The following is a 55,878-nucleotide window of genomic DNA, read 5'->3' on the forward strand; positions in this document are numbered from 1 at the left end:
ATCCATATGTTCTGTCCATCCCCATGGCAAAGGAACCCCGACCATATCGAAACAAAAAGCGCGATACAACAGGGGGTTCATATGGTTAACTTATTGATTTTAAACAATAGCCTAAAAATTGAACAGACTTGACCCGAGCGTACAACCCCCTTAGGTATGCGCCGGTTTACCTTGCAGGAGAGTCGCGCCATGGCCCAGAACGCCCCGTCCAAGCCCACCGCATGTCTGGCATTGGCCGACGGTACATTGTTCTACGGTATGGGCTTCGGCGCCACCGGCCAAACTGTGGCTGAACTGTGCTTTAACACCGCCATGACCGGATATCAGGAAATCATGACTGACCCCTCTTATGCGGGACAGATCGTGACCTTCACCTTCCCTCATATCGGCAATGTCGGCGTGAACCCCGAGGATGACGAGACCGGCGATCCGGTTGCCGCCGGGATGGTGGTCAAATGGGACCCGACCGAGCCCTCGAACTGGCGCTCGGCCGAAGAATTGAAAACCTGGCTGGCCCGCCGTGGCCGCATCGCCATCGGCGGTGTGGACACCCGCCGCCTGACCCGTGCCATCCGTCAGCAAGGCGCACCTCATGTCGCGTTGGCGCATGACCCCGCCGGTAACTTTGAAATCGAGGCACTGGTCGCCGCCGCGCGCGGCTTTGCCGGTCTGGAAGGTATGGATCTGGCCAAAGAGGTCACCTGCGCCCAAAGTTATCGCTGGGACGAAATGCGGTGGGCCTGGCCGGAAGGGTACAAACGTCAGGAATCTCCGGTTCATAAAGTTGTCGCCGTGGACTTTGGCGCAAAGCGCAATATCCTGCGCTGCCTCGCCTCGGCCGGATGCGACGTCACGGTTCTGCCTGCAACGGCGACGGCCGCCGAGGTGCTGGCCCATAATCCCGACGGCGTGTTCCTGTCGAACGGCCCCGGCGACCCGGCAGCCACCGGTGAATACGCCGTGCCCATGATCAAAGAGGTTCTGGACGCCACCGACCTGCCCGTCTTTGGCATCTGTCTGGGACACCAGATGCTGGCGCTGGCTTTGGGCGGCCATACCGTAAAGATGAACCACGGCCACCACGGGGCCAACCATCCGGTTAAGGACCTGGATACCGGCAAGGTCGAGATCACGTCGATGAACCATGGCTTCGCGGTGGATGGCCAGTCCCTGCCCGACGGAGTTGTGGAAACCCACCGCTCGTTGTTTGACGGGTCCAACTGCGGCATCCGCATGACCGATCGCCCTGTCTATTCAGTGCAGCACCACCCCGAAGCCTCGCCCGGCCCACAGGACAGCTACTATCTGTTCGAACGCTTTGCCGAAGCTATGGCAGACAAGAAAGCACAGGCTTAACCACTTCATCGTATAGTGTTAACGCGCTGTTAACCTTGATTGAGCCACCCTGACGCGGGTCACCGTGTCAGGGTTTTTTTTATGGTTGAACATAACCTGCAGCAATTCGCGCGCGCCGCGCCGATTTCTGTTGGCGCGCGGAAACCCCTTGGCGCCTGTTTACTCGAACGTGGATGCATCACCCCCGCGCAGCTCGAAAAGGCGCTGCATCTACAGTCCAGACAACAGGCCCCACTGGGCGAGATCCTTGTCGGAGAGGGCTGGATCAGCCGTCAGGAAGTCATGGATGCTTTGTCTGAGCAGACCAACCTGCAAATTGCCGATCTGAAAGACACACCTCCTTCCCCGAGCTTATGTGACATCAAACCGGCCGAGTTCTGGCTGAAGCATAATGTGATCCCATGGCAACGCATCGGCCCGATCCTGCTGATCGCGACCGCTGATCCGAACCGCTTTGCCGCGGTCCGCGCCGCCCTGTTCGACACTGAACACACGATTGCCCCGGTACTTGCATCGGCCAGTCAGATTGATCACGCGATTGCCAGCGCATTTTCCGAAACTTTGGCAAAAGGCGCGGAAACCCGGGTCGACAAGGATCAGAGCTGTCGATCATGGACGCCGACAAAGCGCGCGGGTCCCATCGCGGCCCTTGCGGGACTTCTTTTCTTTTTTACAACCTTTCCTCTGCTTGGTCTGGCTGCTCTTTTGACCACGGCCACCGTTTCACTGCTCTTGTTCATGGTTTTGCGCATTGTGGGCTTGGTCTCATACCTTATGAGATGCCGCCAAGTGTGCCCAACCCCCGAGCCTGTTCCACTGCGATTGCCGCGCGTATCGATGATGGTGCCCCTTTACAAAGAACGAGAAATAGCAGGCGCTTTAATAAAGCGGCTGCAACGCCTGACCTACCCAAAAGCTTTGTTGGACGTCATTCTGGTGCTGGAAGCCACAGATGAGGTTACGCGCACCACATTAAGCCGAGTGGTTCTGCCCAGCTGGATCAGAACGGTGGAAGTCCCGGAACTGAACGGACTGACGACAAAGCCCCGCGCGATGAACTACGCGCTGGATTTTTGCCGTGGCGACATTCTGGGTGTGTGGGATGCCGAGGACGCCCCGCAACCAGATCAGATCGAACGGGTGGTCCGGCATTTTGCGCGGGCTGACGAAGATGTTGTTTGTCTGCAAGGTGTTCTGGACTATTACAACCCGCGCACAAATTGGCGGTCACGCTGTTTTACCATCGAGTACAACAGCTGGTTTCGGATCATCCTACAAGGCATTGCGCATCTGGGTCTGGTCGTCCCGCTTGGGGGCACAACATTCTTTTTTCGCAGGGATAAATTGCTGGAGCTTGGCGGTTGGGATGCCCACAACGTGACCGAAGATGCAGATCTGGGTGTGCGCCTCAGCCGCGCGGGCTATCGAACCGAGATGGTTGATACCACCACCTATGAAGAGGCAAACTTTCGTGCCTGGCCCTGGGTCAAACAACGTTCGCGCTGGCTGAAGGGGTTCATGGTGACCTATCTTGTGCACATGCGCGCGCCGCGACGCCTGTTTAACGAATTGGGATTCAAACGCTTTTTCGGCTTTCAGGCGTTCTTCTTGGGCACTATTGGCCAGTTTCTACTGGCACCGGTCCTATGGCTGTTCTGGTTGGCGACACTGGGCTTGCCTGGCCCGTTCGATCCGCTTCTGTCTGATTGGACCTTCTACGCACTCATCAGCCTGTTTCTGGTGGCCGAGATCACCAATCTGATCGTTGGAATGCTGGCCGTAGCAGCACAAGAAAGACGGTTCCTGATGCCGTGGGTTCCAACAATGCCACTATATTTTCCGTTAGGCGTATTAGCCGCCTACAAAGCCCTGTGGGAACTGGCCAGCAACCCGTTCTTCTGGGACAAAACTCAGCATGGGCAGGCCCGCGAAGAAGTACAGCCACACTGACGGTCATTTCTCGCGCAGCACCGCATCCTGTTTCAGCCGGGTCATGAAGGCCACCGAGATGTGTTCTTTCAGCGCGCGCTCTGCCGCCTCTTCATCCCGTGCGGTGATCGCCTCGACAATGCCCTTATGCTCACTTTGCGCAATCTCGCCACGGCCCTGAACGGCAAGCGAGGTCGTAGCCATCAGAGCCATTGTGCGGTGTACAAGATTCAGCTGCTGCACCAGATACCGGTTGTGCGAAGCCAGATGGATCTGTTCATGAAACCGCCGGTTGGCCCGCGACAGTGCCGTTGGATCATTCACCAACGCATCGTCAGCGGCGACCATGTCCTGCAGCACTTTGATCTCTTCTTCGGTGGCGTGTTTCGCGGCCAGCTTTGCGGCCAACCCCTCCAACTCGCGCCGGACCACGTACAGTTCGGCCATTTGGTTGTGATCCAATGAGGCCACGATCAGTGATCGTCCGTCACGCTCTAGCAGGGACTGCGTCTCGAGGCGCTGCAACGCTTCGCGGATCGGCGTGCGGGACACGCCAAACCGTTCTGCCAGCTCACTTTCGACCAACCGGTCGCCGGGCTTGTAAACGCCCACATCAATCGCTTCGAGAATAAGGCTATAGGCGTCTTTGTTGGGCTGACGGGATTGCGGCATGGGGTGTTATTTCTCCTCGTTCGGACATGTCTATCCGCCTCAGGCCCGTGCAATCAAGTGTAGCATTGAAAACCTGTTCATGGCGGCCTAAACCCAACCCATGGTCAAACCTTCTTTTTCGCACGTCACCCAATGGGTGTTCGACCTCGACAACACGCTGTACCCGCCTCACATGCAACTATTCGACCAGATCGAGGTTCTGATGACGGATTACGTGGTGCAGGCCATTGGCGTCGACCGGGCCGAGGCGGATCGCCTGCGCTCGCACTATTGGCGGGAATACGGCACCACGCTGGCCGGCTTGATGGCCGAGCATGACCTGGACCCCGAACCCTATCTGTACGCCGTGCATCAGGTGGACATGAGCCACATGGACCCCGACGCCGAACTGGCCAATCACATCCGGTCCCTGCCCGGCCGTCGCATCGTTTACACCAACGGCAGCGCGCCTTATGCCGAACGTGTGCTAAAAGCACGCGGCCTCAGCGGTTTGTTCGATGCGGTTTATGGCGTGGAGCACGCGGGCTATCTTCCAAAACCTGAACAGGCCGCGTTCGAGGCGATCTTTGCACAGGATGGCATCGACGCCGACAAGGCGGCTATGTTTGAAGATGATCCGCGCAATCTGACTGCTCCGCACGCGATGGGAATGCGCACTGTTCACGTCGCGCCCGAGCCGCATAAGGCTGAGCATATCCACCATCATACCGACGATTTGACCGCGTTTCTGGCCCGCCTGCGATAGGCTGTCACACTGCGACGATCTGCACATTCTGCAGGTGCATCATCGACCCTATATGCGCCTCAGCGACGAACAGAATCGGAGACCCCATGAGCGCGATCGAGATGCCCGGACGCCTGCCCATCTGGCAGCGCCTGTTGTTTGCAATCCCCCTGTTTGGCTGGCTAGCCAAGGATGCCGCTCATGCAAAGGGCGAAGAATGGGGTTATACAGCGGCCGCGATTTTCAGCATGTGGGGATGTTCTGCCCTGTTGTTTGGCTTGCCGGGCCTGTACATCCCGGCGGTGATGATGGTGCCGGTGATGTTCCTGATCCTCATCCTGATCTCGCGCGGCTGACACGCGAGACAGGATGTCACTTGGCACCGGCGGAGGAACCGAACTAGGGTCTGCCCAACACTCGGAGGCCAAGGTCATGAAAGACAGCTGTGACATCCTGATTTCCGGCGGAGGAATCGCCGGTCTGACCGCCGCGGCGGCCTTTGGAACCGCCGGGTTCGACGTTATTTGCGTGGACCCGACGCCCCCGATAACCGAGCGCGACGTGGACGGCTCTGATTTGCGAACCACCGCATTTCTTCAGCCCGCACACGGGCTGTTAGAGCAATGTGGGTTGTGGCAACGGCTGGACGCACACGCGGCCCCTTTGCAGATCATGCGGATTGTGGACGCAGGCGGAGATGTTCCTGAACCCCGCGTTGTGCGCGATTTCAACGCCGCTGATATCTCGGATCAACCGTTCGGTTGGAACCTGCCCAACTGGCTGCTTCGGCGCGAGATGGTGGCACGACTGGCCGAATTGCCCAATGTCGATTTCCGTCCCGGTACAGGCACTGTCAGCCTGTTCACCCGTACCGCCGAAGCGCGTGTCGGCCTGAGTGACGGCAGCCGCATTCGTTGCAAGCTGGTGGTCGCTGCTGACGGGCGCAACTCTCCCATGCGTGAAGCGGCTGGGATCAAGGTCCATACAACGCGCTATGGCCAGAAAGCATTGGCCTTTGCGGTCACACATCCGATTCCCCATGACAATGTCTCGACCGAGATCCATCGCTCGGGTGGGCCCTTCACCCTGGTCCCCCTGCCCGATTGGCAGGGGCAACCGTCTTCGGCGATCGTGTGGATGGAGCGCGGACCCCGCGCTGTTGAGTTACTTAACACCAAGCCCGAAGCGTTTGAGGCGCTGATGACCGAACGGTCCTGTGGGTTGTTCGGACCGTTAAAACTGGCTTCGCGCCGGACCATCTGGCCGATCATCAGCCAGTCAGCAGAACGTCTGGCTGGCGAGCGAGTCGCACTAATGGCCGAAGCTGCCCATGTGGTGCCGCCAATTGGAGCCCAGGGATTGAACATGTCGCTGGGCGATCTGAGCAGCCTGCTGGAACTGGCGCAGGCCCGCCCCGAAGGTTTGGGCGACGCGCAGATGCTCGATGCCTATCACAAAGCCCGCCATACCGAGATCGAGATGCGGGTCAAAGGAATCGACCTGCTGAACCGCGCCTCGATGATCGAGGCGCGGCCGTTAAGGGACGTGCGGGCAATGGGGCTGAATGCGCTCTATTCCTTGCCGGCTGTTCGCAAGACCTTGATGCAAATGGGCCTCGGCGTACGCTAAGGCCCGAACGGTTTCACAGAACCTGATCCAGCACGCGCTTGAGCCGCCCGATGGTGCCGTCAACGTCATACAATTTGTCCAAACCGAACAGACCAAGGCGGAAGGTGCTGAACCCTTCAGGCTCATCACATTGCAGCGGCACACCGGCTGCGATCTGCATGCCCAAAGCGGCAAATTTCTTACCATTCTGAACATCTGGGTCCGAGGTATAGCTGACCACGACACCCGGTGCGCCAAATCCGTCTGCCGCGACCGAAACGATGCCTTTGTCCCGCAGCATCGCCCGCACACCATTGCCCAACGCCCATTGGGCGTCGCGCAGCTTGTCGAACCCATAATCGCGGGTCTCAACCATCGTATCGTGGAACGCCTTCAACGCATCCGTGGGCATGGTCGCGTGATACGCATGCCCGCCATTTTCATAGGCTTGCATGATCTGCCGCCATTTCTTCAGATCAACGGCAAAGCTGTCAGACGTCGTCTCCTCCAACCGCGCTTCGGCACGCTCAGAAAACATGACAAGACCCGCGCAGGGCGATGCGCTCCACCCTTTCTGGGGGGCCGAGATCAGAACGTCCACACCGATGGCCTTCATGTCGACCCAGGCACAACCCGAGGCGATGCAGTCCAGCACCATTAACGCCCCAACCTCATGCGCAGCAGAGGCCATGGCAGTCACGTAATCGTCGGGCAGAATGACACCGGCCGAGGTCTCTACATGTGGGGCAAAAACAACGTCCGGACGCTGTTCACGGATTGTTGAAACAACCTCGTCAATCGGTGCGGGGGCAAAGGGCGACGGGCTGGAATTGCCGGTTTCACGAGCTTTGAGAACCGTCGCCGACGCCGTCAGATCACCGGATTCGATGATCTGGCTCCAGCGATAGGAAAACCACCCGTTCCGAACGACAAGTACATTGGCGTTGCGCGCAAATTGCCGGGCGACGGCCTCCATCCCATAGGTGCCACCACCAGGGATAATCGCCACACCATCCGCATTATACACATCCTTCAGCAACCCCGAGATGTCCCGCATCACCTGTTGAAACTGCACTGACATGTGGTTCAGAGACCGATCCGTAAACACGACCGAGAACTCTTCGAGCCCAGAGGGATCGACGGTGTCCAATAGCGCTGGCATGGTTTGTCCTTTCAAATTGTCGTCAGCGGCCTCGCGACCCGGGTTAGTTTGCCGAGACCCGTACTGAACCCGAATATCTGGCCTAAGGGAACCAAAAACAAAACACTCAAATGATATTTTGTTGGTCGAATCTGGCAAGAAATGACGCCAATTAGTGTCAGTCGCCCTTTACACTCTGACGTGTTTCTGACCAGATGCACTCACTTTGCAGAAGAAAGGTATTTCGACAGGTGAATGCGCATAAGCGGATCAGTTTTCAAGTTGTACGGGACGAAGTCAAACGGCGGATCGAAAGCCGCATTTGGCCGCAGGGATCGCTTCTGCCAACCGAAACACAGCTTGCCGAGGAATTCAATTGCGCACGCGCGACAGTGAACCGTGCCCTGCGCGAGCTTTCTGATCAGGGCTTTGTCGAGCGCAAACGCAAAAGCGGGACCCGGGTCAAAAAGGAACCCAGCAAGCACGCCAAGCTAGAATTTTCGTTGGCTCGTCAAACGGTTGAAAGCCAAAATGCAACCTATCGGTACTCGCTGGTTGAACGCAACGTGGTCGCAAGCCCCGGTTGGCTGGCTTCACAGATCGGTGTTTCCGCGGACATTCGCGTCCTGCAAGTCATCTGCATGCATTATGCCGACAACCGTCCCTTCCAGTTGGAAGAACGCTGGATCAACATAGATGCGGTACCCGAAATCGAACATGCTGATCTGAGCACCCAGGGCCCCCATGAATGGCTATTGAACGCCTCTCCGTTTACCGAGGCTGAGGTCTCCTTTTGCGCGATCTCCGCGGACGGACGATTGGCGGAATTCATGGGAACCACCCCCGGAACGTCGATGATCCAGCTAGAGCGCACGACCTGGAAGAACGGAAATCCGATGGCATTTGCCCGGATGACGCACCATCCGGGATATTGCATCCGCACGCGATACTGAACGGGCTTATCCGATCGGTCCCGGCAAACGTTCCTCACTTAGCAGAACGTTGGCTTCGACATCTCCTGCGCCGGGCAAGGTCATGATCCGACGGCGCAGGACCCGCTCAAAATCGGACAAGTCGCGGGCAACCACCCGCAGGCGATAGTCGTACAGACCCAGCACATGCTCGACGGTCTGAACTTCTGGAATAGCACTGACGGCACGCTCAAAATCCTCCAGACTGACCTGACCCTTGCGCGCCAGTTTCACGCCAAGGAACACGGTCACACCAAAGCCCAACGCCTCGGCATTCAGGCGCAACCGGCGACCCTTGATAATGCCCGAGGTTTCCAGCCGGCGGATGCGCCGCCATGTCGCGGGTTGTGACAATCCCAGCTTACGTCCCAACGCCCCCGCGCTTAGCGAAGCATCCTGCGCCAGCGCGCGCAGTATCTTTCGGTCAAGTTCATCCAGATCGATCATACCGGCAGCACCTCTTCGCTTTTGACCCGCGCGATGTGCATCAAGGCCTCAATATCCGCGATATGCGGCAGGGTCAGAATGCGGTCGCGGTAGAGTTGTTGGTAATGTGCCATGTCCCTGGCAATCACCGACAGACGCACATCTACCCGGCCCAGAAAGGTCTGCAATTCGATCACCTCAGGCACCTGCCGGGCGGCCGAAGTGAATTCGTCAAACGCGCGCGATTGGGTCTTGTCCAGCGTGACCCGCAGCGAAACCTCGACCGCGTACCCAAGTGCCGCCCAGTCGATCACGGCCTCTTGCCCTTGGATGATGCCTGCGGCCTGCATCTTTTCGACCCGGCGCCAGCAGACCCCTTGGCTGATACGGCAACGCTCGGCGAGTTCCGCGGCTGACAGACTGGGGTCGGCCTGAAAATGGCGCAGAATTCGACGGTCTATGTCATCAAGCATGATTTTTTCGTATTTTTGGCATCACACGAATTATTCTTCATCTTTTTCGCAAATACTCAAGTGCAACCCTATCGCCAATACAACATCCGGCAGGTAAAACCCTCGGCAATCTAACCAGAAAGGACCGGCGACATGCGCGTCTATTACGATCGCGATTGCGACATCAACCTGATCAAAGACAAAAAAGTAGCAATCCTGGGCTACGGCAGCCAAGGCCACGCCCACGCACTTAACCTGCGCGACTCGGGTGCGAAGAACCTTGTCGTCGCTCTGCGCGAAGGCTCGGCATCCGCCAAGAAAGCCGAAGCCGAGGGTCTGGAAGTCATGGGCATCGCCGAAGCGGCCGCTTGGTGCGACGTCATCATGTTCACCATGCCCGACGAACTGCAGGCCGAGACCTACAAGAAATACGTGCATGACAACATCAAGCCCGGCTCCGCCATTGCCTTTGCCCATGGCCTGAACGTCCACTTTGGCCTGATTGAGCCGAAAGAAGGCATCGACGTCATCATGATGGCCCCCAAAGGCCCCGGCCACACCGTACGCGGCGAATACGTCAAAGGCGGCGGCGTGCCTTGCCTGGTCGCTGTTGACAGCGACGCGACCGGAAAGGCCCTGGAAATCGGCCTGTCCTATTGCTCGGCCATCGGTGGCGGCCGCTCGGGTATCATCGAGACCAACTTCCGCGAAGAATGCGAAACCGACCTGTTCGGTGAGCAGGCCGTTCTGTGCGGCGGCATCGTCGAACTGATCCGTTGTGGTTTCGAGACTCTGGTTGAGGCAGGTTATGCACCCGAAATGGCCTATTTCGAGTGTCTGCACGAAACCAAGCTGATCGTAGACCTAATCTATGAAGGCGGTATCGCGAACATGGATTACTCGATCTCGAACACTGCCGAGTACGGCCAGTACGTCACCGGCCCGCGCATTCTGCCTTATGAGCAGACCAAGAAAGCGATGAAAGAGACGTTGTCCGACATCCAAACCGGAAAGTTCGTCCGTGACTTCATGCTGGAAAACGCCGTCGGTCAGCCGACCATCAAAGCGGCCCGTCGCCACAATGATGAGCATCAGATCGAACAAGTTGGTAAGAAACTGCGCGACATGATGCCGTGGATCTCTGCTGGCAAGCTGGTCGATCAGGAAAAGAACTGATCCTGCCAAGCGAATGCGAAGGGGCGGCCCATAAGGCCGCCCTTTTTTGTCCTTACCCCAAGCCGAGACGCAGATGGTTCAGCACCCCACATCCCGCGATTGGAGCGGCGTTATCACCCTTGGCCTGATCTGGGGCGGTACGTTCATGGTCGTCACCATGGCGCTGGAAGGGTATGGACCTATCACAGTCGCCACCGCGCGGACGACGCTTGGCGCAGTAATGTTGCTGGGGCTGATGGCCGCTACAAACCGCAAGCTACCCTCGGGGTCGACCGCCTTGTGGGCTTCGGTCATCGTGATCGGTATCTTGTCCTCGGCCCTGCCCTTTGTTCTGCTAAGCTGGGGGCAGCAATACGTACCGTCCGCCTTCGCGGGTCTGTCCATGGCCGCAATCCCTCTGATGGTACTGCCGCTGGCGCATTTCTTTTCGGACGAGCCCCTGAACCTGAGAAAATTGGTGGGCGTGATCCTTGGATTCTGCGGTGCGTTGGTGCTGATCGGCCCCGGCTTGGCGCAACTCGGCCACGGGTCGGAACCTTTAGCGCAACTGGCCTGCATCGGGGCCGCCTTGTGTTATTCTCTGGCGTCGATCTTCACCCGTCAATGTCCGCCCATTGATCCGGTGGTTCTGGCCGCCCTGACCCTGCTGGTCGGCGCAGTAATCCTTTTGCCGATCATGTTCGTGACCGAAGGCGTCCCCACGTGGGAAGGTACCCGCCCAAGCATTGCCATCATCGTTTTGGGGTTGGTCCCTACGGCATTTGCAACACTGCTGCGCGTATCCGTCATTCGCAGCGCAGGATCGGTCTTTATGACGCTGGTGAATTACCAGGTCCCGATTTGGTCCATGGTGTTCGGCGCATGGGTTCTGTCCGAAGCGTTGCCGCTGCGCTTTTTCGTGGCGCTGGCCATGATCCTGACCGGGCTGGCCATCAGCCAGTGGTTCAGCCTGCGAAAGATGTTGACTGGGCGCTAGCCTGTGACGGCCTCGACTTCGGCAACGATGCCGTCGACAACCTGGGTCAGCAGCGCATCATCTTCACATTCCGCCATGACGCGGATCAGAGGTTCCGTACCTGATTTGCGGATCAGCAACCGTCCCTGCCCGTTCAGCCGCGCCTCGGCGTCAGAAATTGCAGCCTGCACACTGGCGGCCTCAAGCGGGGCTTGTCCTTCGCCATAGCGCACGTTCTTCAGCATTTGCGGTACGGTTTCGAACTGCACCGCCAATTCCGATGCTTTTTGACCCGTATGAACCATCTCCGCCAGGAAATGGAGGCCTGCCATAAGGCCGTCGCCTGTGGTCGCATAGTCGCTCATGACGATGTGGCCCGATTGTTCGCCACCCAGGTTGAACCCGCCTTCGCGCATACGTTCAACGACATAGCGATCCCCGACGCCGGTGCGTTCCAGACGCAAGCCATGGCTTTCTAGATGACGTTCCAGGCCAAGGTTCGACATAACCGTTGCAACCAGCGCGCCGCCTTTCAGACGGTCTGCTTCGGCCCAGCTGGTCGCCAAAAGCGCCATCAACTGATCCCCATCCGCGACTTGGCCATTCTCGTCGATCATAACGACGCGATCGGCATCACCGTCCAGACAAATCCCGATATCTGCGCCATGGGCCACCACGGTTTCGGCAGCCAGCTGCGGTTTGGTCGAACCACAGTTGAGGTTGATATTCTTACCATTCGGCGTGATGCCGACCGGGATCACCTCGGCACCCAATTCCCACAAAACCTCGGGCGCCGTGCGGTGAGCGGCCCCATTGGCGCAATCGACTACAACTTTTAGCCCGTCCAAACGCAAGTCACGCGACAGCGAAGATTTGACGCGTTCACCATATCGGAACCGCGCATCATCCACCCGTCTGGCACGGCCGATATTCCGTGCCTGCGCAGGTTTGACACCTTCTTCGATCAGCTTTTCAATCTCGAGCTCCGCCTGATCAGACAGCTTGTATCCGTCAGGACCAAAGAACTTGATTCCGTTGTCCTCGGCCGGGTTATGGCTGGCCGAGATCATCACCCCAAGATCCGCGCGCATCGACCGTGTCATCAGACCAACAGCGGGCGTCGGCACCGGTCCAAGCAGCAACACGTTCATCCCGGTCGAAGTCAATCCGGCCGTCAGGGCGTTTTCCACCATATAGCCGGACAGGCGCGTATCCTTACCGATCACAACACGGTGGACGTCGGATTGATCGCGGCGGAAGTAACGGCCAGCGGCGGCCCCGATGCGCAATGCCATTTCAGCCGTGATTGGATGGGTATTGGCTGTACCCCGCACCCCATCGGTTCCGAACAGCTTGCGCATAATGTCACTCCGTCATTTCTTGCCTGCCTCCGCCTTACCGGACGGCGGCCCAAAGGCGCAAGGCCTGAGCGGTTTCTGCAACATCGTGCACGCGCAGAATTTGAACGCCTTGTGACAATCCAGCCAGCCCGACGGCGATTGATCCCGGCGCGCGGGCGCCCTTGCGCGGCTCTTTGCCAATCTGCCCAATAATACCTTTTCGGGACACACCCAGCAGGATCGGGCAACCTAGACCATGAAACAGGCTGATCCCTTGCAGTAAGGCCAGGTTATGTGCCTCGGTCTTGCCAAACCCTATGCCTGGATCAACGATAATCTGATCCCGGTCCAACCCGAGTTTTTCGAGACGATCCACCTGCCCTTCAAGGAAATCGTAGACATCCAGCAGAACGTCGTCATAGGTCGGATTGTCTTGCATTGTGCCCGGATCGCCCTGCATGTGCATCACACAGACCGGAGCGCCAACTTGTGCGCAAAACGGCGCAAGCTGTGGGTCAAAGGTAAATCCTGTTACATCGTTGATCAGCCCTGCTCCGGCCTTCCACGCTGCTTTGGCGACGGCGGATTTGCGCGTATCGATGGATATCAGCGCATCAGTGCGGGATTTGATCGCTTCGATCAGGGGGCGGGTTCGCGCGATCTCTTCATCTTCGGGCACGAAAGTTGCTCCGGGTCGGGTCGATTCGCCGCCAATATCCAGAATGGTTGCATCTTGTGACACCATCTGTTCAGCCGCAGATTGGGCCGAACTGACCGAATTGTGCACGCCGCCATCCGAGAAACTGTCCGGCGTTGCATTCAGAATGCCCATAATGTGCGGGCGATCCATGGCAAGGCCGGCGACATCGGCACGCGGACGCGTCAGACGGTCCAGCGCGTCGTCCGGCACATCCTGCACGGCAATGATCCTTGGGGGCTCTTCACGGCTTAACCGTTCGACATCGGTAAACCACAGCGGCTGGCCCGCAATTGGTACAGCCCCCAACGGACGGTTCGGACCGTGCTGAACCAAAGGTCGAAAATACGCGGTCACAGTTGTGCCTGATCCACCGAGATCGCACGCAACGGGGTTTCAGGGGCGTCGGGCAGCGCGCCGCCGATCACCATCATCTCACTCGCTTCAAAAGTGGCAGCAAACCATGCCGCCAGCGCCACCGCATCCGAAGGTGCCGCCGATTGGCCGTCAACAGCATCCAGCACGATTTTTGAGGGTGCCCAGACGCAAATCTGACCATTTTTCATGGCCCAATCCAGCTCAGTCCGCGTTGAAACGACAACACAGCGGTGATCGCGGGCAGCCAAAACCCAGGCGTTCTGTTCAATCGCCAACAGATCAATTCGGCGTTGGGTCATCGCGTGGCCAGTCTGTGAAACAGGCATATCCGCCGCGCCGACACATAGGATCAACGGGCGTTCACGATTTTCCAGCTGATCGATCCATCCGGTCAGATTGGGCGATGCGATAGCCTCGTTCGACAGAAAGGCCAGCCGGGGATGCGGGCGCTCTTCCTCGACGACGTCGTGATGAGCCTTGTCTTTTCCGCGCACAATCTCGACACCCAAGGCGCCGGGACCTCGATCAAGTTTTTCTATTCTGACAAACGCTCTTACGGCCTGCGGCTCAAGTAAAATTCGCTCGGCCACCCGGTCTGCCAACGTCTCAAGCAGGTTAAGACGTTCCGCCGCAAGCTCGTACGCGATCGCCTCAGTCACCCGGTCGTAGGACAGGATGCGATCCACGTCATCGTCGATGGGATCGGTCAGCGGGCGAACTTCCACTACTATGTTAAAACAAATACGCTGGGTCGTACCACGCTCGGCCTGAAACGCGCCGATTTCAACCTCGACGATATGATCGCGCAGAGAAATTCGGTCCAACGGCCCCCGGGCAGCGGTCGCTTCGGACCGCTCGGACGGGTGCGCAAAGGCAAGACGGATTTCAGAGCTCATACAGGCGGACCTTTTCGGGCTTTGTGGACGTGTTTGCCCAAAATAAACGATGCGCGCGCGTATAGCACCGCAACATGCGTCTTTCCAGCCATCGAATGCGGCGTCAGCTGACGCGGAACCAGCTCATCATGCCCGAGGCGGCGTGTCCCAGCATGTGGCAATGCAGCAGCCAATCGCCTGGGTTATCTGTGACCAGAGCGATTTGACGGGTCTGGCCCCGGTCCACCAGTATAGTGTCGCGCCAAGGCCCCAAACTGCCATCCGGCAGGATGAGCCGGAAGTGGTGACCATGCAGGTGCATGGCATGAGGGAAAACGGTTTCGTTCACAAACTCGATCCGGTGCACCTGACCCAGACGCGCATCCAGAAACGGATCCTTGGGTCGTTCCGCGTATCCGTTCAACGCCCAGAACCTGCCCAGTTGAGCCAGCTCACGGCCTGTCAGGTCCTGATCGCCAAGCTTGGCCCCTTCCAGCCATCGCATCGCGCCGCCCTGCAGGGACATGCGATGCAGCGGTGCCTGATCATACTGAAATTCAGGCATATTGTTCGCAGGCAATGGTTCAATACCCTGCCTTTGCGATATGGAGGCCTCGGAAACTTGAAAGCGTACCAAGCCATAGCCGCCGTCCCGCTCGATACTGGCGAGACCCGCGACTTCCCCGGACGCGGACGTTACATCCACGACAAGGTCCGCCCGTTGTGCGGGCGCAAGTGGGAAGCTGTCCTCTACAGGCAATGGAACTGCCAGCGGCATCCCATCCAAAGCCACAATCCAACCTGCAAGCCCGTCCAACGCCAAATCAAATATCCGAGCGTTCGATGCGTTGATCAGGCGTAATCGCAATCGTTCCCCCGATCCAACAGGGTATGCCGGATCGAAACCGCCATTGACGGACACCAGATTACCCAGCCGCCCCGCATGGCTAAGATCGTGCCCATTGTCAAAATCGTCCACGATATGCGCGGTTTCCGGGTCCAGCCGCCAGTCGTCCAGCATCAGCGTCAGATCCTGATCAACATCCGGCGGGCTGGATTCTTCAACAATCAGAGATCCATAGAGACCTCGGGTAACCTGTTCGGTAGACCGGTTATGCGAGTGATACCAATAGGTTCCTGCATCGGGTGCAACAAAGTCATAGTCGAAGGATTGGCCCGTCTCGACCGCGTCCTGCGTCAACCCCGGCACGCCATCCATGGCGTTGTCGATCCGAATTCCGTGCCAATGCACTGCCGTCGGTTGAGACAGGTTGTTTATCAGCTTGCGACTGACGCGCCCGCCCTGAGGCAATCGGATGTCGACTCCGGGAACGCGGCCGCCATAGGTCCAAACCGGCGTAGCTGGATATCCGTCAGGCGCAATCTGTTGCACCGCTTCTTGCGCAACCAGATCGGAGCTGGCCGCATGCGCCACCTTTGGCAGCAAGGCAAGCGCGGTCGAAGTTTGCAGAAACCGTCTGCGGGATAACATCATGGCGGACCTCCTGGTCCGCTACATAAGGCAGAAAACGCCCCGCGCAATCAAGGTTCCAGCGCGGGTGCGTCAATCAGTTGCTCGCGGTCCGATAGTTGTGGCGGTAGAAAATGTGAACGCCGATCCGGGCCGTTTCTTTGTAGACGCGCGACCATGACGGGCGCACCGCCTTGGTGTGGTAATGGGTCGCCCCTTCGGTCAGCCCGACGCCAACGCCGTCGATTGCCGCACGGGCAACCTTGGACACACGCTCATAGGCTCTTTTCTCGCGGATAACTTCTTTCTGACCATCGCAGGTGTAGGTGAACTGGCATTGGTACTTCTTACCGGTTCCCTGCTTGATCACCCCGCACAGCGAACTTGGAAAGCGGCTACTTTTGACCCGGTTCAGGATCACCTCGGCCACGGCAAACTGACCGCGAACGCTTTCGCCGCGCGCTTCAAAGTAAAGCGCCTCAGCCAGACATTTGAAGTTCTCGTCACCAGCGGCAGTCGGCAGTTGATCCAGCCAATCCTTGGAATAGGACACCTGTTGCAGCACGGGTTCTTTACGTGGCTTAAACAGGCCCAAGTAATCACGGAACTTTTGCCCGGGCAATTCGCTTCGGGTTACAAGTTCGCGTTTGGCAGATTCGGTGGCTTCCCTCTCGGCGACGGAAACACTCGGCAGCACGGTTGCTGCCAATGTGGCAACAGCCAATATGTATCGTAGCATCAGATAACCTCGCACAGGCACAATTAGCGCCAGACCCTCCCCCGGCGGGCGCGATGAGGCTCATACCGAATTCAAACGGCGACGTCCAGTTCTGACGAAAAAGCAAGTGGAAAATCGCCGTTTCGTCAACAATATTTGACGACGGCGCTTTCTGTTACCTACTAATTCTAGAGTGCCGCCCTTCTGTCAACCCCCAAGTCTGGACGAAATCGCCAGTTGAGCGGCAGCCAGCCGAGCGACGGGCACCCGGAAGGGCGAACAGGACACATAGTCAAAGCCCAATTCCCGGCAAATGGCGATTGATTCGGGGTTCCCGCCATGTTCGCCGCAAACTGACAATGTGACTTCTGGTTGTGCTTGCCTGCCGCGTTCAGCTCCCAGTTTAAGCAATTCGCCAACTCCGTCCGCGTCCAACACATGAAACGGATCTTCGACAAAGACACCCTGCCGGACATAAGCCGACATGAACCGGCCTGCGTCATCGCGGGACAGGCCATAGGTCATCTGCGTCAGGTCGTTGGTTCCGAAACTTAAAAACGCGGTTTGCGGCGCGATCTCGGCTGCCCGCAAACAAGCCCGAGGGGTTTCGACCATCACGCCCAGCCGGTACTCAAATTCCTGCCCGCGTTCAGCGGCGACGGCTGCCGCCACGGAATCGATGCGCGCCTTGACCAGCTCGACCTCGCGCTTGGCAGAGACAAGCGGGATCATCACCTCGGGCACCACCGGTGCCCCGTCTTTGCTGGCTTCAAGCGTCGCCTCGAAAATCGCACGCGCCTGCATGTCGTATATTTCGGGAACCGTCACGCCCAGACGAACTCCGCGCAGGCCCAGCATCGGGTTGTATTCGGTCATGGCGTCGACCCTGCGTTCGACATCTGAGACCGGCAGGTCCAGCGCTTCGGCAAGTTCGCGTTGGCCGGTGCGCGTGGTCGGAAGAAACTCGTGCAACGGTGGATCGAATAGACGGATACAGACAGGCTGGCCTTCCATGATCCGGAATAGCTGCGCGAAATCATCGCGTTGCATCGGCAGCAAGCGTTCCAAGACCGCTTCGCGACCGGATGAGGTCTGCGCAAAGATCATTTCGCGCATCACGATCAGGCGGCCGGGGTCAAAGAACATGTGCTCGGTCCGGCACAACCCGATCCCTTGTGCCATGAAGTTCCGCGCGGTTTGCGCGTCTGCAGGTGTGTCCGCATTGGCGCGGATGGCAATATCCCGCTCTGCGTCCGCCCAGCCCATCAGGGTCTGGAAACAGTCATCCAGCGCAGCCTCCAGCATGGTCGGTTGCCCAGCCAACACCTGACCCGAGCTACCGTCGATGGTCAATGTGTCGCCTGTATTGAATACCCGCCCGTCGGGAGCCATCAGCTGTTTTTTCTTTGTCTGAAACCGCATCTCGGACGCGCCGACGATGCACGGCAGGCCCAAACCCCGGCCAATCACGGCCGCGTGGCTGGTCATGCCGCCCTTTTCCGTCAGGACCGCCACGGCGGCATGCATGCCCCGTACATCTTCCGGAGAGGTCTCGCGCCGAACCAGAATGCACGGTTCCCCACGCGCAGCGCTTGCCTGCGCCTCGGCCGAGGTGAACACGATCTTGCCGGTCGCAGCACCCGGACTGGCGGCAATTCCGGTGGTCAGGATGTCCCGTTCCGCATCAGGGTGAACCTGTCGGTGCAACAGCTCGTTCAGGGAATGCGGATCCACCCGCATCACCGCCTCTTGCGGCGGGATGATCCCGTCTTCCGCAAGCCGCACGGCGATGCGCATCGCGGCCCGGGCACTGCGTTGCACCCGTACACCGTCCAAAATGTGAACGTGGCCGTTTTCGATCACGAACTCGACCTGCATTTCCTCGCGCAGCTTGACCCGCATCAGCGCTGCATGCGTCTTGAGGTCCGCAAAAGCCTCGGGCGCGACATCTTCCAAAGACACTCCGCGCGGGTCCTTTTCGAGGTACAGCGCCGCGACGCCTTCCCCTAGCGCATCCCGTCCCTGACTTTGGCTCAGATACCGACCGGTGATCTGAGGCAATCCAGTGGTCGGATCAATCAGTTGCAGCACACCCGATCCGCACTCGCCCTGCCCGACGCCGGGGATCATCTCTTGGATCACCAAACCCAGACCCGCGTCCGCCGGCGCACCCTTGGCCTGACGCAACAATCGGGCCGAGGTGCCCTCCCATGCCCGGGCCATCGAACGCAGCACGGCAATCAGCTGCTCTCCGCGATCCTGTGGAAAGGCTTCGTCCGTCTCGTCCTCGTAAGCCCGCAGAGATTCCTGCAGACCTTCACGGCCATCTGCATCGATCTCGTCAAACACATCGGGGTCCAGCCGCGCAACATGAACGGCATAGCTTTGGACAAAGCGCAGATACAGCGCTGCGGCGGCCTCGACCCCCATCGAATCCGACAGGTCGACATAGCGCGCGTCATTCATGCCGATGTTCAGGATGGCACCCGGGCCGCCCCAATCGGGATCTTCGGAACTGGGCCGGACACACAGCAGCGCAGTCTGATCAAACTGCTCAAGAACAGCAGCTAAATCCGGCACCTGTCCGTCTGATATCTGATGCACCGCATCAAACGACAACGCGACCGTTCGTGGAACCGGCAGTTCCAGACGAACCAGACGTTGCAAACATTTCGCGCGCCCGCCATGCGTGTTGGCGGCAACGGGCGCTTCGGACGTGATAAGCGTAGTATGCGGATTATTCTGCACTGCGGCACCTTTTGGTTTCACCGCAGCATAAGCCCCTGCACCAATGGCGCAAGGGCGTTCTGGATCAGCCGTCGATGCGGCTCAGATCGGCAACACTGGAACAGACCTGACGGATCTGGCTTAGCAGGTTCAGACGGTTACGGCGCAGGATGTCGTTGTCGGTATTGACCTGAACATCCTCAAAGAACGCATCCACCGGGCCGCGCAGATCGGCCATGGCCGACATGGCGGCGGGGAAATCCTCGGCCTTCAGCGCCGGGTCTATCTTGGCCTGTGCAGCTTCCAACGCGCCGAACAGAGCTTTTTCACTGTCGGTCTCTGCAAACTTGATATCCGCACCATAGGAGTACTCGACCCCGTCCTTCTCCTCGGCCTGGGTCAGAATATTGTTGGCGCGCTTGAACCCCTGCACGAGGTTCTCGCCATCCTCTGTCGCGATCACGGCATTCAGCGCGCGGGCGCGTTTGACCAGCAGGTTGAGGTCGTCATTTCCCTCCATCGCGATACATGCGTCGATGATGTCGTGGCGGATGCCCTCGTCCCGGAGGAAGGTTTTGAGGCGGTCATGGAAGAAGGAGAGGAGATCGTCGGACGCGTCCGGGACTTTCTTCTCCAACCCCAGAAATTCAGCGGTCGGCTTGTCGCCGAGATTGTCTTTGACCGCTTTGAAGGCTGCACCGAAGACGCCGTGATCCGCGATTTCTTCCAGCAGGTCCTCGACATCTGATTTCGGCAACGCGTCATTGATGGCACCCTCTGCCCGAACCAACTGGCTATCAAAGAACCGATCCAATCTTAGACGCAAATCGTTTTCGAGTATCAATCGCGTCACGCCCAACGCCGCGCGGCGTAGGGCAAACGGGTCTTTCGATCCCGTGGGCTTTTCCTCAATCGCCCAGAACCCGGTCAGCGTGTCCAACTTGTCGGCCAGCGCCACAGTTACTGACAACGGCGCGGTGGGCACATCATCCGACGGCCCCAACGGCGAGTAATGTTCCTGCGCCACGGCGGCCACGGCGGCGTCCTCGCCGGCGGCTTCGACGTAATAACGACCCATAAGCCCTTGAAGTTCCGGGAATTCATAGACCATCTCGGAGCTTAAATCGGCCTTGGCCAGACGAGCGGCTTTCTCGGCCTGATCGGCATCCGCGCCCGTCACCGGGGCCAATTCGCGGGCAAGCGCCGCGATGCGGTCGATCCGCTCGACTTGAGTTCCCAGCTTGTTGTGGAAGGTCACATTCTCCAGCGCGCGGGTCCATTGGGCGATGTCCGATTTGGCAACGCGCAGATCGTTCTCCCAAAAGAACTTGGCATCCGCCAGACGAGCCGACAGCACCTTTTGGTTCCCTGCCAGAATGGTCGTGCCATTATCAGTGGTTTCACGGTTCGCAACAGTGATGAACCGCTCAATCCGGCCCGTCTTGGGGTTCTTCACGGAAAAGAACTTCTGATGCTCTTTCATCGAGGTCTGCAGAACCTCGGGAGGCAGTTCCAGAAACTCATCATCGATCTGCCCCATCAGGACAACTGGCCATTCGACCAGACCTGCGACCTCTGCCAGCAGGCCCTTGTCGTCAACGACCTCAAGCCCCGCCGCAAAGGCAAGGTTCTGGGCGTCGTTCCAGATGTGCTCTGCGCGCTCCGCAGGCGACAGCACCACAAACGCGCGCTTCAGCTTGGCGGCGTAATCCTCGAAGGACGAGACCGCAAAGCGACCCGGCGCCATGAAACGGTGACCTTCGGTGGTGTCGCCGGACTGGATGCCGTCGACTTCCATTGGCACAACCTGCGCGCCGGTCTCGTCGGTCAGAATGCACAGGATCGAGTGCAGCGGGCGCACCCAGCGCAGACCGCCACTGCCCCAGCGCATCGATTTCGGCCAGGGGAAATTGCGGATTGTCGCCTCAAGCACTTCGGCCACGATCTCGGCCGCAGGACGGCCGGGCTTTTCGATGGTGGCGAAATAGACCGAGCCTTTGGGGGTCTCACGCTCTTCCAACTGATCGCGGCTCAGACCTGCGCCGCGCAGAAACCCTTCGATGGCTTTGTCCGGCGCGTCTACCTTTGGGCCCTTGCGTTCTTCGCGGATCATGGGGCTTTCCGCCAGCAATCCTTCGACCGCCAGTGTCAGGCGGCGCGGCGTTGTCAGCGAAGCAGCAGATGCGTAGGTCAAACCGGCCTCGACCAAACCATCGGTGATCCGCTTTTTCAGGTCTTCGCCGGCACGGGTCTGCATGCGCGCGGGGATTTCCTCGGAAAACAATTCGATCAGCAGGTCGGGCATATTCGGTCCTTAGAAATTTACGATCGTCTGAATGACGATGGCATTAGCGATATCCACAAAGAATGCGGATACAAGGGGCAATACGATAAAAGCAATAGGCGATGGGCCATATCGTTTGGTGACAGCGGTCATATTTGCAATAGCGGTCGGGGTGGCGCCTAGGGCGAAGCCTCCGAAACCGGCGGCCAGAACGGCGGCGCGGTAATTGCTGCCCATGACAGGAAACAGAACCCAGATCACAAAAGCCACTGCGAACAAGGTCTGGGCCGACATGATGACCACAATGGCAAGGCCGAGTTCCGCGATGGTCCAAAGCTGCAGGCTCATTAATGACATGGCCAAAAACGCACCCAGCGAGAATTCCGAAATCAACGCCAGCGAGGGGGTGCGTTCAATTGGTGGGCGGCTGGGCGCAAGCCATGCGCGCAGGTTCGCGATGACGATGCCCATGATGAGACAAGGCACGAACAGCGGCAGCTTCAAACCGGCAGCGCTGATCGCCTCGCCCAGCGAATACCCCGCAATGATCGCCAGGTTGAGGAACAGGAGAACGCGCATGATCGACAGATGATCGATTTCGTTGGACACGTCATCGCCGTCAGTGGGAAGCCCCACTGTGTGATCCTCGTCGGGGCGTGCAGGGCTGAGGTTGCGCCCTTCGACCAGAAGCCGCGCTATCGGTCCACCAACCAAAGCAGCCAGAACAAGCCCAAGTGTTGCAACGGCAACGCCTAGCTCAGTTGCGCCGTCCAGGCCGGTGGCCTCGGCAACCTCGGGGGCCCAGGCAATCGCAGTTCCGTGCCCGCCGATCAGAGATGCCGAGCCGAACAAAACCCCAGCCTGCGCCGGATACCCGAACATAGACGCCCCAATTGCCCCGATCCCGTTTTGCGCAACAATCGTAGCCAAAGTCAGGATCAAAAGTAAAAACAGAGGCTTGCCGCCTGATATCAAGTCAGAGAGTCGTGCGTTTAACCCGATGCCCGCAAAGAACACCACCAAAAGAAAATCCCGTGTGGCAAGGTCAAACGACAGCTCAAGATCGAAGGCCAGATACAACAACAACACGACCAGTGAGGCCAGCAGGCCACCCGTGACAGGTTCGGGAATGTTAAACTGGCGCAATGCGGCGACGCGCGCATTGATCTCGACCCCCAAAAGATACACAGCAAAGCCCAACGTAGCGGTCAGGAAATCAGGTATCTGCAGGGTCTCGGCGGTCATCATATCCTCAATTCTGTGGCCGGTCCGGGCATTCTTCGCCAATCACGGTGCCGTCATAGGCCTTTTCGCCGCAATTGTTCAGCGCGTGCCAGACATAGCCTTTGCCGCCATTTGTAACGGCAACAATTCGGTCAACGCCAAAGTGGATGTTTTTTGCGCCCAGAAAGGCCTTGGCCTCGCCTGATTTCAGGGCATCTGCCACCGCCACGGCGTCAAAGCAATCGAACCATCCGGGCGCGGTTAGCGGCTCTGCATTCTCGACCGCGACATGGGTTTCCTCAATCTGCGCAAGCGTCAGATCCGTTTCGAAACAGGCACGGTAGCGGATGGGTGAGCTGTCCGCGTCAATCGCCTGAAACGCACTGTAGGATATAGGCGTGGGCGCCTCGGCCCCTTCCGTCATCAACATGACGTCCTGTCCGGGCTTGGACTCCACGTCATAATAAAATCCGTAGATCTGCAGGTAATACATCCCAAAACCGGCTACTGCCGCCGAGATCAGCACTATGATCGCAAGCACTTTTCCTGTCATCGTCTTTTCCTTTTGCTCACGATGCCTCTTTCACGATCGGTAAAAATAGGACAGGTTCCAATTGATTACAGGCGCAAAGAGACTTTTGAAATGGACAGCACCCTTGCAGTAGGATTCTTCGGAGCGCTTTTTGCGATCATGAATCCAATCACGAACCTGCCAGTGTTCCTTAGCGTCACCGACGGCCTTGCCCCGGCTGAGCAACGCAAAGTGGCTACAAAGACGGCGTTCTACTGCCTGATCCTCGGCGCATCGTTTGCGGCTGTGGGAAGTCAAACGCTCAGCCTGTTCGGCATCAGCGTCGATGACTTGCGCGTCGCGGGCGGTCTGGTCGTTCTGATGATCGGCCTGAACATGCTGAACGGAAAGCCCAGCACGTCGCATCACGGAACCGAGGGGGAACGGCAAGCCTACCCCGAACCTGACACGGTTGCCTTTTATCCGCTGGCCTTTCCGATCCTTGTCGGGCCGGGCACAATTACCACGTTGATCCTGTATGCGAGCCACATCCACAAGCCGGTAGATGCCATTGTTTACGCTGGCGTTTTTCTGGCCGTTCTGTTGTTGCTGTTCGTGACATTCTGGAACGCCGCAGCCATTGCCAAACGTCTGTCTGACAATGCCCGTGTTATCATGAGCCGGTTCATGGGCATGATCCTGTCGGCCATCGCAATCAGCATGATCGCGGCTGGCCTCAAGGTCTTGCTGCCCGGACTGGCCTGAGCGGCGCATCAAGCCTCGAACCCGGCGGCCTCGGTCAGCAGGAATGCGTCCGCGCATTGTTTCGCCAAAGCCCGCACCCGGCCGATATAGGCCTGACGCTCGGTTACCGAGATCACGCCCCGCGCGTCCAGCAGGTTGAAAACGTGACTGGCCTTGATGCACTGATCATAGGCCGGGTGCGCCATGATGATGCGCTTGCCAGTTTTTGGGTCGTCATGCTCTTGTGCCAGAATGGCGGCGCACTCAGCCTCGGCCTCTTCGAAGTGGCGCAACAACACTTCGGTGTTGGCCACGTCAAAATTCCAGCGGGCGTATTCCTCTTCGGTCTGTTTGAAGATGTCGCCATAGGAAAGCGGGCTTGGTGACTGCGGATCGTTGAATGGCATGTCCATCACGTGATCAATGCCAAGTACATACATCGCCAGACGCTCCAGACCATAGGTCAGCTCGCCCGAGACCGGTGCGCAATCATGGCCTCCGACCTGCTGGAAATACGTGAACTGGCTGACTTCCATGCCGTCACACCAAACTTCCCAACCCAATCCCCAGGCACCCAGAGTGGGGCTTTCCCAGTCGTCTTCGACAAACCGGATGTCATGCAGGTTCATGTCGATGCCGATGGCTTCGAGGCTGCCGAGATACAGGTCTTGCAAATCCGGCGGGCTGGGTTTGATCAGCACCTGATACTGATAATAGTGCTGCAACCGGTTGGGGTTCTCGCCGTAGCGTCCGTCCGTCGGACGGCGCGAAGGCTGCACATAAGCTGCGGCCCAGGTTTTCGACCCCAACGCGCGCAAGGTGGTCGCCGGGTGGAACGTGCCTGCACCAACCTCCATGTCATAGGGCTGCAGAATAGCGCAGCCTTTCGAGGCCCAATAGGTCTGAAGCCGCAAGATAATCTCTTGAAAAGAACGTGGTGCGCTGGACTGGTCGGTCATGACATTCCCTTTGGACGCCACTGCGCCCGGTTCCGTTGGGTTTTGCCCTTCCTATGCAAGGGGCCGTTGGGCGTCAACGGGCGGCAAAGCCTATGCTGTCACTGCGCAGCCACACTGTAAATTCCCCGTATTCCGGGCATGGCTTTCGGTACGTGAGTTCGCGTAGGGTCCGGCAAAGATAAAACACTGCGGACACGGGCAGACAATGACTCGCATATTCACGGCAATTTTGTTTCTTTTTCTCATCGGCGCGCGCGCTGTTTTTGCACAGCAGGACGCAGGCGTCTGGGTGCAGGTCGAAGCGCAGCCCTCGCTGCGCGAAGCGCAGGAACGTGCGCGGGTCTATGCCAGCACCCTACCGGACGTAAACGGGTTTCGCTTGAACTCTGGTTGGTATGCCATTGTTATCGGGCCTTATTTACGCAACGATGCGGAACAGGTTCTAAGCGTTTACCGCGCCGAGGGGCAAATCCCTGCGGACAGCTACATCGCTTTTTCCAGCGCATTGGGACAGCAATTCTGGCCGGTTGGAGAGAACATTCTGGACCGGGGCGTCGTGACGCCACCAGTTGAATCCCAGCCTGAACAGCCTGCTGTTGGCGTAACCCCGCAGGCCTCGGACGAGACACGCTCACAAGCGCTGCAAAGCGAACGTCTTCTAAGCACTCAGGAACGCATGAATTTGCAAACCGCTTTGCAGGCCGCGGGTTTTTACAATTCAACGATCGATGGCGCATTTGGCCAAGGCACGCGCCGCTCCATGGGCGACTGGCAGCGGTTCAATGGCTTTGAGGCTACCGGCGTTCTGACGACCGCACAGCGCAAGGCGTTGATTGACGACTTTAACGCCCCCCTTCTGAGCGTTGGAATGGAGCGTTATTCCGACCCGCAGGCCGGTATCGATGTGGATCTGCCGATGGGTGTCATCGCATTCGACCGTTATGAGGCCCCGTTTGTTCACTTCAAAAGCACAACCGATCTGAACGCCAAGGCCCTGTTGATCAGTCAGAAGGGCGACAAGGCCACGCTGCGCGCCCTTTATGAAGTGCTGCAATCGCTGGAAATCGTTCCACTCGACGGCCCACGACAACTGCGCGGCGACAGCTTTACGCTGGAAGGGCGTGGTAATGGGATCGTGACCTATAGCGAAGCACGGTTGGACGATGGCCAGATCAAAGGCTTTACACTGGTTTGGCCAGAGGATGACGATGCCCGGCGCGCCAGAGTGCTGGCCGCAATGAAGACCGGCTTTACTGCAACTGGCGCAGTACTGGACGCAGCAGCAGGTGCCAATGCCGAGCAGCGGATTGATCTGGTGTCCGGGCTGCAGGTGCGCACACCGCGTCTGTCCCGTTCCGGTTTCTTCGCTGATGCAAGCGGCACGGTTCTGACCGTTTTTGAGGCCGCTGACAGCTGCACACGCATTACGTTGGATGACGATCAAGAGCTTCAGCTCGCCTCGTCTGATGCCGATCTGGGTGTGGCGGTTCTGCGCCCCAACCGCAATCTGGTTCCGGTCAACGTGGCAGAGTTCAGTGCCGATGCACCGCGCATTCAATCTGAGATCGCGGTGTCGGGTTTCTCGTATGAGGGCGCTTTGGGCGCACCGACGCTTACCTTTGGCCAAATCGCTGATGTGCGCGGCCTGAACGGAGAAGACGGCGTGAAACGCCTGGCGTTGGCAGCCCAGCCCGGCGATGCGGGCGGGCCAGTGTTTGACGGCAATGGCCAGGTTGTTGGCATGCTGCTGCCGACCCCGACCGAAGGACGCACCCTGCCCGCGTCCGTCAGCCTCGCTGCAACGGCCAACAGCCTGAGTGAGGTTCTAGCCAAGGCGGGTGTATCCGGTCAATCGGGTCAGCCGACGGCACAAATCTCGCCCAATGAACTCAGCCGCCGGGCGACCGGAATGACCGTATTGGTTCATTGCTGGGATTGATCTCTGCGCCAAATCGCACAAAGCGCCGCTCGTCCGAGCGGCGCTTTTTTGTTGGCTAAAGGATATCCGGCGTGACACGGATCAGTGTCGGGACCGGGGCCGTAAAGGCGGCTCGGACCGCCTCCTGCATCTCGGGTAAGCTGGAGGGCGCAGACGACAACGCGCCGAAGGCCTCGGCCAGTTTGCAGAAATCCGGGTTGCGCGCGACAACCGCATTCGGTGCGATCTGACCTCTGACCATGCTGTCCTCGATCTCTTTGAGTTTTCCATTGTCCCAAAGGATGATCGGCAGAGACAGGCCCAATTCGACCGCTGCCCCAAGCTCTTGCATCGTATAGTGAAAACCGTAATCGCCAGCGATCACCGCTGTAGGCTTACCTCGACGCGCCACGGCGCCGCCAATTCCGGCCGGCAGCGCATAGCCAAGTGTACCGAACCCGGTCGGATGGTGCCAGTGATAGGGATAGCCCATATCCCAAACCTCTTTGGCGACATAAGCGAACTGGGTCATGTCAGAATAGATCATGGTGTCGCCGGGCATCGCCGCGCGAAGGGCATCCAGCACCGGGACGATACCCGGTCGTTCCGCATCCACTTCGGCCCGCCAACGGCGGCGCGTGTCAGCGACTTCCTCCGCTGTCCAGCCCGTCGAAGGTTTAACATGGTCGATAGCCGCCCAAAGTGCATGGGCAAAGCTTTCCCCGTCAGCCTGTAATTTCACTGCGGCGCGATGGTGATCGGACAGAACCTTCGGGTCCACATCTATACGCACCAGATTGCCCGTGTGGCCCAATGCATTTCGCCACAGGTCGACCTCGCCCAATTCCGCGCCCACGACGACCACAAGGTCGGCCGAGGCGATAACATCGGCGCTGCCCGGTCGTGGCAACATGGCTCCGTAGTCCAAGGCATAGCCCAACCCCGCCATTCCGCGCCCGGCATACGTGGTAAAACAGGCCGCACCCAACTGCGTCAGGATTTGCCGCCACAGATTCGACCGCGCACCACCACCCAGAATAAACAACGGGCGCCGTGCGATGTTCAGCATGGACATTACCGGAGCCAAGTCCGGCGGCAGAACTTTTGAGCGCAAACCAGGTTGGTTGGGAAACAGTGCGGGATCAGCATCGGCCTCAAGCTGTGCAATCGGCACCTGAATGTGCTTTGGACGTGGACGGTTGAGTTCGAACTCCTCAAAAGCACGCTCGACCAGATTGTAGGCTGCCTGCGCCGTATTCGCCTGATGCGACCAGTCAGTCACGGTTTCAGCCGCAGCGCGTTGGTTTTTCATCTGGTGCAACTGCCCGTGCACGCCTTGCGTTTCATCAAGGCACGAGGACATCACCAGCATCGGGACAGAATCCGTATAGGCCTGCCCCATCGGTGTCATGATATTGCACAACCCCGGTCCGGTGATGACATATGCAACACCCGGCTTGCCGGTCGCACGGGCATAGCCGTCGGCCATGAACCCTGCCCCCTGCTCGTGCCGGGCCAGCACATGGGTGATTCCGGCCTCTTCGATCCCGCGATACATTTCCTGATTGTGCACGCCGGGAATACCAAAGATCACATCCACTCCGCGATCCCGCAGCATATGCGAAATCTGCGCACCAAGGGGTCTTTTCATCAATTCCTCCAGAACTGGACAGTGAAGAGTGCATAAACGGCCAAAAGCTCAAGCCGCCCTACCAGCATTCCGATTGAAAGCAACCATTTCGCGGTGTCGCTGAGCCCTGCAAAGTTGCCAGCCGGTCCGATTTGATCCCCCAACCCCGGACCTACATTGGCCAGCGCTGTGGCTGCCCCGGAGACGGCAGTTATGAAATCCAATCCTGTCAGTGCCAGCGCCCAGGCCAGCACGCCCAACGAGAGCACAAAAAACATGAAGAAGCTCATAACCGAGGTCAGGACGTCTGGACCAATCGAACGGCCATCATATTGCGGCTTGAAAACACCATGAGGTGAGCGGATGCGGCGGATCTGGGTCTTGATCGAAGCAAACAGTAATTGATACCGGAAGATCTTGATGGAACAGGCGGTTGAACCCGCGCAGCCGCCAATCAGACCGATCAGGAAGAACATCATGATCGGGAAACTGCCCCAGCCCATGTAATCGACGCTGGCATATCCGGTACCCGAAATGATCGAGGTGATGTTGAACAGGGATTCCCGAACAGCCTGTTCCCAGTGATGCGGGAAAACGGAGGTCAGAAAGACCGCCATAATGACCACTAGCACCAGAATGGTCGCCAGAAAGGTCCGTATCTGGCTGTCGCGGAAAATGGACCTCGTATTGCCATTGGCGAATTGGACGTAGCGCACGAAAGGCAGTGCAGCGAGGATCATGAAGACAGCGGCCGCATATTCTGCTGGGCCGGAAAACGTGCCAAAGGACGCGTCATAATTTGAAAACCCGCCCGTTGAGATCGTCGTCAGGGCGTGCACCACGGCATCAAAAAAGCCCATCCCCAGACCTGCATAGACCAACGCGCAAACAATCGTCAGAAAGACATAGATCAGGGAAATCTGGCCCGCGATCTCTTGCGCCCGCGGAAGAATTTTCCCCATAGTTTCAAACCCTTCCGAGCGGAAGATTTGCATGCCCCCGACGCGAAGCTCGGGCAGGAACACCATGGCCACGACGATGATGCCGATGCCGCCCAGCCATTGCAACAGGCCACGCCAAAGCAGCAACCCCTGTGGCAGGTTATCGAGGCCGGAAATCACAGTCGAGCCTGTCGTCGTCAGGCCCGACATCGCCTCGAAATACGCGTCGACAAAGCGCAGTTCGGTCTCGCCCAAAAGAAACGGAATGGCGCCAAAAAATGGCAGTGCGACCCAGACCCCTGTGGTCAGTAAAAAGGTCTGACGGATCGTTAGACCTTCGCCTACTCCGTTCGAGCAACTCATCGCCAGAACGACGCCGGTCAGAATCGTGATGACGCCGCTTTCGAGAAAAACGTGCCACTCGCCTCGGCCTTCGATGAAGTCCGCAAGCATAGGCAGCAGCATGGTCGCCCCAAGAATGGCGACCAATAGGCCAATCACATATCCAACCGGGCGCATATCCGTCATGAGGCGCAGCGTTGGCGCGCCTGCACGACTGTGTCAAGCCAGTGTCGGGTTTTACCCGTCCGTTTTGCGGGCCGTTGTTGGCATCGCGGGCGGATTAGACGGGGCGCGCGGGCGACGCGCCGGAGTTGCCTGTACCCCTTCGGGCTTTGCGGCAACGGCTTTTGCAGGCGCAGGCTGCGCCGCGACCGGCTTGGCGGGTGCAGGTTTCGCCGCGACCGGCTTGGGTGCGGCTGGTTTGGCCGGGGTCTTTGGCGCAGTGGTGTTCGCTGCCACAGGTTTCGGCTTGGCAACCGCTGCCGGTTTTGGCGCAGGTGTTTTTCTAGCAACGGCAGGCTTTGGTTTGGCTGCCGCTGCGGGTTTGGCCGATGGCTGCCCTTTGGCGACCGCAGGCTTGGCGGCAGGCTTTTCTGCAACTTCGGTCGATTTGGCCGCCACCGGGGTGGGTTTGGTCACTTCAGCCACCGTTTTGGACGCGGTCGGCTTTGGTGATTCGACCTTGGGCCTTGCAGCAGCTTTCTTGCGGGCCACAGGCTTGGGTTTGGCCACCACCGCAGGTTTTGCCTTGGCGACCGGTTTGGCCTTGGGCGCGGGTTTTGCCGAGGGTGCAGCCGGGGCCGGAGCAGCAGCCGACGCGTGCAAGGCACTAACCGACACAAACGGCAGCTCCATCGCCGAACGAGTCAAAATCTGCATAATTTTCATTTGGTTGCTAACCGCATAGCCGGCCATTCTGATGGCCGCAGCCTGAAATTCCAGCGGTTGGGAAATTGGATTCATACTTTAGTTCTCCTCTGAAAGCGATGCAGCCTGCAAAAGAGTGAATTGAGCTGCCCGTCCCGATTTTCGGGCGGATCAAGAAGTCACGAAGTCCTGAGCGTCGCACGTCTCAGCTTCCCTTCAGAGTGGCAGACGCACGAACAGAAATTCGCCTGCCACGGCTGCATTCCACACCAGTGTTACTTGAAGGATCGTGCAAATGCAGCACGAATTGCCGCGCTGCGGCGGAAAACCGCTCTTAGTCTAAAAATGATACTTTATTGATCCACCCTGCCCCGTCACCCGACGTGGAACAGGGTGGTGAACAGCCGCGGGTCCAGGCTGGGTGACACAAAGGTCGGACCTTCGGTCAGAACCGACACCGCATCGTGGCTGTGCAGGCTTTCCTGGTGGCTTGCGACCACGCGGAAATCGCCGATATGGTGATCGGCCAGCAATTCGGCACAGAACAAACGGGCAGCGTCTTCGACAAAGATCGGATTGGCCGCATTAAGCTCGGCAAAGGCCTGTTCATCCTCGCGTTTGACCATCACCTGCGTTTCTGTCGGAACGGCACGGCGGCACAAGGCAATCAGATCCTCGAACCACAGGCAATCTGTGTCGCAGTCGACCACAACAGAAATCCGCGCCACTGAACGTTGCGAATGCGGTGTGGCCAGCTGTCCACGTGTTGCGCGTGCGTGCTCGCTAAGTTCCAGCGAACAGGGACATGTTGAGGAATATACGTAGTCCAGATGCATGATCTTCTGGCGCACTCCGCCCTGTTCAACCAGCTCAAGTGCGATGTCGTAATACTGGTACCCTTCCAAACCGGACCGCAGGCTTTGCACACGGTCGGGATAGGAAAACCGCATCTGGATACGGGCGTCAAAGCTGTCCAGATCGGTCATATAGTCATCCAGCGCGGCCTCCATGACTTCAAAGCTGAACGTACGCTCGGCGTGTTTGTAAAACGAGCGCATGATCCGGGACATGTTGATGCCCTTCTTTTCGGCATCCAGACTGACAGTCCCGGTCACCGAGGTCTCAAGCGTCAAGTCATCGCCGCGCTTGCGATGAAAGCGGATCGGCAGGCGGAAGTTCGAGATACCAACATGCTGGATTTGTTGCTTTGCGCCCCGGATCAAGCTGGACGGGCCATTCTGCAGGTCCGGCAAGGTCGCACGATACGCGCTGTCGACCGTGAACCCATCAGGGTATTCGCGCGACAGGGACGGATAATTCACGGGCACCAGACCAGGCACAAGGCGCGCAATCGCCGGGTCGAGCTGGCTGATCTCGGCCTCGGTTGCGGACTCGGCCCATTTGCGCAGCGTCTTCAGAGCGGCTGCGGCTTCGTCATTGTCGGGCGTGTCCTCAATGTCGCGGGGGTGCACGTTCATCGATCGGGTTCCTCGGTTGGTCGCCGAACCTTGTTTGTATTCGGCTTGCTTTCCAGTGTAGCTTTATACGCTGAAAAACACAGCCCGGATCGAAATTCGGCGAAAATCGCATGACTTACGTCATTTTCACCTAGTTTCGACCCGGTTGTCAGTAAACCGCTGCCGTTAGTTAACGTTGCGACACGCCCAGCGCATGCTTGATGTCTGCAAGCAGATCGCCCGCATCCTCCAATCCTACGGAAAAGCGGATCAGGCCGGGTGTGATGCCCAATTCGTCCTTCTGATCGTCACTCAGACGCTGGTGCGTTGTTGTGGCCGGATGTGTCGCAATCGACTTGGCATCGCCCAGATTGTTCGAGATGACAGGGATCGTCAGCGCATTAAGGAACGCAAACGCCGCGTCCTTGCCGCCCTTGATATCCAGCGACAGGACCGTTCCGCCTTTACCGCCCAATTGGGTTTGCACCAACGCGTTTTGCGCATGGGTTTTCAGACCCGGATAAAGCGTCCGTTCCAGCGCCGGATGCCCCTCAAGCGCTTCGGCAATGGTCTGTGCCGTATCTGCCTGAGCGTTCACGCGCAGTGCCATCGTTTCCAGACCTTTCAGCATGACCCAGGCGTTAAACGGGCTCAGCGCTCCACCGGTATGTTTCAGATAGGGCTCAACCGTTCCCCGGATGAAATCCTTGGTACCAATGATGACACCGCCCAAAGCACGCCCCTGCCCGTCGATATGTTTGGTCGCGGAATAGACCACGACATCCGCCCCCTGTTCGATCGCGCGCGAAAAAACCGGTGTGGAAAACACATTGTCCACGATGACAAGCGCGCCAACCGCATGGGCCAGTTTGGCAACCGCCTCGATATCAATGACCTCAAGCGTCGGGTTTGACATGGATTCGAAGAAAACCGCCTTGGTCTCAGGGCGGATCGCCGCCTTCCAGGCGTCCAGATCGGTGCCATCAACAAAAGTGACGTCCACACCATAACGGGAAAGGATGTTTTCGAGGATATACAGACAGGACCCGAACAATGCCTTGGCCGACACCACATGGTCGCCAGCCTGCAACATCGAGGTCAGCGCCGCGTTCACCGCAGCCATGCCGGATGCTGTGGCAAACGCGTCCTCGCCACCTTCCAGCGCTGCGATGCGCTGTTCGAACATCGAAACGGTCGGGTTGCCATAGCGGGCATAAATGAACTCATCCGGGCCGGATTCGATGAACCGCGCCTCGGCTTGTTCGGCTGTCTCATAGACAAAGCCCTGTGTCAGGAAAATTGCTTCGCTGACTTCGTTGTATTGGCTGCGACGGATGCCGCCATGGACGGCTTGGGTGCGTTTGTTCCAGCTCTCGCTCATCTCATTCCTCTCGACCCTTGTCTGGCAAGGGCATCAAAAAAACCCCAGACGCGGTCAAGCGAAAGGGGCCTTTCATCCTGACCTTTTAGCGGTGTTGTTTAGCGTGGCCCGCAATCCGGTAACAAATCGCCACGTAGCTTCTGCGATGCAAATACGCCGCGTGTACTTGGCCGTCAAGCCCGGTTGCCCTGTGTCACGCTCTCGTAACCGCCTCTTGCCGATTGCGCAGAATACCGCATGATCGCTTCAACCTGAGGAGGCACCATGATCGATCTGTATTTCTGGCCCACGCCGAATGGCTGGAAGGCGTCCATCGCTTTGGAAGAGATGGACCTGCCCTATACCACCCACCTGATCAACATCGGCAAGGGCGACCAGTTCGACCCCGAGTTCCTGAAAATCGCCCCCAACAACCGCATGCCTGCCATCGTTGACCCGGACGGCCCGGATAGCGCACCTATCTCGGTGTTCGAAAGCGGCGCGATCCTGATGTATCTCGCCCGCAAGACCGGACGCTTTTATGGCAAAACCGAACGTGACCGGATCGCCGTCGAGGAATGGCTGATGTGGCAAATGGGCGGCGTCGGCCCAATGGCCGGCCAGGCGCATCACTTCCTGAAATACGCGCCAAACCTCGAGCCGCCGCAGGACCTGCCCTATGCCAAAGACCGCTACCGCACCGAGGTCGGGCGGCTGTACGGAGTATTGGACCGGCGGTTGGCCGAAAATGAATACGTCGCGGGCGATTTCTACTCGATCGCGGACATGTCGGTCTGGGGCTGGGCCAGCCTGTGGGAAGGTCAGCAGCAGGTATTGGATGACAAACCCCATTTCGCCCGCTGGCTTGAAACGGTAAGTGCCCGCCCCGGTGTTCAGGCCGGACGCGAGCTACATGCGGAGTTGCGCGGGGATCATCGGGATAAGCAATCGCAAGGGGTATTGTTTAAGCGGTGAAACCCATCTCATTCTCTGGTCACCACAAAACTCCGTTGTCAATCCTTGCATATAAATGACACACCGCGTACTGGGTTTTACTCGCTTTTTTTGACGAGAGATTTGAATGGCTTATGTTTGCTATTACCCTGCAACGGGTCGTTACCTAAAGGGTTTCGACTTACCCGGTTGGCAAGAAAGGTATAACGCGGGAAAAATCTCGAATGATGTCCCGAGCGTTTTTCATACAGGCCAACGCCGATTGGAGTTAAGCGAAGCACCGGAAAAAGTGCTGTTTAAAAAACAGGCGGCGAGTCTCCCAGATATCTTTTCTGCGAGAAGTGGTGTTCGGATCATCTCTGAACGAGTGCGTCAAATTTTGGAAACATTCGATCCAAGTGTACACCAAATTTTGCCAATCGAAGCCTTCTACAGAGATGGCTCAAAGCCCGATACAGCATACTTTTTCTTGAACGTGACCAAGCACCTCGACACAGCTATCGATGAGGCCTCCAGTGTTAAGATGGCCTTTCAGATAGTTGGCGAGAAGTCACGAGATCAAATGGAGTTAGATCCGCCCACGGCACGGAACCTTGTTATCCGCAAGGACAGGGCTGCAGAGCACAATCTTTGGCGTGAAAAACGATATCCATATCTACCACTGCTAATGTCCAACGAAATGCATGCTGAGTTTAAAGCTCAAAAGATCAAGGCCTACCATTTTTGGCGCGCAGAAGAGCGATAGTCTTATTCTGGGGTCAGCCCGACCCCTCTCCCCGCACCAGCATGTCCAGCATCCCCGAGATATCCTCGACCTCTTCCGCGATCACATAGATCCCGAATGCGCCCGCTGAATGTTGGTTTGAGCTCGGGCAACCGGGGCAAGCAAGCGCAGAGCAGTTTGTTCAAGCGATAAGGATTTTCTGCTATACTCTGGCTTTGCACAGGAAAAGGATAATACAAAGCCCCGCCCTATCCGCACTTCGCGCAGACGTACCAAGACCGGTCATGATACAATCGGTCCGAGCCGACAAGGGAACGAGTTATTTTATGCGAGTATTGGCCCCTCTGTTTGTATTATGCGCAGGTATGGCGAGCGCCATGCCGGATTGCGAAGAACCTGCTCAAGCGCATGAGCTTGTGGCGTATGAACCGTCCACTGAACTGGACGTTCTTTTGGAGGAAGACACCGCACCTGTTCCCCCTAAGCAAGAGCTGACTGTGTCCCCCAGACCGCGGCTGCGGCCCTGCAAGTTTCGTCAGATCGAAGTCGGCCGCGAAAGGATGCGCGAACGTGGTGCAGTGTGTGGCGACTGGACTATTCTCGGCGAAAAGCGAAAACCCTTTAGAGGAAAGTACCAGGGATGCGGCATTGCTGATCCCGTGCGCATCCGCATGGTATCTGACGTCCTTCTCAGCCAATTGGCGTTGATGGATTGCGAAACCGCCGTCACACTCAAAACATGGTTGGAGAACACAGCCAAACCGGCCTTTGCGAATCTGGGCGGCGGCCTGAAAGGATTGCGTCTGGCTGGTCATTATGCGTGCAAGACGCAGAACAATCAGCCACGCGCGCGGATTTCGGAACATGCCCGTGGCCGCGCAATCGACATTTCATCCTTCATACTTTTAGATGGCACCGTGATCACTGTGCGCGACGGATGGGCAGCCGAAGATACAAGCGATGTTATGCACGAACTGCACGCAGGCGCCTGCGGTCTGTTTGGCACCGTGCTGGGTCCTGACGCCGATCGCTATCACAAAGGGCACTTCCATTTTGACACAGCGCGCCGCCGTAGTGGACCCGTTTGCCGCTGACGGACTACCCCTCCCCCCGCACCAGCACATCCAGCATGCCCGAGATATCCTCGACCTCTTCCGCGATCACATGGGTCACCGAATGCGCCCGCTGCATCCGGCCCGTGACCCGCAGCAGCCGCCCCGAGATCACCGCCCGGCGGAAACGTTCATAGATCTTGCGCCAGACCACCACGTTCACGATGCCGGTCTCATCCTCGAGCGTGACAAAGATCACCCCCTTGGCCGTCCCGGGCCGCTGCCGCAAGATCACCAGCCCCGCGACCGCCACCAGCGCGCCCTCGGGCGGGTCGTTCAACCGATTGGCGGGCAGACACGCGGGCGGCCGCGGCCAGTTCCGGTTCGTAGATATAGGGCGGGTAGGCAACACAATCATGAGAACAAAAATAGAACATACGCAAGGAAAGTCCATAGACGGCGTGACGAGTCGCAAATGAGGCTGGAAAGACCTAAATGCCTTCACTATGGAAGAATTCGACAAGCGAAAGAGGAAGACGCACGCAATGGCAAAGATTACCTATGTCGAGCACGGCGGTACCGAACATACAGTCGAAGTCGCCAGCGGCCTGACCGTCATGGAAGGGGCCCGTGACAACAATATCCCCGGCATCGAGGCCGATTGCGGCGGCGCCTGCGCCTGTTCGACCTGCCATGTCTATATCCACCCCGACTGGGTCGAGAAGGTTCCGGCCAAGGACGACATGGAAGAGGACATGTTGGATTTCGCCTTTGAACCCGACCCGGCCCGCTCGCGCTTGACCTGCCAGATCAAGGTCACTGACGAATTGGACGGGCTGGTTGTTCAGATGCCGGAAAAGCAGATCTGATGCTTTTCAAAGCGATCGCGGCGGCCGCGATCGCAATTGGAATCTGTCCGAGCCAGACAAGATCTCAGCAGCCATGGCAGTATGAGCCGCTGGGTTCGGCGGAGTACTCCGAACCCACTGCGCGATACCCGCACGGGGTACTCGGTGATCAGATTGAATACGGCGCCCTGATCCTGCAATATGCGCCGGAATGGGCGAAATACACAATCCGGCTGCCAAAAGAGCGCGTTTTCGAAGATATCCGACCGCGCCTGATTGATATTGACAACGATGGCCGTCGCGAAGCTCTGGTGGTTGAAAGCCATCGTGACAAAGGTGCACGGCTTGCAATCTACAATGGCGGCGGCCTGATTGCCGCTACGCCCTACATCGGAACCCGCTTTCGCTGGCTCGCTCCGGTCGGAGCGGCCGACATGGATGGCGACGGCAACGTCGAGATCGCCTATGTCGATCGCCCTCACTTGGCCAAAACCCTGCGCATATGGCGATTTGCAGACGGCGAGCTGACCGCAATCGCATCGCTGCCCAATCTCACCAATCACCGCATTGGAGAAGATTTCATCTCCGGCGGTCTGCGCGATTGCGGCGGCACTCCGGAACTGATCCTTGCCAACGGCAACTGGACACGCGTTATCAGCGTCTCCTACCAAAATGGCTGGACCAAAACTGACCTCGGCGCATTCACCGAGCCCCAAAGCCTAAACAATCCGCTCAAGTGCTGATCCGCCTCTTCATCTGGCCAAAAATATCCTGGGGGTGAGGCCGCAGGCCGAGGGGGCAAAGCCTCCTGTCCTACCAACCACTCAAAGAGCTCGCCAGCCGATATCGCGGCGGTAAAAGCCTTCGGGCCAATCCACACCTTCAACCATCGCATATGCCCGGTCGCGCGCCTCTTGCAGCGTATCCCCACGCGCAGTCACATTCAGCACGCGCCCGCCTGCGGCTTGAACCTGCCCATCAACGGCCTTAGTGCCAGCGTGAAAGACCATGTTGCCGCTGTCCTCAGGAAGCGCATCCAAGCCCTTGATCGCAGATCCTTTTACGTAGGAACCCGGATACCCCTGAGCCGCCATCACAACAGTGATCGCATGATCGTCGGCCCAGTTTACCTGTGTCTCGCTCAAACGGCCCTCGGCCGCGGCATGAAGCAGGTCCAGAACCTGGGCACCAAGCCGCATCATCAGAACCTGGCATTCCGGGTCACCAAAGCGGACGTTGTATTCGACCAACCTCGGTTGGGCATCCTTGATCATCAACCCCGCATACAAAACGCCTTGAAATGGCATGCCCCGGCGCTTCATTTCAGCCATGGTCGGGCGCACGATCTCTTCCATCGCGCGCGCCTCGATCTCGGCGCTCAGGACCGGGGCTGGGGAATACGCCCCCATACCGCCTGTGTTTGGGCCCGTGTCGCCTTCTCCCACGCGCTTGTGATCCTGCGCGGTGCCGATGGACAGAATGTCCTCGCCATCACACAAGACGAAGAGAGATGCCTCTTCGCCCTCCATGAACTCCTCAATCACCACCTCGGCCCCTGCGCCACCAAAAGCGCCGCCGAACATGTCGTCGATGCCCTCCAGCGCGGTCTGGTCGTCCATCGCGACAATCACACCCTTGCCTGCTGCAAGGCCGTCGGCCTTAACGACGATCGGCGCGCCTTGCTCGCGGATATAGGCTTTGGCGGGCTCGGCCTCGGTAAACCGCGCATAGGCCGCAGTCGGTGCGTTAGAGGCGTCACAGATTTCCTTGGTGAAACTCTTTGAGGCCTCCAGCTGCGCCGCATCTGCCGACGGACCAAAGACCAGCACACCCGCTTCACGCAGACGATCCGCGACGCCAGCGGCCAGGGGCGCCTCGGGGCCGACGATCACGAAATCAATCGCATTCTCTTCGGCAAAGCTGACAACCGCACCGCCGTTTTCGACATCCAGTGCCGCGCACTCGGCAATTTGTGCAATCCCTGCATTTCCCGGCGCCACGATCAGTCGGTCACATTTGGGATTTTGCATCACCGCCCAGGCGAGGCTGTGTTCCCGCCCGCCGCTGCCGAGAATAAGGATGTTCATTAAGGTCTCCGATCTGCTTGGCCTCGCCTTCCGGGCGTTCTAAGCTGGCCGGGCATTTGACACAAGGCGCTGAAATGTCCGACCTGCTTGATGACCCGATCCCGGGCCAAAACACACCAGAATATACCGTTTCGGACATCTCGGGTGAGGTGAAACGCACGCTCGAAGGCACGTTTGGGCGAATCCGTGTGCGCGGTGAAGTCGGACGCGTGTTTACGGCGCGTTCGGGGCATCTGTACTATGACATCAAGGACGACCGGAACGTTTTGGCCTGCACCACCTGGAAAGGTCAGGTTTCGGGCCTATCCGTGGTGCCGGAAGAAGGTCTTGAGGTTGTCGTCACCGGTCGTCTGACGGCCTTTGGCGCGCAATCGAAATACAACCTGAACGTCGATGAGGTCGCGGTCGCCGGGCAAGGCGCACTTATGGCCTTGCTGGAAAAGCGCAAGAAACAGCTCGAGGCTGAAGGTCTGTTTGCGCCCGAACGGAAAAAGCCTCTGCCGTACCTGCCGCAGATCATTGGCGTGGTGACCTCACCATCTGGTGCTGTGATCCGGGACATCCTGCACCGCCTGCGGGATCGCTTCCCGCGCAAGGTGCTGATCTGGCCTGTCGCTGTACAAGGTTCCAACTGCGCACCCGAGGTTGCGCGGGCCATCGACGGTTTCAACAAACTGACGCCGGGCGGCTCACTGCCTCGACCCGACCTGATTATCGTCGCCCGTGGCGGCGGTTCGATTGAAGACCTTTGGGGGTTCAACGAAGAAATTGTCGCGCGTGCGACGGCCGCTTCGGACATTCCGCTGATTTCGGCCGTTGGTCACGAAACAGATACGACGCTGATCGACTTTGTATCAGACCGCCGCGCGCCAACGCCGACCGCCGCGGCCGAGCTTGCCGTGCCGGTTCGAATGGAACTACTGGCTTGGACGGGTGAGCAAGGCGCGCGTTTGTCTCGTGCCGCGACGGACGCGGTTCAAAGGCGGTCTCAACGGCTTCGCGACCTGTCCCGCGCGTTGCCGCGCCCGGAAAGCCTGTTGAACACCCCACGCCAACGACTTGATTTGATTGCAGATCGACTTGCGCCCGCACTGAATCGCGGCGTGCAAAACCGACGTCTGCAGGTTGTCGAGCTGTCCGCACATCTGCGCCCGTCGACGTTGCGCAATCTCGTTTCGTCCAGAAACGAGGCCTTGCGCAACCTGTCATCCCGGCTTTCCCTGCGCCCAATCCGGCGCGAAATCGAACAACAACAACAAAATATCAACAGGTTGGCAGAACGAATGAACACGGCGCAGGCCACGCGACTGGATCGGATGCGGCAACAGCTGGACGCCGCCGACCGCCTGCGTGAAACACTAAGCTACAAAGCTACACTGCAACGTGGTTATGCTGTGGTCCGGGCCGAGGGAGAGGTTCTTACGACCAAGAAACAGGCCTCAAAACACAGCACGTTCGAGATCGAATTCGCGGATGGCCTCCTAAATACTGGTCAGCCCACGGCTTCGCGGGCGGCACCAAAAAAACCGGCCAAGAAAGATGCACCTGATCAGGGCTCTCTGTTCTAGCGACCTTCAGACGCCAATCTCGGGGCCGAGACAGACCATCTCTTCATTGATATCTTCGGCCTCGTACAGCTCGGTGGCTTCCGAGTTGCCTTCGAACAAGGCGGTCAACCCCCTGTCGGTCTTGGAAAAGACCCAGCATTGCGGATCAATCCTGTCTTCATAGATGAAGCAGATCTGCCCTCCTTGTTCGTACCAAACGCCCTCTTTGCAATTGCCATCCAGAAACGACCAGATCACGCGTTTATTGGGCAAATAGCGTTCGACGCCGTAAACCGTTCCCTGAAACCCATAGAACATGGTTTTTCCGCGCGTATAACTGTCAAACTCAGACCCGGACAAGGCCGGCTGGGCAACGGCCGCCTGCGCAGTGAGTGTCATAAGAATCGCAAGACGCGTCAGCATGAGATCATTTTGGCAGATGCAGTTCGGCATCGCCAATAAACAATTCCCCACAAACGGCTGCCTTCACGTCACCGCTTGAGTTGTAATGGCGATCCCGGTGATGCTGCCAAAAAAAGCCAAATGGGGGACATTTGATGACAACCGCTTTTTTCTGGATCGCTGCCGCGAGCGCGCTGGCCTATTTGCCGATGTCACCGCGCCCGGCCAGCCCCCTGCGATCCCTCTTCAAGACGGCCTCTGTCGCGCTACTGGCGCTGGTTGCTGTCTTAAGTGGCGCCCCCATGCTACTGACCCTTGCGCTAGTCCTGTGCGCCTTGGGCGACGCGCTGTTATCACGCGAGACGGACTCGACCTTCATGGCAGGGATCGGTGCATTTGCAGCAGGCCACCTGGCCTATATCGCTCTGTTCCTCAGCCACCCATCCAGCGACACCGCTCTGATCTTCGACAAGCCCGGCATCTTTTGGTCGCTGATCATCCTCGGGATCGTTGCTGCAACCCTGCTCGCCCCCCGCGCCGGTGACCTCAAGGTACCGGTTCTGGGCTATATCCCGATCATCCTTGGCATGGGCATTACGGTCCTCGCCTTGCCCGAGGCGGGCGCGTTACGCTGGGCCCTGCCCGCCGCACTGGCCTTCATCGCGTCGGACCTGATACTGGCGACTGAAAAGTTTCTGCTGCCTGACGGCCATCCGGCGCTACGCATCACGCCCTTTATGATCTGGATCCTATACTGGGGCGCGCAAGCGGGGCTGTTAATTGCGTTTTTGTGACCCTTTGCAACTGCCGCAAATCCGCATTAGGTGAGAGGAACACCTGCGGAGACTAAAAATGGCGTTTTTCTCAAAGCTCAAGGACAAGCTGTTCAAATCCTCGTCCCGCCTCGAACAGGGGCTGGATGCCATCGTCGAAGACGGTGGCGAGGAAACGACCGCCCCCGATCCAGTTATCCCCGAGCCTGAGCCGCAGCCGGAACCGGTTCCCGAAGTTCCACAGCCGGTGCCAGAGACACCTGAACCCGCCCCTGTGCCACAGCCGGTCGAAACACCTGAACCCGCACCGGTCGACCCAACCCCTGCTCCGCCCCCGCCCGAGGCCGCGCCATCCAAAGGGGTGTTGGGACGCCTGTTTGGCCGGAACGAAGCCAAGGCCGTCATCCGTCGTACGTTGGACGACGATATGCTTGAGCAGCTAGAGGAACTGCTGATCGCCTCGGATATGGGCGTCGACACCGCTTTGCGGGTCACATCCAACATGGCCGAGGGGCGATTGGGCCGGAAACTCTCCACGCAAGAGATCAAGCAATTGCTCGCCCAGGAAGTCGCCCGTGTGATGGAACCGGTTGCCAAGCCTCTGCCCATCTACCCCGAGCGCCCGCAGGTCGTGCTGGTCGTTGGCGTCAACGGGTCCGGCAAAACCACGACCATCGGCAAGCTGGCCAGCCAGTTCAAAGCCGCCGGCAAGAAGGTCGTCATCGCCGCCGGGGACACCTTCCGCGCCGCCGCCGTCGAACAGCTCCAGGTCTGGGGCGACCGCGCCGGCGTGCCGGTGCTGACCGCACCCGAAGGGTCTGACCCGGCCTCATTGGCTTTCGACGCTCTGACCCGCGCGCAGCAAGACGGCGCAGACCTGCTGATGATCGACACGGCCGGTCGCCTGCAAAACCGGGCGGACCTGATGGAGGAACTGGCCAAGATCGTCCGCGTAATCCGCAAAATCGACGAGACCGCCCCGCACAACACGCTGCTGGTGCTGGATGCCACCACGGGCCAGAACGCGCTGAGCCAGGTCCGGACATTCCGCGACCTCGCTGACGTGTCAGGGCTGGTGATGACCAAACTCGACGGCACCGCCAAAGGTGGCGTATTGGTTGCACTGGCTGACAAGTTCGGCCTGCCAATCCATGCCATCGGCGTCGGAGAACAGATCGACGACCTCGCCCCCTTCGACCCCGAAGAGTTCGCCGCCGCCCTCACTGGCCTGGACCAAACCTGATCCCCCTTCTATCTGGCCCCAAATATCCTCCTGGGGTCTGGGGGTGGAAAACCCCCCGACCTCTCCTCCCAGCGAAAAGACTGACATTTGAGCGACTGGCTGATTTCTCTCGAAGGCACAGAAGCGGGCCATCAGCTGGCTCTTGGCCTCGCTCTGATGGCCGCCTTCCTGCATGCTGTATTTGGCGCGCTGCAGAAGGGCCGCCACGATCCCTGGCTGTCCCGTGGAGCAATCGACGCCTGCTATTGCCTGATGGCCGCCCCTTTTGCCTTTTTCGTGGTGCCGTGGCCTGAACCCTACATGTGGTCCATCTTCGCCGTGGTCTGGGTGATCCACATCGCCTACAAGGTCCTTCAGGCCATGGCCTATACAAAGGGTTCATACACTGTCGTCTACCCTGTCGTACGCGGCACTGGCCCCCTATTCACGGTCATCGGCGCCTATCTGCTCTTTGGCGAGACCTTTACCGGGATTCAATGGTTTGGCGTTTTGGTCCTGCTGGCCGGTATATTCGGCCTGGCCGCCTATAATTTGCGTTTTCTGGAAACCAACCGGGAAACGTTGGGCATAGCGCTGGTACTGGCCATCGCAACTGGCCTGTTCGTCGCGCTCTACACCACTTATGACGCCTATGGCATCCGGGCCACCGCCGACCCGTTCACCTTTCTGGCGTGGTTTTTTATGATCGACGGGTTTGCGATGCCGATTTACGCATTCCTCAGATGGCGCGCCATGATCAACCGCCCTGCCGTTGGCCCATTGATGTTGCGGGGCTTGGCCGGAGGCATCATCGCCCCTATGTCCTTCGGAGCAATCATGCTGGCCACCCGTCTGGACAAGGTCGGCGAAGCCGCCGTTCTGCGAGAAACCTCGACAGTCTTCGCGGCGCTTATCGGGTGGCTGGTGTTAAAAGAAACTGTGGGGCCAAGACGGGTCGCGCTGATGGCATTGATTGCATTGGGCGCCGTAATAGTTGAAATGGGTGGGTAAAAATCAGGAAACAGACATGCCAGGCAAAAAAGAAATCAATCCATTTCTGAAACAAGCGTTAGAGCTTGGGCCGCCACTGGCCTTTTTCTTCATCTACCTACGTCTGCGTGACGACAGTTTCCTGATCGGAGGCATTGAATATTCAGGCTTTATCATTGCGACGATCATCTTCGTCCCGCTGATGCTGGCCGCCATGGGCATCCTCTGGGTCCTGACCGGCAAACTGAGCCGGATGCAGATATTCACCGCCTTCATGGTCATCTTCTTTGGCGGCCTGACCGCTTGGTTCAATGATGAGCGGTTCTTCAAGATGAAAACCACGCTGGTTTACGGTTTTTTCTCGGTCATCCTTGGAATTGGCCTTCTGCAAGGGAAATCTTACCTGGCCTATGTCCTCGAAGATATGCTGCCGATGCGCCATGAGGGCTGGATGATCCTGACCCGCCGGTTGTGCGGCTGCTTTGCGGTTCTGGCCGTTGCCAATGAATTTGTCTGGCGAACAATGTCGACGGACCTGTGGGTCAAAATTGAAACTTTCGCCTTTCCGATCGCGCTGATGGCGTTTCTGATGCTTCAGTTCAGTCTGTTGCAACGCTACATGGATGACCCCGACCACCAATAGGCGAACACTTATAATCGGCGCGCAGCTTAAGCGTTTGCTTTCATATTGAGCCATCGCACAGCGCGCAATCAGACAAACCAATAAAAACCTTGGAATAATAGCCCGGCTGTGGAACATTGGGGCACCACTCAACACCAGCAGCCGGAGACCCCTCAACCACATGAAGGCACTCCCAAACAGCGGATTCCTGTCCGAGGCATCAGACCGACTCAGGGCTATGCTTTCGGCACTCGCGACCGAGATTTCCTTGGATCAAGGCCAGGTGCTGTTTGAGCAGGGGGACGAAGGCGATGCGCTCTATGTGATTTCTGAGGGCACGCTTGAGGTTTCATTCCTTGCGATGAGCGGGCGCAAGCTGTCTTTGACCCTTATGAAGCCGGGCGAAGTGTTTGGCGAAATTGCGTTGTTCGACAGCGGGCCGCGGACCGCCACGATAGCAGCGGCCGAGCCATCTAGCGTGCTGCGCGTGCGCCGCAGAGACGTGATGGACCAGATCCGCCAGCATCCTGACCTTGCCGTCGACATGATCCGTCTGGCGGGCCTGCGCATGCGCTGGATGGGGTCACAGCTGAACGAACAGGTATTCCTGCCGATGCCCATTCGTCTGGCGCGCAAATTGCTGCATCTGTCTGCCCTTCAGGACGACCCCGCCATGCGGATCACCTTGTCCCAAAGCGAATTGGCCGAGTTCGTCGGTGCCACGCGCGAGGCTGTATCCAAGACGATTTCCACCTGGAAACGCGACAATGTTGTCGAGGCATCCCGCGGCGGGTTGATGATCCAGGACTTCAACGCCCTGAAAGAACTCGCCGAATCCGACTTAATCTGACCTTGTGACCTCCTTCACATACGATGTGTGCCGAAATGGCTATCGTCGTAGCTGTTACCGTAGGGGGCCAGAGAATCATCCCCGATATCTGTCCACTGGCCTCTCCCTGTACCAGAGCCATGCGCCTCCCCGGCGTGTGGCTCACTTACTTTCAGCGCAACGTAGAACGGAAAAGGCCGAGGCATTGCCCCGGCCTTGTCATCACGTTTGATGTGGTGCGTTACTCGCCCAAGCTCAGCGCCACAAAGCGGGGGTCGCCACCGCGTCGTACAAGCAACAACAGCGATTTACGCCCGGCCTCACGCGCTTCTTCCATGCGTGCTTCCAGGTCTTCAATCGACGTCACCTTTTGCTGTCCAGCCTCGGTGATCAGATCGCCGGCGCGCAACCCTTTGGAGAACGCCTCAGAGGCTTCATCCACTTCGGTCACAACCAGCCCATCGGCGTCTTCTTCCAGACCAAGATCCGTGCGTAGCGTGTCCGTCAGCGGCGAAATGGTCAGACCAAGAATGTCAGCATTCTCTTCCGTTGGAGCCTCAGACGTTTCCTCGTCGCCCTGATCAGCCCGTTCGGCATCCTCACGACGCCCCAGAGTAACCAGGACGGTCTGTGTTCCGCCATCGCGATGCACGACAACACGCACGGCTTTGCCCACGGTTGTCTCGCCGACCTGACGCACAAGGCCGCGTGTATCTTCGACCTCGACCCCATCAAAACTGAGGATCACGTCACCAGCCAGCAGACCAGCATCTTTCGCCGGCCCATCCGGAACATCGCTGATCAGCGCACCGCCCGGCTTGGCCAACCCCATTGCCTCGGCCATGTCCTCGGTCACATCCTGAATGCGAACGCCCAGCCAACCGCGGCGGGTTTCGCCGAATTCGCGCAGTTGGTCGACCACCTTGACCACAACGTTGGACGCCATCGAAAAGCCGATCCCGATCGAGCCGCCGTTGGGCGACAAAATCGCTGTATTCACACCAATCACTTCGCCATTCATGTTGAACAGCGGACCGCCCGAGTTGCCTCGGTTGATGGCCGCGTCGGTCTGGATGTAGTCGTCATACGAGCCGCTCAGCGCCCTGTTGCGGGCCGAAACGATCCCGGCCGAAACCGAGAAGCCCTGCCCCAACGGGTTGCCCATGGCAATAACCCAATCACCGACCCGGGCGACGTCACTGTCGCCAAACTGCACGTATTGCAGCGGGCCCGGGGCCTCGACCTTCAGCAGCGCAATATCGGTTTTCTCGTCTGTGCCGATCACCTTGGCGGGTAGTTCTTCTGGCGGCTGCCCATCACCGGGGAAGAACTCCACCAGGATTTCATCGGCTTCGGCGATCACGTGATTGTTGGTGACGATGTAGCCGTCCTCGGAAATCACGAACCCCGAACCCAGCGCGTTGCTGCGGCGTGGGCGATTTTCATCATCACCGTTCCGGTCCTGAAAATCGCGGAAGAAATCCTCGAACGGCGATCCTTCGGGCACAATGCCCTGCGGGCCGGTCTGGCCTTCGATCAACGTCGAGGTGGTAATGTTGACCACGGCCGGGCTGATCTTTTCTGCCAGCGGCGCCAGGCTTTCGCTCCGCGCCTGTGCTGCGACGGATTGGGCCAGAACAAGAATCATCCCCGCAATGGCCAGCCACATCAGCCGCATGAAACCAACACCCTCGTCCTGCCGGACTGAAATACTGCGTGCTTGTGCCTGCACTTGGGAACTCCTTGTCAACAAGTCTTGAAATACTGCCCTCGGGCAAATCTTCTCAGGAACCAATGTAGTCGGTTTGTCCTTGCCCGCAACTCGGGATCTCGGGGAAATCACCTGCAAGTGAGGTCACCGCATCAAAACCCGACCTGATAAGCCCCCCAAAGCAGGATAAACCCACTGACCAAGCTCAGCAAACCGGCCAGCCGCCGCGCCTGCTCGGGCAGTGACCGCAATGCCTCTAACATGCGCTCAATAAGCGAAGGGGCCAGCGCATAGGCCAGCCCCTCTACAATCAATACCAGCCCGAAAGCCAGAAGGATCAGCCCCATTATTCGGAGGCCGCAGCAGCCGGAGCTTGCCGTCCGGTTGGCGAACCGAGGTAGTTGAAGAACTCGGAATCCGGGCTCAGAACCAACGAGCTATTGCCGCCCTGCAACGCATTCTCATACGCGGTCAGCGAACGGTAGAATTCAAAGAACTCCGGGTCCGCGCCATAGGCTTCCGCAAAGATCGCGTTACGTTCGGCGTCCGCTACACCACGGGTGATCTCGGCCTCACGACGTGCATCTGAAACTAGTTCGACCACCGTCCGGTCAGCTTGCGCACGCACACGCTGCGCCGCCTCGTTACCACGGGCACGTTCGTCTGTTGCTTCACGCTCCCGCTCGGCCTTCATGCGATCGAAGGTCGCCTCAAGGTTGGCCTGTGGCAAGTCGGTCGCCTTCAATCGCACGTCGATTACAGTCACGCCCAGCGCCTGAGCTTCGGCAATCGCGCTGTTTCGGATGCGCAGCATCAGTGCCGCACGGTCCGAGCTCAGGATGTCACGGGACGAAACCGAGCCCAGAACTTCGCGGGTTTCGGCCCGCAAAATACGATCCAGACGATCCTCGGCAACCGGGATACCACCGACACCAACGGCCTGACGGAACTGGTTCAGATCTGAAATCCGGTAACGTGCGAATGCATCGACAACCAGACGCCGATCGTCCAGAGGGGTCACCTCAAGGGGCTGTACGTCAATAGACAGGATACGGTCGTCATAGCGGACAACTTCTTGAATCACCGGGATTTTGAACGCCAAACCGGGGTCTTCCTTGACCGCGACGACACGACCAAATTGCAGGACCAGCGCGCGTTCACGTTCATCCACGATGAAGATCGAAGACAGGCCAACGACGCCAAGGATCACGACAAGAATGAGGATAATGGGTGATTTACGCATCAGTTGCTCTCCCCGGCTGGGCTACGACGCAGCTCGTTCAGCGGCAGATAGGGCACAACACCCTGCCCTTGCCCGGATGAGTTCTGGTCCAGAATGATTTTGTCAACGTCACCCAGAATCTGCTCCATACGCTCCAGATACAGACGCTTACGCGTCACATCGGGTGCTTTGGAGTATTCTTCCAGAACTGCGCTAAAGCGGCTGGCTTCACCCCGCGCACTGTTGATCTGTTGGGCACGATATCCTTCTGCCTCTTCCAGAACCTGCGCAGCTTCGCCGCGCGCTTCTGCCAACACCTTGTTCGCATAGGCATCGGCTACGTTCTGCAACCGGTCCCGTTCCTGCGCAGCAGCTTGAACGTCGCGGAAGGCGGCGATCACATCCTGAGGCGGGTCGGCTTTGTCAAAGTTCACGCGGACAATGTTGATCCCTGAATCATAGCTGTCCATTGTGGACTGGATCAGTTCCTGCAAGCGATCCGCGATAACACCACGATCCCGGTTCAGGATCGGTGCAAGCTCGCTTTGAGCGATAATCTCGCGCATCGCTGATTCCGACACCGCACGGATCGTTTGGCGCGGATCACGCAAGTTGAACAGGAACTTCGCAGGGTCGTTGATGTTCCAGACGACTTGATAGTCGATATCGACCACGTTTTCGTCGCCTGTCAGCATCAAGCCATCATCGCTGCCGCGCGCGCCGCCCATATCTTCGTTCTGTTCGCGGGTGACCGGGATGACCTCGGCGGTAACGAAAGGCCACGGCGCAAAGTTCAGACCCGGATTTCCGACGGCCGAGAATTCGCCGAGGAACAACTCAACCGACTGTTCTTCAGGCTTGACTGTGTAAAAACTGGCCGCCCCCCACAATACCGCCGCGACGACGACACCAATAAGAACCGTACCTTTTGTGAAGATAGGGCCACCGCCGCCAGAGCCCTGACCGTTGCCACCGCGGCCTGAACCACCGCGGCCGCCCATCAGGACGCGCAGCTGTTCCTGGCCTTTCTTCATCAATTCATCAATCTCGGGGATCTGCGGACCATCGCCTTCGGGGGGCTTGCGCCCATCACCGTTATCACCCCGATTTCCTCCGCCGCCCGAAGAGCCTCCGCCCCCCCAGGGGCCGCCGCTATTGCCCGCCATATGTATCTATTCCCTTGTGTTGGACCGTGTGATCACGGGTTCCCTTGTAACTTGTGTGCGCGCGGTTGCAAATCAAGCAGTGCGCACAGGTTGCCGCATTGTTACCAATTCCTCTGCCATCACCGGATGAACGGCAACCGTGCGGTCGAAATCTTCCTTGGTTGCGCCCATTTTAACGGCGATGCCAGCCAGCTGGATCATCTCACCCGCGCCCGGCGCGACGATGTGGCAACCCAGAACCTTACGGGTCGCCTGGCTGACAATCAGCTTCATCAACACGCGCTGCGTTCCACCGGCAAAGGCCTTTTGCATCGGCTTGAACGATGTCGCGTAAACCTCAATCGGTTCCTGTGCCGCGCCTTCTTCTTCGCTTAAGCCCACAGTGCCGAATTCCGGTTGGGTGAAGATCGCGGTCGGGATCAGTTCATGATCCACCGGAGTCGGGTTGCCTTTGAAAACGGTCTCTACAAACGCCATGCCTTCACGGATCGCAACCGGCGTCAGATTTACGCGGTCGGTAACATCGCCAATGGCATAGATCGAGGGCACGCCTGTCTGGCTGTACTCATCGACTACAATCTCACCTTTGCGGCCACGTTCCACGCCCAGCGCCTCAAGGCCCAGGTTGTCTGCATTCGGCGCACGCCCTGTGGCGTACATGACCACGTCGAACTGATCCTCGGTGCCATCGGTGGCCTTAACGCGGATCTTGTCGCCTTCCTTGGTCATTTCCAGCACGTTGGTGCCCAGACGAACATCAATGCCGTTCTGGCGCATCTCTTCGCAGATCAGGCCACGTGCTTCTTCGTCGAAGCCACGCAGGATTTGCGCACCGCGATAGAACTGAGTGGTCTGGACTCCCAACCCGTTCATGATTCCGGCAAACTCGCTGGCAATGTAGCCGCCACCGACGATCAGAATGCTTTGGGGCAGTTTTTCAAGGTGAAAGATCTCGTTCGACGTAATCGCCAAGTCCGATCCCGGGAACTCGGGCACGACCGGACGACCACCTGTGGCGATCAGGATGTGCTTGGCTGTCTTGCGTGTCCCATCCGCCAATTCGACCGTATGTGGATCGACTACGGTTGCACGTTGATCAAAGCTTTCGACGCCGTTGTTTTTCAGGATATTGCGGTAGATGCCTTCAAGCCGGTCCAGTTCGGTCACCAGCTTGCCGTGAAAGGTATCCCAATTCAAAGCACCGGTCTGAATGTCCCAGCCATAGGCCTGCGCATCACCGACCATGCCCGAGAATTCACTGGCGAAGACCATCAGCTTCTTGGGCACACAGCCCCGGATGACACAGGTTCCGCCATAGCGATCCTCTTCGGCCAGCGCCACTTTGGCACCGTTTTCGCCAGCTGCCACACGCGCCGCACGGACCCCGCCTGAGCCTCCGCCGATAACGAACAGATCATAGTCAAAGCTCATTTGTCCTGCCTCTTTCAAATTTCCGCAAGCGCCCGCAGGCCTTGCATGAGGTGTACTCTATCTCGCGCTGCTGTCCAGAGTGATCGCCGGGACTCCAGCCTCTCCGAGTTCTCGAACTTGCGCAGGGAACCGCTGCAGTGTTGTGATCAAACGCCCAGATATGGTTGCATTTGTTTTATTCAACGGCAGCCTCTGCATCTTGGAGTAGTCACGCCAAGTGTCCAATAAAACGTGTCCCAAATCGTTCGTGGTTACGACTTCACTTAAGTCAATGCATCGCCCACAAATAACGAGTGACCTAGAGCGATCTGTGTCTGTTCCGCTTAATCCGCCAGATCCGAAAACAGGTTTTCACCACCATCGACCAAATGATCCAAGTCGATCACTCCATCGTTGATATCGCGCAGCTCGACCCGACCATCGCCGTGGCCGATCACAACTTTGTCACAGATGTCGATGAATAAACCATTTTCGACCACACCCGGCACCTGATTCAGCACCAGCGCCAGTTGCCTGGCATTTCCGATGCGCTGAAGGTGAAGGTCCAGAATGTGATTGCCCTCGTCCGTGACAAACGGTGCTTCGCCGTTCATACGCAACACCGCCGAAGTGCCAAGAACGTCCATCGTATCGAGCGCTTCTTGAATCAGAGTTCGCGTGGTCTGCCAGCCAAAAGGGATCACCTCAACCGGCAACGGGAATGCGCCCAGCGTTTCGACCTCTTTCCCGGCATCTGCAATAACGATCATCTGATCGCTGGCCGTGGCTACAATCTTTTCCTGCAGATGCGCGCCGCCTCCACCTTTGATCAGGTTCAGATCGCCGTCGAATTCATCCGCGCCGTCGATGGTCAGGTCCAGCCAACCCGCCTGATCCAGCGAGACAACCTCGATCCCCAACTCACGGGCCAGTTGCGCGGTACGGGTTGAGGTCGGAACAGCCTTGATCCGCAAACCTTCCTGTTGCACCCGCTCTCCCAGACGGCGGACCATCCAGGCGGCCGTTGATCCGGTGCCCAGCCCAACACGCATCCCGTCCTGAACTATATCGGCGGCCCGTCGCGCCGCGACAAATTTGGCTTTGTCTATGGGTGACAAATCTCCGGTCATTGTTGCATTCCCCCTTGGTATTGCGGAATTTATACGGAATGTCCGACGCAACTGCGAGCGCCAATTCGCCGATCCAACAGGCCAACTTGTCGCGAAACTACGCGTTTCCTATTGGAAACGTCGCAATCGAGACGTTCGACATCCCTGCTGGTGTATAGATACAGCCCATGAACGCGCCCTATAGATTGCACTTTGCCCCCGACAATGCCTCTCTGGTGATCAGACTGGTGCTGGAAGAGATGGGCCTGCCTTATGAGACGGCTTTGGTGGATCGTCGGCAAAACGCACAGGATGGCGCGGCTTACAGAGGGTTGAATCCGAACGGCCTGATCCCGGTTCTTGAAACGCCACAAGGTCCGATCTTTGAAACAGCCGCCATCCTTTTGTGGCTGGCAGATACGCATGCGCAACTGGCTCCCGCCCCTGACAACCCGGATCGGGCTGCGTTCCTGAAATGGCTCTTTTTCGCATCGAACACTTTACATGCCGATCTGCGCATCCTGTTCTATGCCGAAAAATACATCGACACGGCACAGGCCGAAACCTTGCGCAACGGTATCCGCCCGCGCCTGCGCCAACATCTTCGGGTTCTGGATGACGTGGCAAAAACTGCGCCCAACTGGTTGAACGCGGATCAGCCCTCGGTTCTTACATACTACCTTGCCTGCCAGATGCGGTGGATGGCCCTTTACCCGGAGCGCGCTGATCGCAGTTGGTATCAACTGGCGGATACGCCTTACCTGCAATCCATTCTGATGCGCCTGGAAAGCCGTCCCGCAACCCGGGCTGCCATCGCGGCCGAGGGGTTGGGGGTTACCCCCTTCACCAGTCCATCTTATGCTCACCCTCCAGAAGGCTCTGCTACCTGATATGTTCTTGTCTGTTTTTGATATGTTCAAAGTGGGCATCGGCCCGTCCTCGTCACACACAATGGGGCCGATGGTTGCCGCCGCACGGTTTCTGGACCTAATGCGCGCCTCGCCGTTTGAATTCGCCGGTCTTCGCGGATCGCTGCACGGATCGCTGGCCTTTACCGGTGTGGGCCACGCAACCGACCGGGCTACGATCCTTGGGCTGGCCGGGTTTGTTCCTGACACCTATGACAACGACAAGGCCGAGGCCGCGCTGGCTGCTATTGCTGAAACGCACTCTGTCACGCCCGAGGGGTTGCCGACCCTGCAATTCGATCCAAAGGCCGATCTGATCTTTGACTACGACCACAACCTGCCCGGCCATGCCAATGGGATGATCCTGATGGCCACCGATGCGCAAGGCGACGTGATTCTGCGGCAAGTCTATTATTCCGTAGGCGGCGGTTTTGTTCTGACCGAAGAGGAACTCGCCGAAGGCAAAGCCACCAATGACGGCCCTGCCGTGCCTTTCCCGTTCCACTCGGCGGCCGAAATGCTTGAGATGGCAAACGCCAGCGGCAAAAGCATCGCCCAGATGAAGCGCGAGAATGAAATCGCGCGGGGCTGTGCGGACAGTTTCGCCAAAGGCACCGCCCGGCTTTGGGAAGTCATGAACAACTGTATCGAACGTGGACTGAAGACGGATGGCATTCTGCCCGGCGGCCTGAAAGTGCGCCGCCGCGCCAAGGGCATCCATGACGCGTTGTTGGCCGAACGGGGTATGAACTTGAACGCGCCGCACACCATCAACGACTGGATGAGCGTCTATGCGATGGCGATAAACGAGGAAAACGCGGCTGGCGGGCAAGTCGTCACTGCGCCCACAAACGGGGCAGCTGGTACGATGCCTGCCGTACTGCGCTATTACCTCGACCACGTTCCCGGTGCCTCGGAAAGCCATATCGAGGACTTCCTCCTTACGGCAGCGGCCATTGGCGGGCTGGTCAAATACAACGCCTCGATCTCGGGTGCAGAAGCCGGTTGTCAGGCTGAAGTTGGAAGCGCCTCGGCAATGGCTGCAGCGGGCCTCTGCGCCGTGATGGGTGGTACGCCCGAGCAGGTCGAAAACGCCGCCGAAATTGCATTGGAGCATCATCTGGGCATGACCTGCGACCCGGTCGCTGGTCTGGTGCAAGTTCCTTGCATCGAACGCAACGGTTTGGCGGCCATCAAAGCCGTCTCTGCTGCTTCACTTGCGCTGCGTGGCGATGGGAAACACTTCGTACCGCTGGATTCAGTGATCGAAACCATGCGCCAGACCGGGCATGATATGCATGAGAAGTACAAGGAAACGTCTCTGGGCGGGTTGGCCGTAAACGTGCCAAACTGCTGACAGTGACAGCAACGGAGGTCAACGATGCAAGGACATTGCCTGTGCGGCACCATCCGCTACGAGGTTGATCCTCCGGTCCTGTCCTGCGTGAGCTGCCATTGCGATAGTTGCCGCAGGCAATGCGCCGCGCCGATGACGACCTATTTTGGCGTGCGCGACGGGCAATGGCGCTGGACTGGTGAGTCGCCGAAAACCTTTAATTCCTCGCCCGGTGTCGAGCGCAGCTTTTGTCCCGATTGCGGCACGCCGATCTCGTTTCGATCGCAAGCCATGTCGGACGTGCTGCATTTGTATGTCGCCACGTTAGAGGATCCCAACCAATTGCAGCCCACACTGCACGTGGCCCATGAAGAACGGTTGGATTGGCTGAAACTGGACGACGACCTGCCCGTCTGCATCGGACCGGACTACACAAAGGTCCAGCCGATTTCATAGACGCTTTCACCCGGGCACCAAAACCCGTAGCGTCGCCGCATGACCCAGGATCGTCCCGTCTTTGGCATCTTGTTGATGCTGTGTTTTTGCGTGATTGCACCGATGGGCGATTCCATCGCCAAGCTGTTGGGTGGGACGACACCGGTCGGCGTTTTGGTGTTCATCCGCTTTGCCGTTCAGTCGTTGATCCTGATACCTTTGGTGGGCCTGACCGGTCGGCACTGGCGCATGCGCGGACGTCTTATGTGGCTGGCGCTTATCCGAACAGTTCTGCACATCATTGCTATCGCAGCAATGTTCAGCGCACTGCAGTACCTGCCGCTGGCGGACGCGGTCGCCATCGCCTTTGTCATGCCCTTCATCATGCTGTTGCTGGGCAAGTGCGTGCTGGGTGAAGAGGTTGGTATGCGCCGCCTGATCGCCTGCGGTGTCGGGTTCGCGGGCACTCTGCTGGTCATCCAGCCCAGCTTTGTTCAGGTTGGCGCCGCAGCCCTGTTGCCCTTGGTCGTTGCGGTGGCCTTTGCCCTTTTCATGCTGGTGACACGACAGATTGCCAAGGACACCGACCCGATTGCCTTGCAGGCTGTATCCGGAGTGATGGCGACGGTTCTGCTGCTGCCGGTTCTAGCGCTGGGAACACTCGGCAATATTTGGGAG

55 protein-coding genes and 1 riboswitch (2 of these 56 only partly in view) are annotated in these 55,878 nt (G+C 58.4%); of the genes, 26 read left to right on the forward strand and 29 right to left on the reverse strand.

Features of this window, described 5'->3' with window-relative positions; genetic code table 11:
* Positions 1-6, reverse strand: the start of a protein-coding gene (locus tag AC2FI9_RS06725) for a GatB/YqeY domain-containing protein (RefSeq protein ID WP_058274249.1). The gene continues 480 nt to the left of window position 1, outside the view; the window shows 6 of its 486 coding nt (coding positions 1-6); the start codon lies at positions 4-6; its stop codon lies off the left edge, out of view.
* Between the two features lie 183 nt (positions 7-189).
* Here AC2FI9_RS06725 and carA point away from each other — a divergent pair, with 183 nt between their 5' ends.
* Positions 190-1,356: a glutamine-hydrolyzing carbamoyl-phosphate synthase small subunit gene (gene carA / locus AC2FI9_RS06730; protein ID WP_496766795.1), complete on the forward strand. Its 1,167-nt coding sequence runs from the start codon at positions 190-192 to the stop codon at positions 1,354-1,356.
* An 81-nt stretch (positions 1,357-1,437) separates the two neighbouring features.
* Positions 1,438-3,306, forward strand: a complete 1,869-nt coding sequence (locus tag AC2FI9_RS06735; protein WP_496766796.1) for a glycosyltransferase — start codon at positions 1,438-1,440, stop codon at positions 3,304-3,306.
* Between the two features lie 3 nt (positions 3,307-3,309).
* Here the strand turns inward: AC2FI9_RS06735 and AC2FI9_RS06740 are convergent, their stop codons facing one another.
* Entirely contained in the window at positions 3,310-3,957 is a 648-nt protein-coding gene (locus tag AC2FI9_RS06740; RefSeq protein WP_058273905.1) for a GntR family transcriptional regulator, read from the reverse strand.
* A 100-nt stretch (positions 3,958-4,057) separates the two neighbouring features.
* On the opposite strand from AC2FI9_RS06740, the gene AC2FI9_RS06745 reads away from it, so the two are divergent.
* The 3 genes from AC2FI9_RS06745 to AC2FI9_RS06755 all read left to right on the forward strand — a co-directional run bounded on the left by AC2FI9_RS06745 (position 4,058) and on the right by AC2FI9_RS06755 (position 6,310).
* Positions 4,058-4,702, forward strand: a complete 645-nt coding sequence (locus tag AC2FI9_RS06745) for a pyrimidine 5'-nucleotidase (RefSeq protein ID WP_496766797.1) — start codon at positions 4,058-4,060, stop codon at positions 4,700-4,702.
* A gap of 86 nt (positions 4,703-4,788) precedes the next feature.
* On the forward strand, positions 4,789-5,037 hold the full coding sequence (locus tag AC2FI9_RS06750; protein ID WP_282168549.1) for a hypothetical protein: 249 nt from the start codon (positions 4,789-4,791) through the stop codon (positions 5,035-5,037).
* 76 nt (positions 5,038-5,113) lie between these two features.
* Positions 5,114-6,310, forward strand: a complete 1,197-nt coding sequence (locus AC2FI9_RS06755; RefSeq protein WP_496766798.1) for a UbiH/UbiF family hydroxylase — start codon at positions 5,114-5,116, stop codon at positions 6,308-6,310.
* Between the two features lie 13 nt (positions 6,311-6,323).
* Here AC2FI9_RS06755 and AC2FI9_RS06760 read toward each other — a convergent pair whose 3' ends face one another.
* A complete protein-coding gene (locus tag AC2FI9_RS06760; RefSeq protein WP_496766799.1) occupies positions 6,324-7,451 on the reverse strand; it encodes an aminotransferase class V-fold PLP-dependent enzyme in 1,128 nt (375 codons plus the stop codon).
* 230 nt (positions 7,452-7,681) lie between these two features.
* Between AC2FI9_RS06760 and hutC the strand changes: the two genes are divergently transcribed.
* Entirely contained in the window at positions 7,682-8,383 is a 702-nt protein-coding gene (hutC, locus tag AC2FI9_RS06765; protein WP_496722205.1) for a histidine utilization transcriptional repressor HutC, read from the forward strand.
* Between the two features lie 6 nt (positions 8,384-8,389).
* Here hutC and AC2FI9_RS06770 read toward each other — a convergent pair whose 3' ends face one another.
* Both AC2FI9_RS06770 and AC2FI9_RS06775 read right to left on the reverse strand, forming a co-directional pair.
* Complete coding sequence (locus AC2FI9_RS06770) at positions 8,390-8,848, reverse strand: Lrp/AsnC family transcriptional regulator (protein WP_496766800.1); 459 nt, start codon at positions 8,846-8,848, stop codon at positions 8,390-8,392.
* Positions 8,845-9,300, reverse strand: coding sequence for an Lrp/AsnC family transcriptional regulator (locus AC2FI9_RS06775; protein WP_496766801.1), 456 nt, complete (start codon positions 9,298-9,300; stop codon positions 8,845-8,847). Before AC2FI9_RS06775 ends, AC2FI9_RS06770 begins: the two co-directional genes overlap by 4 nt.
* A gap of 132 nt (positions 9,301-9,432) precedes the next feature.
* On the opposite strand from AC2FI9_RS06775, the gene ilvC reads away from it, so the two are divergent.
* Together ilvC and AC2FI9_RS06785 are read left to right on the forward strand one after the other, a co-directional pair.
* On the forward strand, positions 9,433-10,455 hold the full coding sequence (ilvC, locus tag AC2FI9_RS06780) for a ketol-acid reductoisomerase (protein WP_058273912.1): 1,023 nt from the start codon (positions 9,433-9,435) through the stop codon (positions 10,453-10,455).
* A 73-nt stretch (positions 10,456-10,528) separates the two neighbouring features.
* Positions 10,529-11,431, forward strand: a complete 903-nt coding sequence (locus AC2FI9_RS06785) for a DMT family transporter (RefSeq protein ID WP_496766802.1) — start codon at positions 10,529-10,531, stop codon at positions 11,429-11,431.
* On the opposite strand, the gene glmM is transcribed toward AC2FI9_RS06785, so the two are convergent.
* From glmM to AC2FI9_RS06830, 9 genes are all read right to left on the reverse strand, one after another.
* Entirely contained in the window at positions 11,428-12,771 is a 1,344-nt protein-coding gene (glmM, locus tag AC2FI9_RS06790) for a phosphoglucosamine mutase (RefSeq protein WP_496766803.1), read from the reverse strand. The two genes, AC2FI9_RS06785 and glmM, sit on opposite strands and share 4 nt — an antisense overlap.
* 34 nt (positions 12,772-12,805) lie before the next feature.
* On the reverse strand, positions 12,806-13,804 hold the full coding sequence (gene folP / locus AC2FI9_RS06795) for a dihydropteroate synthase (RefSeq protein WP_496766804.1): 999 nt from the start codon (positions 13,802-13,804) through the stop codon (positions 12,806-12,808).
* Positions 13,801-14,721, reverse strand: coding sequence for a dihydroneopterin aldolase (locus tag AC2FI9_RS06800; protein WP_496766805.1), 921 nt, complete (start codon positions 14,719-14,721; stop codon positions 13,801-13,803). The genes folP and AC2FI9_RS06800 overlap by 4 nt, the downstream gene beginning before the upstream one ends.
* Positions 14,722-14,824: 103 nt before the next feature.
* Positions 14,825-16,195 carry a multicopper oxidase family protein gene (locus AC2FI9_RS06805; RefSeq protein WP_496766806.1) on the reverse strand — a complete coding sequence of 457 codons (1,371 nt, stop codon included), beginning with the start codon at positions 16,193-16,195 and terminating at the stop codon, positions 14,825-14,827.
* A gap of 73 nt (positions 16,196-16,268) precedes the next feature.
* A complete protein-coding gene (locus tag AC2FI9_RS06810; RefSeq protein ID WP_058277625.1) occupies positions 16,269-16,910 on the reverse strand; it encodes a cell wall hydrolase in 642 nt (213 codons plus the stop codon).
* A 186-nt stretch (positions 16,911-17,096) separates the two neighbouring features.
* Positions 17,097-19,658, reverse strand: a complete 2,562-nt coding sequence (locus tag AC2FI9_RS06815) for a putative PEP-binding protein (RefSeq protein ID WP_496766807.1) — start codon at positions 19,656-19,658, stop codon at positions 17,097-17,099.
* Positions 19,659-19,701: 43 nt separating this feature from the next.
* Positions 19,702-21,921, reverse strand: coding sequence for a glycine--tRNA ligase subunit beta (gene glyS, locus AC2FI9_RS06820; RefSeq protein WP_496766808.1), 2,220 nt, complete (start codon positions 21,919-21,921; stop codon positions 19,702-19,704).
* Positions 21,922-21,930: 9 nt separating this feature from the next.
* Positions 21,931-23,145: a sodium/glutamate symporter gene (gene gltS / locus AC2FI9_RS06825; RefSeq protein ID WP_496766809.1), complete on the reverse strand. Its 1,215-nt coding sequence runs from the start codon at positions 23,143-23,145 to the stop codon at positions 21,931-21,933.
* Positions 23,146-23,152: 7 nt separating this feature from the next.
* Positions 23,153-23,677 (reverse strand): DUF6446 family protein, encoded by a 525-nt coding sequence (locus AC2FI9_RS06830; protein WP_496722183.1) that lies wholly within the window; start codon positions 23,675-23,677, stop codon positions 23,153-23,155.
* Between the two features lie 90 nt (positions 23,678-23,767).
* Here AC2FI9_RS06830 and AC2FI9_RS06835 point away from each other — a divergent pair, with 90 nt between their 5' ends.
* On the forward strand, positions 23,768-24,400 hold the full coding sequence (locus AC2FI9_RS06835) for a MarC family protein (protein ID WP_496766810.1): 633 nt from the start codon (positions 23,768-23,770) through the stop codon (positions 24,398-24,400).
* Positions 24,401-24,408: 8 nt separating this feature from the next.
* Here AC2FI9_RS06835 and AC2FI9_RS06840 read toward each other — a convergent pair whose 3' ends face one another.
* On the reverse strand, positions 24,409-25,338 hold the full coding sequence (locus AC2FI9_RS06840; RefSeq protein WP_496766811.1) for a glycine--tRNA ligase subunit alpha: 930 nt from the start codon (positions 25,336-25,338) through the stop codon (positions 24,409-24,411).
* 205 nt (positions 25,339-25,543) lie between these two features.
* On the opposite strand from AC2FI9_RS06840, the gene AC2FI9_RS06845 reads away from it, so the two are divergent.
* Entirely contained in the window at positions 25,544-27,277 is a 1,734-nt protein-coding gene (locus AC2FI9_RS06845; RefSeq protein ID WP_496766812.1) for a serine protease, read from the forward strand.
* Between the two features lie 55 nt (positions 27,278-27,332).
* On the opposite strand, the gene AC2FI9_RS06850 is transcribed toward AC2FI9_RS06845, so the two are convergent.
* Positions 27,333-28,907, reverse strand: a complete 1,575-nt coding sequence (locus tag AC2FI9_RS06850) for a thiamine pyrophosphate-binding protein (protein ID WP_496766813.1) — start codon at positions 28,905-28,907, stop codon at positions 27,333-27,335.
* Positions 28,907-30,355 carry a TrkH family potassium uptake protein gene (locus AC2FI9_RS06855; RefSeq protein ID WP_109312003.1) on the reverse strand — a complete coding sequence of 483 codons (1,449 nt, stop codon included), beginning with the start codon at positions 30,353-30,355 and terminating at the stop codon, positions 28,907-28,909. Before AC2FI9_RS06855 ends, AC2FI9_RS06850 begins: the two co-directional genes overlap by 1 nt.
* Here AC2FI9_RS06855 and AC2FI9_RS06860 point away from each other — a divergent pair.
* The gene (locus tag AC2FI9_RS06860) at positions 30,354-31,076 is read left to right on the forward strand and encodes a hypothetical protein (RefSeq protein WP_496766814.1); all 723 of its coding nucleotides are present in this window, start codon (positions 30,354-30,356) and stop codon (positions 31,074-31,076) included. The genes AC2FI9_RS06855 and AC2FI9_RS06860 overlap by 2 nt on opposite strands.
* Before the next feature lie 334 nt (positions 31,077-31,410).
* Here the strand turns inward: AC2FI9_RS06860 and folE2 are convergent, their stop codons facing one another.
* Both folE2 and metZ read right to left on the reverse strand, forming a co-directional pair.
* Positions 31,411-32,514 carry a GTP cyclohydrolase FolE2 gene (folE2, locus tag AC2FI9_RS06865; RefSeq protein ID WP_282150935.1) on the reverse strand — a complete coding sequence of 368 codons (1,104 nt, stop codon included), beginning with the start codon at positions 32,512-32,514 and terminating at the stop codon, positions 31,411-31,413.
* A 169-nt stretch (positions 32,515-32,683) separates the two neighbouring features.
* A complete protein-coding gene (metZ, locus tag AC2FI9_RS06870; protein WP_496766815.1) occupies positions 32,684-33,874 on the reverse strand; it encodes an O-succinylhomoserine sulfhydrylase in 1,191 nt (396 codons plus the stop codon).
* Between the two features lie 65 nt (positions 33,875-33,939).
* Positions 33,940-34,017, reverse strand: a riboswitch (SAM riboswitch).
* 121 nt (positions 34,018-34,138) lie between these two features.
* On the opposite strand from metZ, the gene AC2FI9_RS06875 reads away from it, so the two are divergent.
* The 3 genes from AC2FI9_RS06875 to AC2FI9_RS06885 all read left to right on the forward strand — a co-directional run bounded on the left by AC2FI9_RS06875 (position 34,139) and on the right by AC2FI9_RS06885 (position 36,625).
* Positions 34,139-34,828, forward strand: coding sequence for a glutathione S-transferase N-terminal domain-containing protein (locus AC2FI9_RS06875; protein WP_496766816.1), 690 nt, complete (start codon positions 34,139-34,141; stop codon positions 34,826-34,828).
* A 106-nt stretch (positions 34,829-34,934) separates the two neighbouring features.
* The gene (locus tag AC2FI9_RS06880; protein ID WP_496766817.1) at positions 34,935-35,552 is read left to right on the forward strand and encodes an imm11 family protein; all 618 of its coding nucleotides are present in this window, start codon (positions 34,935-34,937) and stop codon (positions 35,550-35,552) included.
* 344 nt (positions 35,553-35,896) lie between these two features.
* On the forward strand, positions 35,897-36,625 hold the full coding sequence (locus AC2FI9_RS06885; protein ID WP_496766818.1) for an extensin-like domain-containing protein: 729 nt from the start codon (positions 35,897-35,899) through the stop codon (positions 36,623-36,625).
* Between the two features lie 4 nt (positions 36,626-36,629).
* Here the strand turns inward: AC2FI9_RS06885 and AC2FI9_RS06890 are convergent, their stop codons facing one another.
* Positions 36,630-37,001 (reverse strand): OB-fold nucleic acid binding domain-containing protein, encoded by a 372-nt coding sequence (locus AC2FI9_RS06890; RefSeq protein WP_496722965.1) that lies wholly within the window; start codon positions 36,999-37,001, stop codon positions 36,630-36,632.
* A gap of 127 nt (positions 37,002-37,128) precedes the next feature.
* Between AC2FI9_RS06890 and AC2FI9_RS06895 the strand changes: the two genes are divergently transcribed.
* Complete coding sequence (locus AC2FI9_RS06895) at positions 37,129-37,452, forward strand: 2Fe-2S iron-sulfur cluster-binding protein (protein WP_058273927.1); 324 nt, start codon at positions 37,129-37,131, stop codon at positions 37,450-37,452.
* The gene (locus AC2FI9_RS06900) at positions 37,452-38,174 is read left to right on the forward strand and encodes an FG-GAP repeat domain-containing protein (RefSeq protein ID WP_496766819.1); all 723 of its coding nucleotides are present in this window, start codon (positions 37,452-37,454) and stop codon (positions 38,172-38,174) included. Before AC2FI9_RS06895 ends, AC2FI9_RS06900 begins: the two co-directional genes overlap by 1 nt.
* 81 nt (positions 38,175-38,255) lie before the next feature.
* Here the strand turns inward: AC2FI9_RS06900 and purD are convergent, their stop codons facing one another.
* On the reverse strand, positions 38,256-39,518 hold the full coding sequence (gene purD, locus AC2FI9_RS06905) for a phosphoribosylamine--glycine ligase (protein WP_282168575.1): 1,263 nt from the start codon (positions 39,516-39,518) through the stop codon (positions 38,256-38,258).
* A 74-nt stretch (positions 39,519-39,592) separates the two neighbouring features.
* On the opposite strand from purD, the gene xseA reads away from it, so the two are divergent.
* Positions 39,593-41,086 (forward strand): exodeoxyribonuclease VII large subunit, encoded by a 1,494-nt coding sequence (xseA, locus tag AC2FI9_RS06910; protein ID WP_496766820.1) that lies wholly within the window; start codon positions 39,593-39,595, stop codon positions 41,084-41,086.
* 6 nt (positions 41,087-41,092) lie between these two features.
* Here the strand turns inward: xseA and AC2FI9_RS06915 are convergent, their stop codons facing one another.
* Entirely contained in the window at positions 41,093-41,488 is a 396-nt protein-coding gene (locus AC2FI9_RS06915; protein ID WP_496766821.1) for a hypothetical protein, read from the reverse strand.
* A 134-nt stretch (positions 41,489-41,622) separates the two neighbouring features.
* On the opposite strand from AC2FI9_RS06915, the gene AC2FI9_RS06920 reads away from it, so the two are divergent.
* The 5 genes from AC2FI9_RS06920 (at position 41,623) to AC2FI9_RS06940 (ending at position 45,924) form a co-directional block, all read left to right on the forward strand.
* Positions 41,623-42,261, forward strand: a complete 639-nt coding sequence (locus AC2FI9_RS06920) for a lysoplasmalogenase family protein (RefSeq protein ID WP_496766822.1) — start codon at positions 41,623-41,625, stop codon at positions 42,259-42,261.
* A 58-nt stretch (positions 42,262-42,319) separates the two neighbouring features.
* On the forward strand, positions 42,320-43,483 hold the full coding sequence (gene ftsY, locus AC2FI9_RS06925; protein ID WP_496766823.1) for a signal recognition particle-docking protein FtsY: 1,164 nt from the start codon (positions 42,320-42,322) through the stop codon (positions 43,481-43,483).
* A gap of 87 nt (positions 43,484-43,570) precedes the next feature.
* The gene (locus AC2FI9_RS06930; RefSeq protein ID WP_282118758.1) at positions 43,571-44,473 is read left to right on the forward strand and encodes a DMT family transporter; all 903 of its coding nucleotides are present in this window, start codon (positions 43,571-43,573) and stop codon (positions 44,471-44,473) included.
* Between the two features lie 16 nt (positions 44,474-44,489).
* Positions 44,490-45,095, forward strand: a complete 606-nt coding sequence (locus AC2FI9_RS06935; RefSeq protein ID WP_058274883.1) for an inner membrane-spanning protein YciB — start codon at positions 44,490-44,492, stop codon at positions 45,093-45,095.
* Positions 45,096-45,255: 160 nt separating this feature from the next.
* Positions 45,256-45,924: a Crp/Fnr family transcriptional regulator gene (locus AC2FI9_RS06940; protein WP_108858944.1), complete on the forward strand. Its 669-nt coding sequence runs from the start codon at positions 45,256-45,258 to the stop codon at positions 45,922-45,924.
* 14 nt (positions 45,925-45,938) lie between these two features.
* Here the strand turns inward: AC2FI9_RS06940 and AC2FI9_RS06945 are convergent, their stop codons facing one another.
* From AC2FI9_RS06945 to rpiA, 7 genes are all read right to left on the reverse strand, one after another.
* Complete coding sequence (locus AC2FI9_RS06945; RefSeq protein WP_496766824.1) at positions 45,939-46,109, reverse strand: hypothetical protein; 171 nt, start codon at positions 46,107-46,109, stop codon at positions 45,939-45,941.
* Positions 46,110-46,144: 35 nt separating this feature from the next.
* Entirely contained in the window at positions 46,145-47,581 is a 1,437-nt protein-coding gene (locus tag AC2FI9_RS06950) for a Do family serine endopeptidase (protein ID WP_261307915.1), read from the reverse strand.
* A 185-nt stretch (positions 47,582-47,766) separates the two neighbouring features.
* A complete protein-coding gene (locus tag AC2FI9_RS06955) occupies positions 47,767-47,961 on the reverse strand; it encodes a DUF2065 domain-containing protein (protein WP_496766825.1) in 195 nt (64 codons plus the stop codon).
* Positions 47,961-48,857 (reverse strand): protease modulator HflC, encoded by an 897-nt coding sequence (gene hflC, locus AC2FI9_RS06960; protein WP_282118761.1) that lies wholly within the window; start codon positions 48,855-48,857, stop codon positions 47,961-47,963. Before hflC ends, AC2FI9_RS06955 begins: the two co-directional genes overlap by 1 nt.
* On the reverse strand, positions 48,857-50,002 hold the full coding sequence (hflK, locus tag AC2FI9_RS06965; RefSeq protein ID WP_108858948.1) for an FtsH protease activity modulator HflK: 1,146 nt from the start codon (positions 50,000-50,002) through the stop codon (positions 48,857-48,859). Before hflK ends, hflC begins: the two co-directional genes overlap by 1 nt.
* Before the next feature lie 72 nt (positions 50,003-50,074).
* Positions 50,075-51,433, reverse strand: a complete 1,359-nt coding sequence (gene gor, locus AC2FI9_RS06970) for a glutathione-disulfide reductase (protein ID WP_496722148.1) — start codon at positions 51,431-51,433, stop codon at positions 50,075-50,077.
* Positions 51,434-51,756: 323 nt separating this feature from the next.
* A complete protein-coding gene (gene rpiA, locus AC2FI9_RS06975; RefSeq protein ID WP_496766826.1) occupies positions 51,757-52,542 on the reverse strand; it encodes a ribose-5-phosphate isomerase RpiA in 786 nt (261 codons plus the stop codon).
* A gap of 167 nt (positions 52,543-52,709) precedes the next feature.
* Between rpiA and AC2FI9_RS06980 the strand changes: the two genes are divergently transcribed.
* The 4 genes in view from AC2FI9_RS06980 to AC2FI9_RS06995 are tightly spaced (at most 39 nt apart) and all read left to right on the forward strand, a layout consistent with a single transcriptional unit that may run on beyond the window.
* A complete protein-coding gene (locus AC2FI9_RS06980; protein WP_496766827.1) occupies positions 52,710-53,411 on the forward strand; it encodes a glutathione S-transferase family protein in 702 nt (233 codons plus the stop codon).
* Position 53,412: 1 nt separating this feature from the next.
* The gene (locus tag AC2FI9_RS06985) at positions 53,413-54,786 is read left to right on the forward strand and encodes an L-serine ammonia-lyase (protein WP_058274837.1); all 1,374 of its coding nucleotides are present in this window, start codon (positions 53,413-53,415) and stop codon (positions 54,784-54,786) included.
* Positions 54,787-54,810: 24 nt separating this feature from the next.
* Positions 54,811-55,221, forward strand: coding sequence for a GFA family protein (locus AC2FI9_RS06990; RefSeq protein WP_496766828.1), 411 nt, complete (start codon positions 54,811-54,813; stop codon positions 55,219-55,221).
* A 39-nt stretch (positions 55,222-55,260) separates the two neighbouring features.
* Positions 55,261-55,878, forward strand: partial view of a DMT family transporter gene (locus tag AC2FI9_RS06995; protein WP_496766829.1) — the 5' portion only. 297 nt of this gene lie beyond the right edge of the window; 618 of the gene's 915 nt are visible here — the first part of the coding sequence; the start codon lies at positions 55,261-55,263; the stop codon falls past the right edge of the window.

Source organism: Ruegeria sp. CDSA246, assembly GCF_059611225.1.

Excerpts from the sequence above, each read along its gene's own strand:
- carA (WP_496766795.1), top strand. The coding sequence starts at position 190 with ATGGCCCAGAACGCCCCGTCCAAGCCCACCGCATGTCTGGCATTGGCC.
- AC2FI9_RS06735 (WP_496766796.1), top strand. The coding sequence starts at position 1,438 with ATGGTTGAACATAACCTGCAGCAATTCGCGCGCGCCGCGCCGATTTCT.
- AC2FI9_RS06740 (WP_058273905.1), bottom strand. The coding sequence starts at position 3,957 with ATGCCGCAATCCCGTCAGCCCAACAAAGACGCCTATAGCCTTATTCTC.
- AC2FI9_RS06745 (WP_496766797.1), top strand. The coding sequence starts at position 4,058 with ATGGTCAAACCTTCTTTTTCGCACGTCACCCAATGGGTGTTCGACCTC.
- AC2FI9_RS06750 (WP_282168549.1), top strand. The coding sequence starts at position 4,789 with ATGAGCGCGATCGAGATGCCCGGACGCCTGCCCATCTGGCAGCGCCTG.
- AC2FI9_RS06755 (WP_496766798.1), top strand. The coding sequence starts at position 5,114 with ATGAAAGACAGCTGTGACATCCTGATTTCCGGCGGAGGAATCGCCGGT.
- AC2FI9_RS06760 (WP_496766799.1), bottom strand. The coding sequence starts at position 7,451 with ATGCCAGCGCTATTGGACACCGTCGATCCCTCTGGGCTCGAAGAGTTC.
- AC2FI9_RS06770 (WP_496766800.1), bottom strand. The coding sequence starts at position 8,848 with ATGATCGATCTGGATGAACTTGACCGAAAGATACTGCGCGCGCTGGCG.
- AC2FI9_RS06775 (WP_496766801.1), bottom strand. The coding sequence starts at position 9,300 with ATGCTTGATGACATAGACCGTCGAATTCTGCGCCATTTTCAGGCCGAC.
- ilvC (WP_058273912.1), top strand. The coding sequence starts at position 9,433 with ATGCGCGTCTATTACGATCGCGATTGCGACATCAACCTGATCAAAGAC.
- AC2FI9_RS06785 (WP_496766802.1), top strand. The coding sequence starts at position 10,529 with ATGGTTCAGCACCCCACATCCCGCGATTGGAGCGGCGTTATCACCCTT.
- glmM (WP_496766803.1), bottom strand. The coding sequence starts at position 12,771 with ATGCGCAAGCTGTTCGGAACCGATGGGGTGCGGGGTACAGCCAATACC.
- AC2FI9_RS06800 (WP_496766805.1), bottom strand. The coding sequence starts at position 14,721 with ATGAGCTCTGAAATCCGTCTTGCCTTTGCGCACCCGTCCGAGCGGTCC.
- AC2FI9_RS06805 (WP_496766806.1), bottom strand. The coding sequence starts at position 16,195 with ATGATGTTATCCCGCAGACGGTTTCTGCAAACTTCGACCGCGCTTGCC.
- AC2FI9_RS06810 (WP_058277625.1), bottom strand. The coding sequence starts at position 16,910 with ATGCTACGATACATATTGGCTGTTGCCACATTGGCAGCAACCGTGCTG.
- glyS (WP_496766808.1), bottom strand. The coding sequence starts at position 21,921 with ATGCCCGACCTGCTGATCGAATTGTTTTCCGAGGAAATCCCCGCGCGC.
- gltS (WP_496766809.1), bottom strand. The coding sequence starts at position 23,145 with ATGACCGCCGAGACCCTGCAGATACCTGATTTCCTGACCGCTACGTTG.
- AC2FI9_RS06830 (WP_496722183.1), bottom strand. The coding sequence starts at position 23,677 with ATGACAGGAAAAGTGCTTGCGATCATAGTGCTGATCTCGGCGGCAGTA.
- AC2FI9_RS06835 (WP_496766810.1), top strand. The coding sequence starts at position 23,768 with ATGGACAGCACCCTTGCAGTAGGATTCTTCGGAGCGCTTTTTGCGATC.
- AC2FI9_RS06840 (WP_496766811.1), bottom strand. The coding sequence starts at position 25,338 with ATGACCGACCAGTCCAGCGCACCACGTTCTTTTCAAGAGATTATCTTG.
- AC2FI9_RS06845 (WP_496766812.1), top strand. The coding sequence starts at position 25,544 with ATGACTCGCATATTCACGGCAATTTTGTTTCTTTTTCTCATCGGCGCG.
- AC2FI9_RS06850 (WP_496766813.1), bottom strand. The coding sequence starts at position 28,907 with ATGAAAAGACCCCTTGGTGCGCAGATTTCGCATATGCTGCGGGATCGC.
- AC2FI9_RS06860 (WP_496766814.1), top strand. The coding sequence starts at position 30,354 with ATGAGGCGCAGCGTTGGCGCGCCTGCACGACTGTGTCAAGCCAGTGTC.
- AC2FI9_RS06855 (WP_109312003.1), bottom strand. The coding sequence starts at position 30,355 with ATGACGGATATGCGCCCGGTTGGATATGTGATTGGCCTATTGGTCGCC.
- folE2 (WP_282150935.1), bottom strand. The coding sequence starts at position 32,514 with ATGAACGTGCACCCCCGCGACATTGAGGACACGCCCGACAATGACGAA.
- metZ (WP_496766815.1), bottom strand. The coding sequence starts at position 33,874 with ATGAGCGAGAGCTGGAACAAACGCACCCAAGCCGTCCATGGCGGCATC.
- AC2FI9_RS06875 (WP_496766816.1), top strand. The coding sequence starts at position 34,139 with ATGATCGATCTGTATTTCTGGCCCACGCCGAATGGCTGGAAGGCGTCC.
- AC2FI9_RS06880 (WP_496766817.1), top strand. The coding sequence starts at position 34,935 with ATGGCTTATGTTTGCTATTACCCTGCAACGGGTCGTTACCTAAAGGGT.
- AC2FI9_RS06885 (WP_496766818.1), top strand. The coding sequence starts at position 35,897 with ATGGCGAGCGCCATGCCGGATTGCGAAGAACCTGCTCAAGCGCATGAG.
- AC2FI9_RS06890 (WP_496722965.1), bottom strand. The coding sequence starts at position 37,001 with ATGATTGTGTTGCCTACCCGCCCTATATCTACGAACCGGAACTGGCCG.
- AC2FI9_RS06895 (WP_058273927.1), top strand. The coding sequence starts at position 37,129 with ATGGCAAAGATTACCTATGTCGAGCACGGCGGTACCGAACATACAGTC.
- AC2FI9_RS06900 (WP_496766819.1), top strand. The coding sequence starts at position 37,452 with ATGCTTTTCAAAGCGATCGCGGCGGCCGCGATCGCAATTGGAATCTGT.
- purD (WP_282168575.1), bottom strand. The coding sequence starts at position 39,518 with ATGAACATCCTTATTCTCGGCAGCGGCGGGCGGGAACACAGCCTCGCC.
- xseA (WP_496766820.1), top strand. The coding sequence starts at position 39,593 with ATGTCCGACCTGCTTGATGACCCGATCCCGGGCCAAAACACACCAGAA.
- AC2FI9_RS06915 (WP_496766821.1), bottom strand. The coding sequence starts at position 41,488 with ATGCTGACGCGTCTTGCGATTCTTATGACACTCACTGCGCAGGCGGCC.
- AC2FI9_RS06920 (WP_496766822.1), top strand. The coding sequence starts at position 41,623 with ATGACAACCGCTTTTTTCTGGATCGCTGCCGCGAGCGCGCTGGCCTAT.
- ftsY (WP_496766823.1), top strand. The coding sequence starts at position 42,320 with ATGGCGTTTTTCTCAAAGCTCAAGGACAAGCTGTTCAAATCCTCGTCC.
- AC2FI9_RS06935 (WP_058274883.1), top strand. The coding sequence starts at position 44,490 with ATGCCAGGCAAAAAAGAAATCAATCCATTTCTGAAACAAGCGTTAGAG.
- AC2FI9_RS06940 (WP_108858944.1), top strand. The coding sequence starts at position 45,256 with ATGAAGGCACTCCCAAACAGCGGATTCCTGTCCGAGGCATCAGACCGA.
- AC2FI9_RS06945 (WP_496766824.1), bottom strand. The coding sequence starts at position 46,109 with ATGCCTCGGCCTTTTCCGTTCTACGTTGCGCTGAAAGTAAGTGAGCCA.
- AC2FI9_RS06950 (WP_261307915.1), bottom strand. The coding sequence starts at position 47,581 with ATGCGGCTGATGTGGCTGGCCATTGCGGGGATGATTCTTGTTCTGGCC.
- AC2FI9_RS06955 (WP_496766825.1), bottom strand. The coding sequence starts at position 47,961 with ATGGGGCTGATCCTTCTGGCTTTCGGGCTGGTATTGATTGTAGAGGGG.
- hflC (WP_282118761.1), bottom strand. The coding sequence starts at position 48,857 with ATGCGTAAATCACCCATTATCCTCATTCTTGTCGTGATCCTTGGCGTC.
- hflK (WP_108858948.1), bottom strand. The coding sequence starts at position 50,002 with ATGGCGGGCAATAGCGGCGGCCCCTGGGGGGGCGGAGGCTCTTCGGGC.
- gor (WP_496722148.1), bottom strand. The coding sequence starts at position 51,433 with ATGAGCTTTGACTATGATCTGTTCGTTATCGGCGGAGGCTCAGGCGGG.
- rpiA (WP_496766826.1), bottom strand. The coding sequence starts at position 52,542 with ATGACCGGAGATTTGTCACCCATAGACAAAGCCAAATTTGTCGCGGCG.
- AC2FI9_RS06980 (WP_496766827.1), top strand. The coding sequence starts at position 52,710 with ATGAACGCGCCCTATAGATTGCACTTTGCCCCCGACAATGCCTCTCTG.
- AC2FI9_RS06985 (WP_058274837.1), top strand. The coding sequence starts at position 53,413 with ATGTTCTTGTCTGTTTTTGATATGTTCAAAGTGGGCATCGGCCCGTCC.
- AC2FI9_RS06990 (WP_496766828.1), top strand. The coding sequence starts at position 54,811 with ATGCAAGGACATTGCCTGTGCGGCACCATCCGCTACGAGGTTGATCCT.